58 protein-coding genes, 2 tRNA genes, 1 riboswitch and 2 other annotated features (2 of these 63 only partly in view) are annotated in these 57,671 nt (G+C 30.3%); of the genes, 51 read left to right on the plus strand and 9 right to left on the minus strand.

What is annotated here, in order from left to right; translation table 11 throughout:
• The 8 genes from C7U55_RS01220 to C7U55_RS01255 all read left to right on the plus strand — a co-directional run.
• A protein-coding gene (locus C7U55_RS01220; RefSeq protein WP_106986991.1) for an endonuclease MutS2 crosses the window boundary here: on the plus strand, positions 1–1,172 show its 3' portion. 1,132 nt of this gene lie to the left of the window's left edge; only the last 1,172 of its 2,304 coding nucleotides appear in the window; the start codon falls outside the window, past its left edge; its stop codon occupies positions 1,170–1,172.
• Positions 1,172–2,947 carry an excinuclease ABC subunit UvrC gene (uvrC, locus tag C7U55_RS01225; RefSeq protein ID WP_106986992.1) on the plus strand — a complete coding sequence of 592 codons (1,776 nt, stop codon included), beginning with the start codon at positions 1,172–1,174 and terminating at the stop codon, positions 2,945–2,947. The genes C7U55_RS01220 and uvrC overlap by 1 nt, the downstream gene beginning before the upstream one ends.
• A gap of 36 nt (positions 2,948–2,983) precedes the next feature.
• A complete protein-coding gene (locus C7U55_RS01230) occupies positions 2,984–3,187 on the plus strand; it encodes a helix-turn-helix domain-containing protein (RefSeq protein WP_048923250.1) in 204 nt (67 codons plus the stop codon).
• 53 nt (positions 3,188–3,240) lie between these two features.
• Complete coding sequence (locus C7U55_RS01235) at positions 3,241–4,380, plus strand: D-alanyl-D-alanine carboxypeptidase family protein (RefSeq protein WP_106986993.1); 1,140 nt, start codon at positions 3,241–3,243, stop codon at positions 4,378–4,380.
• 36 nt (positions 4,381–4,416) lie between these two features.
• Positions 4,417–4,583: riboswitch (M-box (ykoK) riboswitch) on the plus strand.
• Between the two features lie 96 nt (positions 4,584–4,679).
• The gene (gene mgtE / locus C7U55_RS01240; protein ID WP_106986994.1) at positions 4,680–6,011 is read left to right on the plus strand and encodes a magnesium transporter; all 1,332 of its coding nucleotides are present in this window, start codon (positions 4,680–4,682) and stop codon (positions 6,009–6,011) included.
• A gap of 38 nt (positions 6,012–6,049) precedes the next feature.
• A complete protein-coding gene (locus C7U55_RS01245) occupies positions 6,050–7,000 on the plus strand; it encodes a ketopantoate reductase family protein (RefSeq protein WP_106986995.1) in 951 nt (316 codons plus the stop codon).
• A gap of 241 nt (positions 7,001–7,241) precedes the next feature.
• Positions 7,242–8,585 carry a magnesium transporter gene (gene mgtE / locus C7U55_RS01250; protein WP_106986996.1) on the plus strand — a complete coding sequence of 448 codons (1,344 nt, stop codon included), beginning with the start codon at positions 7,242–7,244 and terminating at the stop codon, positions 8,583–8,585.
• Positions 8,586–8,821: 236 nt separating this feature from the next.
• On the plus strand, positions 8,822–9,718 hold the full coding sequence (locus C7U55_RS01255) for an Rpn family recombination-promoting nuclease/putative transposase (protein ID WP_162297386.1): 897 nt from the start codon (positions 8,822–8,824) through the stop codon (positions 9,716–9,718).
• A gap of 102 nt (positions 9,719–9,820) precedes the next feature.
• Here C7U55_RS01255 and C7U55_RS01260 read toward each other — a convergent pair.
• The 4 genes from C7U55_RS01260 to C7U55_RS01275 form a co-directional block, all read right to left on the minus strand.
• Positions 9,821–9,897: transfer RNA gene (locus C7U55_RS01260), tRNA-Arg, on the minus strand.
• Positions 9,898–10,044: 147 nt separating this feature from the next.
• Positions 10,045–10,121, minus strand: a tRNA-Arg gene (locus tag C7U55_RS01265).
• Between the two features lie 117 nt (positions 10,122–10,238).
• Positions 10,239–10,715 (minus strand): metallophosphoesterase family protein, encoded by a 477-nt coding sequence (locus C7U55_RS01270; protein ID WP_106986998.1) that lies wholly within the window; start codon positions 10,713–10,715, stop codon positions 10,239–10,241.
• A gap of 45 nt (positions 10,716–10,760) precedes the next feature.
• On the minus strand, positions 10,761–11,666 hold the full coding sequence (locus C7U55_RS01275) for a hypothetical protein (protein WP_106986999.1): 906 nt from the start codon (positions 11,664–11,666) through the stop codon (positions 10,761–10,763).
• Positions 11,667–11,779: 113 nt separating this feature from the next.
• Between C7U55_RS01275 and C7U55_RS13635 the strand changes: the two genes are divergently transcribed.
• The 34 genes from C7U55_RS13635 (at position 11,780) to dnaJ (ending at position 42,911) form a co-directional block, all read left to right on the plus strand.
• Complete coding sequence (locus C7U55_RS13635) at positions 11,780–11,923, plus strand: hypothetical protein (RefSeq protein WP_158556406.1); 144 nt, start codon at positions 11,780–11,782, stop codon at positions 11,921–11,923.
• Positions 11,920–12,840, plus strand: a complete 921-nt coding sequence (locus C7U55_RS01280) for a hypothetical protein (RefSeq protein ID WP_106987000.1) — start codon at positions 11,920–11,922, stop codon at positions 12,838–12,840. Before C7U55_RS13635 ends, C7U55_RS01280 begins: the two co-directional genes overlap by 4 nt.
• A gap of 77 nt (positions 12,841–12,917) precedes the next feature.
• Positions 12,918–14,201 carry a trigger factor gene (tig, locus tag C7U55_RS01285; protein ID WP_048923242.1) on the plus strand — a complete coding sequence of 428 codons (1,284 nt, stop codon included), beginning with the start codon at positions 12,918–12,920 and terminating at the stop codon, positions 14,199–14,201.
• A gap of 43 nt (positions 14,202–14,244) precedes the next feature.
• On the plus strand, positions 14,245–16,566 hold the full coding sequence (lon, locus tag C7U55_RS01290; protein WP_106987001.1) for an endopeptidase La: 2,322 nt from the start codon (positions 14,245–14,247) through the stop codon (positions 16,564–16,566).
• Between the two features lie 54 nt (positions 16,567–16,620).
• Positions 16,621–17,220, plus strand: coding sequence for a ribosome biogenesis GTP-binding protein YihA/YsxC (yihA, locus tag C7U55_RS01295; RefSeq protein WP_106987002.1), 600 nt, complete (start codon positions 16,621–16,623; stop codon positions 17,218–17,220).
• A 62-nt stretch (positions 17,221–17,282) separates the two neighbouring features.
• A complete protein-coding gene (locus tag C7U55_RS01300; RefSeq protein WP_106987003.1) occupies positions 17,283–17,984 on the plus strand; it encodes a LysM peptidoglycan-binding domain-containing protein in 702 nt (233 codons plus the stop codon).
• Positions 17,953–18,873 carry a hypothetical protein gene (locus tag C7U55_RS01305; protein WP_106987004.1) on the plus strand — a complete coding sequence of 307 codons (921 nt, stop codon included), beginning with the start codon at positions 17,953–17,955 and terminating at the stop codon, positions 18,871–18,873. Before C7U55_RS01300 ends, C7U55_RS01305 begins: the two co-directional genes overlap by 32 nt.
• Before the next feature lie 15 nt (positions 18,874–18,888).
• Positions 18,889–19,094 (plus strand) — a binding site (T-box leader).
• Positions 19,095–19,126: 32 nt separating this feature from the next.
• Positions 19,127–19,801 (plus strand): DMP19 family protein, encoded by a 675-nt coding sequence (locus C7U55_RS01310; RefSeq protein ID WP_106987005.1) that lies wholly within the window; start codon positions 19,127–19,129, stop codon positions 19,799–19,801.
• Positions 19,779–22,400 (plus strand): valine--tRNA ligase, encoded by a 2,622-nt coding sequence (locus tag C7U55_RS01315; RefSeq protein WP_106987006.1) that lies wholly within the window; start codon positions 19,779–19,781, stop codon positions 22,398–22,400. Before C7U55_RS01310 ends, C7U55_RS01315 begins: the two co-directional genes overlap by 23 nt.
• Positions 22,401–22,518: 118 nt before the next feature.
• On the plus strand, positions 22,519–22,677 hold the full coding sequence (locus C7U55_RS13700; protein WP_164488708.1) for a hypothetical protein: 159 nt from the start codon (positions 22,519–22,521) through the stop codon (positions 22,675–22,677).
• A 70-nt stretch (positions 22,678–22,747) separates the two neighbouring features.
• Positions 22,748–23,140, plus strand: a complete 393-nt coding sequence (locus C7U55_RS01320; protein ID WP_106987007.1) for an SPOR domain-containing protein — start codon at positions 22,748–22,750, stop codon at positions 23,138–23,140.
• 35 nt (positions 23,141–23,175) lie between these two features.
• Positions 23,176–23,691, plus strand: coding sequence for a biotin transporter BioY (locus tag C7U55_RS01325; protein ID WP_106987008.1), 516 nt, complete (start codon positions 23,176–23,178; stop codon positions 23,689–23,691).
• The gene (radC, locus tag C7U55_RS01330) at positions 23,684–24,364 is read left to right on the plus strand and encodes a RadC family protein (RefSeq protein ID WP_106987009.1); all 681 of its coding nucleotides are present in this window, start codon (positions 23,684–23,686) and stop codon (positions 24,362–24,364) included. The genes C7U55_RS01325 and radC overlap by 8 nt, the downstream gene beginning before the upstream one ends.
• Before the next feature lie 47 nt (positions 24,365–24,411).
• A complete protein-coding gene (mreC, locus tag C7U55_RS01335) occupies positions 24,412–25,269 on the plus strand; it encodes a rod shape-determining protein MreC (protein ID WP_106987010.1) in 858 nt (285 codons plus the stop codon).
• Positions 25,259–25,783 (plus strand): hypothetical protein, encoded by a 525-nt coding sequence (locus tag C7U55_RS01340; RefSeq protein ID WP_227212885.1) that lies wholly within the window; start codon positions 25,259–25,261, stop codon positions 25,781–25,783. The genes mreC and C7U55_RS01340 overlap by 11 nt, the downstream gene beginning before the upstream one ends.
• Positions 25,767–26,342 carry a hypothetical protein gene (locus C7U55_RS01345; protein ID WP_106987012.1) on the plus strand — a complete coding sequence of 192 codons (576 nt, stop codon included), beginning with the start codon at positions 25,767–25,769 and terminating at the stop codon, positions 26,340–26,342. The genes C7U55_RS01340 and C7U55_RS01345 overlap by 17 nt, the downstream gene beginning before the upstream one ends.
• The gene (gene minD, locus C7U55_RS01350; protein ID WP_048923226.1) at positions 26,335–27,114 is read left to right on the plus strand and encodes a septum site-determining protein MinD; all 780 of its coding nucleotides are present in this window, start codon (positions 26,335–26,337) and stop codon (positions 27,112–27,114) included. Before C7U55_RS01345 ends, minD begins: the two co-directional genes overlap by 8 nt.
• A gap of 26 nt (positions 27,115–27,140) precedes the next feature.
• Entirely contained in the window at positions 27,141–27,677 is a 537-nt protein-coding gene (locus C7U55_RS01355; RefSeq protein WP_106987013.1) for a M23 family metallopeptidase, read from the plus strand.
• Position 27,678: 1 nt separating this feature from the next.
• Positions 27,679–28,374: a site-2 protease family protein gene (locus C7U55_RS01360; RefSeq protein WP_106987014.1), complete on the plus strand. Its 696-nt coding sequence runs from the start codon at positions 27,679–27,681 to the stop codon at positions 28,372–28,374.
• Positions 28,375–28,423: 49 nt separating this feature from the next.
• Positions 28,424–28,494, plus strand: a sequence feature (ribosomal protein L21 leader region).
• A gap of 17 nt (positions 28,495–28,511) precedes the next feature.
• Positions 28,512–28,823 (plus strand): 50S ribosomal protein L21, encoded by a 312-nt coding sequence (rplU, locus tag C7U55_RS01365; protein WP_022002225.1) that lies wholly within the window; start codon positions 28,512–28,514, stop codon positions 28,821–28,823.
• Positions 28,823–29,146, plus strand: a complete 324-nt coding sequence (locus tag C7U55_RS01370) for a ribosomal-processing cysteine protease Prp (RefSeq protein ID WP_106987015.1) — start codon at positions 28,823–28,825, stop codon at positions 29,144–29,146. Before rplU ends, C7U55_RS01370 begins: the two co-directional genes overlap by 1 nt.
• Positions 29,147–29,150: 4 nt before the next feature.
• Complete coding sequence (gene rpmA / locus C7U55_RS01375) at positions 29,151–29,435, plus strand: 50S ribosomal protein L27 (protein ID WP_048923221.1); 285 nt, start codon at positions 29,151–29,153, stop codon at positions 29,433–29,435.
• A 49-nt stretch (positions 29,436–29,484) separates the two neighbouring features.
• Positions 29,485–30,765, plus strand: a complete 1,281-nt coding sequence (obgE, locus tag C7U55_RS01380; protein ID WP_048923220.1) for a GTPase ObgE — start codon at positions 29,485–29,487, stop codon at positions 30,763–30,765.
• Between the two features lie 136 nt (positions 30,766–30,901).
• A complete protein-coding gene (gene ruvA, locus C7U55_RS01385; RefSeq protein WP_106987016.1) occupies positions 30,902–31,459 on the plus strand; it encodes a Holliday junction branch migration protein RuvA in 558 nt (185 codons plus the stop codon).
• A 10-nt stretch (positions 31,460–31,469) separates the two neighbouring features.
• Positions 31,470–32,456: a Holliday junction branch migration DNA helicase RuvB gene (gene ruvB, locus C7U55_RS01390; RefSeq protein WP_106987017.1), complete on the plus strand. Its 987-nt coding sequence runs from the start codon at positions 31,470–31,472 to the stop codon at positions 32,454–32,456.
• Positions 32,449–32,907 (plus strand): ComEA family DNA-binding protein, encoded by a 459-nt coding sequence (locus C7U55_RS01395; RefSeq protein ID WP_106987018.1) that lies wholly within the window; start codon positions 32,449–32,451, stop codon positions 32,905–32,907. The genes ruvB and C7U55_RS01395 overlap by 8 nt, the downstream gene beginning before the upstream one ends.
• A complete protein-coding gene (locus C7U55_RS01400) occupies positions 32,898–34,904 on the plus strand; it encodes a DNA internalization-related competence protein ComEC/Rec2 (RefSeq protein WP_106987019.1) in 2,007 nt (668 codons plus the stop codon). The genes C7U55_RS01395 and C7U55_RS01400 overlap by 10 nt, the downstream gene beginning before the upstream one ends.
• Before the next feature lie 41 nt (positions 34,905–34,945).
• Entirely contained in the window at positions 34,946–35,896 is a 951-nt protein-coding gene (gene holA / locus C7U55_RS01405; RefSeq protein ID WP_106987020.1) for a DNA polymerase III subunit delta, read from the plus strand.
• A gap of 8 nt (positions 35,897–35,904) precedes the next feature.
• Positions 35,905–37,119, plus strand: coding sequence for an L-serine ammonia-lyase, iron-sulfur-dependent, subunit alpha (locus C7U55_RS01410; RefSeq protein ID WP_106987021.1), 1,215 nt, complete (start codon positions 35,905–35,907; stop codon positions 37,117–37,119).
• On the plus strand, positions 37,106–38,197 hold the full coding sequence (gene hemW / locus C7U55_RS01415; RefSeq protein WP_106987022.1) for a radical SAM family heme chaperone HemW: 1,092 nt from the start codon (positions 37,106–37,108) through the stop codon (positions 38,195–38,197). Before C7U55_RS01410 ends, hemW begins: the two co-directional genes overlap by 14 nt.
• Before the next feature lie 114 nt (positions 38,198–38,311).
• Positions 38,312–39,340 (plus strand): heat-inducible transcriptional repressor HrcA, encoded by a 1,029-nt coding sequence (gene hrcA, locus C7U55_RS01420; RefSeq protein ID WP_106987023.1) that lies wholly within the window; start codon positions 38,312–38,314, stop codon positions 39,338–39,340.
• Positions 39,341–39,342: 2 nt separating this feature from the next.
• The gene (grpE, locus tag C7U55_RS01425; protein WP_106987024.1) at positions 39,343–39,891 is read left to right on the plus strand and encodes a nucleotide exchange factor GrpE; all 549 of its coding nucleotides are present in this window, start codon (positions 39,343–39,345) and stop codon (positions 39,889–39,891) included.
• Positions 39,892–39,910: 19 nt separating this feature from the next.
• Positions 39,911–41,728: a molecular chaperone DnaK gene (dnaK, locus tag C7U55_RS01430; RefSeq protein WP_048923210.1), complete on the plus strand. Its 1,818-nt coding sequence runs from the start codon at positions 39,911–39,913 to the stop codon at positions 41,726–41,728.
• A gap of 61 nt (positions 41,729–41,789) precedes the next feature.
• The gene (dnaJ, locus tag C7U55_RS01435) at positions 41,790–42,911 is read left to right on the plus strand and encodes a molecular chaperone DnaJ (protein WP_106987025.1); all 1,122 of its coding nucleotides are present in this window, start codon (positions 41,790–41,792) and stop codon (positions 42,909–42,911) included.
• Positions 42,912–42,996: 85 nt separating this feature from the next.
• Here the strand turns inward: dnaJ and rpmB are convergent, their stop codons facing one another.
• Complete coding sequence (gene rpmB, locus C7U55_RS01440) at positions 42,997–43,182, minus strand: 50S ribosomal protein L28 (protein ID WP_022002209.1); 186 nt, start codon at positions 43,180–43,182, stop codon at positions 42,997–42,999.
• Between the two features lie 286 nt (positions 43,183–43,468).
• Here rpmB and C7U55_RS01445 point away from each other — a divergent pair, with 286 nt between their 5' ends.
• Together C7U55_RS01445 and C7U55_RS01450 are read left to right on the plus strand one after the other, a co-directional pair.
• Positions 43,469–43,825 (plus strand): Asp23/Gls24 family envelope stress response protein, encoded by a 357-nt coding sequence (locus C7U55_RS01445; protein ID WP_106987026.1) that lies wholly within the window; start codon positions 43,469–43,471, stop codon positions 43,823–43,825.
• A 12-nt stretch (positions 43,826–43,837) separates the two neighbouring features.
• The gene (locus C7U55_RS01450; RefSeq protein ID WP_106987027.1) at positions 43,838–45,502 is read left to right on the plus strand and encodes a DAK2 domain-containing protein; all 1,665 of its coding nucleotides are present in this window, start codon (positions 43,838–43,840) and stop codon (positions 45,500–45,502) included.
• Between the two features lie 47 nt (positions 45,503–45,549).
• Here C7U55_RS01450 and C7U55_RS01455 read toward each other — a convergent pair whose 3' ends face one another.
• The gene (locus C7U55_RS01455; RefSeq protein ID WP_162297387.1) at positions 45,550–46,365 is read right to left on the minus strand and encodes a PocR ligand-binding domain-containing protein; all 816 of its coding nucleotides are present in this window, start codon (positions 46,363–46,365) and stop codon (positions 45,550–45,552) included.
• Between the two features lie 182 nt (positions 46,366–46,547).
• On the opposite strand from C7U55_RS01455, the gene C7U55_RS01460 reads away from it, so the two are divergent.
• Both C7U55_RS01460 and C7U55_RS01465 read left to right on the plus strand, forming a co-directional pair.
• Complete coding sequence (locus C7U55_RS01460) at positions 46,548–49,493, plus strand: glycoside hydrolase family 2 TIM barrel-domain containing protein (RefSeq protein WP_106987029.1); 2,946 nt, start codon at positions 46,548–46,550, stop codon at positions 49,491–49,493.
• Complete coding sequence (locus tag C7U55_RS01465) at positions 49,493–50,083, plus strand: histidine phosphatase family protein (RefSeq protein ID WP_106987030.1); 591 nt, start codon at positions 49,493–49,495, stop codon at positions 50,081–50,083. Before C7U55_RS01460 ends, C7U55_RS01465 begins: the two co-directional genes overlap by 1 nt.
• A gap of 37 nt (positions 50,084–50,120) precedes the next feature.
• Here the strand turns inward: C7U55_RS01465 and C7U55_RS01470 are convergent, their stop codons facing one another.
• The 3 genes from C7U55_RS01470 to C7U55_RS01480 form a co-directional block, all read right to left on the minus strand.
• Positions 50,121–50,900, minus strand: a complete 780-nt coding sequence (locus C7U55_RS01470) for a MurR/RpiR family transcriptional regulator (protein WP_106987031.1) — start codon at positions 50,898–50,900, stop codon at positions 50,121–50,123.
• A gap of 46 nt (positions 50,901–50,946) precedes the next feature.
• A complete protein-coding gene (locus tag C7U55_RS01475) occupies positions 50,947–51,534 on the minus strand; it encodes an RDD family protein (RefSeq protein ID WP_227212899.1) in 588 nt (195 codons plus the stop codon).
• A gap of 128 nt (positions 51,535–51,662) precedes the next feature.
• Positions 51,663–52,382, minus strand: a complete 720-nt coding sequence (locus C7U55_RS01480) for a 6-phosphogluconolactonase (RefSeq protein WP_032091554.1) — start codon at positions 52,380–52,382, stop codon at positions 51,663–51,665.
• A 236-nt stretch (positions 52,383–52,618) separates the two neighbouring features.
• Between C7U55_RS01480 and C7U55_RS01485 the strand changes: the two genes are divergently transcribed.
• The 5 genes from C7U55_RS01485 to bsh all read left to right on the plus strand — a co-directional run.
• Positions 52,619–53,989, plus strand: coding sequence for a PTS sugar transporter subunit IIC (locus C7U55_RS01485; RefSeq protein WP_106987091.1), 1,371 nt, complete (start codon positions 52,619–52,621; stop codon positions 53,987–53,989).
• A 144-nt stretch (positions 53,990–54,133) separates the two neighbouring features.
• Positions 54,134–54,364 (plus strand): hypothetical protein, encoded by a 231-nt coding sequence (locus C7U55_RS01490; RefSeq protein ID WP_106987032.1) that lies wholly within the window; start codon positions 54,134–54,136, stop codon positions 54,362–54,364.
• Between the two features lie 220 nt (positions 54,365–54,584).
• A complete protein-coding gene (locus tag C7U55_RS01495) occupies positions 54,585–55,169 on the plus strand; it encodes a DUF3267 domain-containing protein (RefSeq protein WP_106987033.1) in 585 nt (194 codons plus the stop codon).
• A gap of 110 nt (positions 55,170–55,279) precedes the next feature.
• A complete protein-coding gene (gene pyk, locus C7U55_RS01500; RefSeq protein WP_106987034.1) occupies positions 55,280–56,710 on the plus strand; it encodes a pyruvate kinase in 1,431 nt (476 codons plus the stop codon).
• Positions 56,711–56,807: 97 nt separating this feature from the next.
• Positions 56,808–57,671 carry the 5' portion of a choloylglycine hydrolase gene (bsh, locus tag C7U55_RS01505; RefSeq protein ID WP_106987035.1) on the plus strand. The gene runs 111 nt beyond the window's last position, so 864 of the gene's 975 nt are visible here — the first part of the coding sequence; it begins with the start codon at positions 56,808–56,810; the stop codon falls past the right edge of the window.

A 57,671-nucleotide genomic window follows, 5' to 3' on the forward strand; every position in this document is an offset into this window, starting at 1 on the left:
TTGAACAATCTCTTTCAACTTTTTCATCTCATATGAAACGTCTTGTCGCAATTACTCAAGAGGCATCTAAAAAAAGTTTAGTCATTATTGATGAAATTTGTTCAGGAACAGATCCTCATGAAGGTGAAAGCCTTGCTCAAGCTATCTTAACATATTTACATGAAAAAGGAGCTTATGTATTAGCGTCAACACACTATAGTGCTTTAAAAGAATATGCGAAAGAATCGGATTATATTAAGATTGCATCGGTTGAATTTGACCAAGAAAAAATGAAACCAACCTATCGATTAATTGATGGAAGTGTTGGGAATTCTTATGCGATTGAAATCTCTAAACATCTAGGTTTGAATCAACAAATTATCGATCATGCAGCATTTTTAAAAAGTGAAAGCATGACAACATCACAAAAATTATTAGAAAAACTACAAACAGAAATGGAAGCTCTTCGCCAACAAAAAGAAGAATTAGATAAGTTACAAATAGAAGTCCAAAATAAAGAAAAACATTATCAACAACTTTTAGATAATTATCAATCAAGAAAAGAAAGAATGATTGAAAAAGCACAAGATGAAGCAAATGATTTACTAAAACAAGCACAAGATAAAGCGGATGTTATTCTAAAAGAACTTCAGGGACAAATGAAACCTCATCAAGTCATTCAAGCTAAAAAACAATTAGATGATTTAAAATATCAAAAGAAAACACAAGAAAATCATGAAGATCATGATTATAAAATAGGTGATATTGTTAAAGTCTTAGCGGTCAATCGTCAAGGAGAAATTATTGATATTAATAAAAAAGGACTATTGACAATTTCTATGGGTGGCTTAAAATTAAATGCTAAAAAACCAGAAGTTCAATTTATGCATGAAAAAGTACCCGAAAAGAAAGAAACATCGAATATTCGATCTTTACGTAAAGCAACAAAGCAAAGTTTTGAACTTAATATTATAGGAATGCGTTATGAAGAAGCAATGATTGCTGTTGATAAATTTATTGATAATGCGCTTGTTTCTAATTATTCCATGGTGCGTATTATTCATGGTATGGGAACGGGTGCTTTAAGAAAAGGTGTACGTAAACTACTGGATAAAAATAAATATGTAAAATCTTATCAAGATGGAGGACCAAATGAAGGTGGTCTAGGGGCTACTTTGGTGTATTTTGAATAATGGATATTAAATATGATGTTAAATATATAAAAGATAAATTATCGCTTTTACCTATGCAACCAGGTTGTTATTTAATGAAAGATAAAGAGGGTACGGTTATTTATGTAGGAAAAGCAAAAAAATTAAAGAATCGAGTTTCTTCTTATTTTGCGGGAATTCATAATTACAAGACAACAAAACTTGTTCAAGAAATTGTTGATTTTGAATATATTGTCACAGATAGTGAAAAAGAAGCGCTTTTATTAGAAATTAATCTGATTAAAGATTATGCACCTAAATACAATATTAGTTTTATGGATAATAAATATTATCCATATATCCAACTCACAAAAGAAAGACATCCACGATTAAAAATAGTAAGAAACGCTAAAGAAAAAAAACATAAACACTTTGGACCTTTTCCAGATGGCACAGCTGCCAGAGAAACGTATAAACTTTTAAATCGATTATATCCTCTTAGAAAATGTAATCATATTCCTAAAAAAACATGTCTTTATTATCAATTGAATCAATGTTTAGGACCTTGTGTAAATGAAGTAAGTGAAGAAAAATATAAAAAAATCACCAAACAAATTACACAATTTATTCAAGGAGATACCAAAGAAATCATTGATGATTTACAAGATAAAATGATGCAAGCTTCAGAAATATTAAACTTTGAATTAGCAAAAGAATATCGTGATTTAATTCATTATATTCACCATGTAACCAGCAAACAACATGTTCAATTTTCAGATCAAATCGATCGTGATATTTTTGGCTATTATCAAGATAAAGGCTATCTTTCTTTACAGCTTTTCTTTATGCGAAATGGAAAGTTATTAGCAAGAGACTTAAATCTTGTCCCTTTACAAGATGCAAATGAACAAATTACGCAATTTATTGTTGGTTTTTATCAAGAAAATACGTATCCTAAAGAAATTCTTTTACCGGAGGATTTAGATACAACGTTATTAGAAGAAATTTTAGAATGTAAGATTGTGAAACCACAAAAAGGACAAAAAGCTAAACTTATTGAAATGGCAACCAATAATGCAAAAGAAGCGCTTGAAAAGAAATTTTTATTGATTGAAAAAAATCAAAAGGCAACCATTGGTGCCATTCATCAACTAGGTGAAAAATTAAATATGGTGACACCACGAAGAATTGAACTTTTCGATAACTCTAACATTCAAGGAGCCTATGCTGTAGCGGGTATGGTGTGCTTTGTTGACGGAGTCCCTTCTAAAAAGGATTATCGTAAATTTAAAATAAAAACGGTGGAAGGTCCTGATGATTATGGCAGCATGAAAGAGGTTATTTATCGTCGATATTATCGCGTTTTGGTAGAAGGGCTAAAGAAACCTGATTTGATTATTGTCGATGGTGGTAAAGGACAAATTAAAGTTGCTAAAGAAGTAATTGATAGCTTAAATATTGGTATTAAAGTTTGTGGTCTAGCTAAAGATGATCATCATTCTACCGCAGTTTTAATAGATAGTGATTTTAATGAAATTAATATTGATAAAAAAAGTGAACTCTTTTTCTTGCTTACACGAATGCAAGACGAAGTTCATCGCTATGCGATTTCTTTTCATAAAAATGTACGTTCAAAATCTTTATTCCAATCTATTTTAGATGATGTGGAAGGAATTGGACCAAAACGTAAAAAAGAACTTTTAAAACATTTTGGTTCGGTAAAAAAATTAAAAGAAGCTACAATTGAACAATTAGAAGAAGTGCTTCCTAAAGAAGTGGCAAAAAATTTATTTACAGTTTTACAAAACACCAAATAGAAGAGATTTCATATACTACTATTAAGGAAGTGGAATATGAATATTATTTTAACACCAAGAGAAAAAGAGATTTTTCATTTATTAGTTCAAAATTATTCAACAAGAGATATTGCTAAGAAGTTAAATATTAGCGAAAAAACAGTTAGAAATCATATTTCAAATGTGATTCAAAAATTAGGTGTTGAATCACGAATACAAGCTGTTTTTGAATTGATTAAGTTAAAGGAATTGCAGCTTTAGCGAATTCCTTTATTTTTTTTCTATAATTCTATATAATAGGGATGGTGATTGAGATGAAATTAAGAAGATGGCATCTTTATGCTTATGCGAGTTTATGTTTTATACTTGCGTTTACAACCTTAAATTTAAAATATGATCGCTTTTATCGAGTTAATGGTATTAATAATGATAATCGAGCTTTGATAGAACAATATTTAGATGATGAAGAACAAGATTATTTAATTGATCATGGAATTGCGGTTGATGAATTTATTGACTATATTACCTATGATCAGTTTCATCTACAATATTTTCAATATTATAATGAATTAAAAGAAGCTAAAAAATATGCATCTGTGACAGATCTTTTAAATGATGTTAATAGTGTTGTTGATCGTTTAACGGTTGAATTTGGTTCACAAGCGGGGAACTATTTTCGTACATTGATTAAAAATGATTTGTTTTATGCATATCAAAAAAGTACGTATTTTGATTTTGATAATGTGCGTTATTATCAATTATTAAGAACGCTTTATAATGATGATGACTATAGTTATATTGTTTTAACAAATAATTATGTAACGACTTTAGATACTGAAAAAGAAGATACATATAAACTTTTTAAGGAAATGGTTTCGAATTATGATAGTCAAGGACTTTATATTTTGATGAATACAGAATTAAAGCCAAATGCTTCAAGACTTTATAAGATAGATGCATTAAGTCAAGTTATTAATGATCAAACATTTATTGGTGGTTATGAATCAAAACATATGAAGATGATCGAAAATGTTTCACGTCTTTCTTATTCAATGTATTTAAATGAAGATGCTTGTAATGCTTTAAAGGAAATGTATGATGCTCTTTATAAAGATTTAAAGAAAAGATTTTTAGTAACAAAGGCTTATACAAGTTATGATGTACTTAATTTAGAAGAAGAGGCTTCAAAAGCGGGATATAGTGAATATCAATTAGGAACGGTTGTTTCTTTAAAAGTGAATGGGCTTAAAGATGAAGAATTTGAAACAACAGATGTTTATCAATGGCTATTAGGACATAGTTATGAATATGGCTATATTCTTCGCTATCCTCATGACAAAGTAGCGCTTACACAAAATGATAGTTGTAATATTTTTAGATATGTAGGCAAAGAAAATGCGTTAAAAATGCATAATCAAAATATATGTCTAGAAGAACTTACAAATTCGTATTGACATTTTAAACAAAATAAATATACTGAAAGAGAATTAAATAGATATCGGTAGGTGAGGTTACCGCAGGGATTGGGAAATCCTAAGATTACTGCCGCAAAATTGTGGAGACACAATGCGCTGGTTAGCAGATGAAGTCGCGAAGGCTTTGTTTAATGTAATTGATATGCCCTGTGATACTAAAGCTTGAACGGATGGAAGAAGTTAGAACATCACTCAAGCAGTGATGTTTTTTTATTAAAAGGAGGTGAGCTATATGGACGAGGGTCATGAACGTAATAAAGAAAAAGGAGGACAAGAAGATGAAAAAAGAATTATTACGCGAATTATTAGAAACAAAACAATACAAACAATTACATGCTTTGCTCATGAAAGAAAGCGAAGTCGATATAGCTTATCTTTTACAACAATTAGAATTAGAAGAATGTGCGATTGCCTTTCGTTTACTTTCTAAAAAACAGGCAGCACGTGTTTTTTCTAATATGGATATTCAAAGACAAAAACAACTTGTAGAACTTTTTAGCGAAACAGAGCTTATTGCCTTAGTTGAAAATCAATATATGGATGATCTTGTTGACTTAGTCGAAGATTTACCAGCAAATCTTGTAACACGTATTTTAAATCATGCAAGTGCCAGTCAACGACAAACGATCAATCAACTTTTAAGCTATCCAAGTGAAAGTGCAGGAGCCTTAATGACAACTGAATTTCTTTCTTTGGAAAAAGAAATGACAATATTAGAAGCATTAAATTTTATAAAAGAAAAAGGAAATCATTCTAAAACAGTTTATACAAGTTATGTGTGTGATAATAAAAAACTTATTGGTGTTGTTTCCACAAAAGATCTTTTATTAAATGACGAAAAGACTAAAATTGAAGAAGTGATGAAAGAAAATTTCACCTATGTTTATACACATACGGATCAAGAAGAAGTTGCCCAAGTTTTTAGAAAATATGATTTGATGGTTTTACCAGTCGTTGATGATGAAAAAATGTTGGTAGGAATCGTTACGGGTGATGATGTGATGGATGTTATGGTTGATGAAACAAATGAAGATATTTCTAAAATGGCGGCTTTAGAACCCAATGATAAAAGTTATTTTCAAATGTCTGTTTTTGAACATGCAAAACACCGTATTGTTTGGCTTCTTGTTTTAATGTTCTCAGCAACACTTACAGGAAGCATTATTACAAAATATGAAAATGCTTTTCAAACGGTCCCTTTACTTGTTTCATTTATTCCAATGTTAATGGATACAGGAGGGAATTGTGGGTCACAAAGCTCAACTTTGATTATTCGAGGAATTGCCTTAGATGAAATACGCTTTAAAGAAATTTTTAAAGTGATGTTTAAAGAATTTCGTATTGCTTTATTAGTAGGAAGTATTTTAGCACTGGCAAATGGAATAAGAATTTTCTTGATGTATCAAGATGTAAATATTGCTTTTGTCGTTGCGTTATCTTTAATTGTGACAGTTATTCTTTCTAAATTAATTGGTTGTATTTTGCCACTTTTAGCGAATCGTGTTGGTTTAGATCCAGCAATTATGGCTTCACCATTAATTACAACAATTGTGGATACCTGTTCCATTCTTGTTTACTTTAATGTTGCAATGCATATTTTTAATTTGTAAAGAAAAAGTGTGTTACAATAAAACCCGAGGTGAGATAAATGAAAATAAACTCAGTAGCAATTTTAGGGGCAGGAGCAGTAGGCTCTTATATGATTTGGGGCTTAAGTTCTAAAAAAGATCTTCGTTTAGGTGTTATCGGAGAAGGTAAAAGGGCAAAGCGTTTAAAGCAAGGTTGTTTCATTAATGATCAAATGTATTATCCTGAAGTATGGACATCCCAAGAAGCACATAATGTCGATTTATTGATTGTTTCTTTAAAATATGGTGCTTTAAAACCAGCGCTTGATTCTATTAAAACAATTGTTGGTAAAAATACGACAGTTATGTCATTGATGAATGGGGTAGACAGTGAAGAAATCATTGGTGAAGTTGTTGGAAATGAACATGTTTTGCCTGCTTTGATTAAAGTGGCTTCACGTAAAGAAAATGGCTATCGTTTTGATTCTGAAACCACAATTGGAATTGTTTTTGGAGAAAAACAAGCTCCTTTTCAAAGTGAACGTGTTCAAACGATTGAAAACTTATTTGAAAATACCGGTTTACACTATCGTACAAGTGAATTTATTCAAGAGGAAATTTGGAGTAAGTTTCGTTTAAATGTTTGTAATAATTTACCACAAGCTATTTTAGGAGTAGGTGTAGGATGTTATCAAGATAGTAAACATATGAAATTCATTCAAGAAGGTTTACGACAAGAACTAGAAGCGATTGCTTGTGCAAAGGGAATTGATTTAAGTAAAGTGGCTTCTTCAACTCGGGGAAGTGCTGTTCCAGCGTGGGCACATTATTCAACTTTACAAGACTTAGATGCGAAGCGTCCGACAGAAATAGATATGTTTTCAGGAACTTTGATTAAAATGGGAAAAGATTTGGGTATACCAACACCTTATAATAAATATACATATCATCTCATTAAAGCATTAGAAGAAAAAAATGAAGGTTTATTTGACTATGACCAAAATGATTCAAGAGAAACCTGTGCTAAATAGAAGAAAGTAATGAAAAATTTACTTTCTTTTTTTATAAAGATTAATGCTTCCTTAAGAGAAGGTTATAGTTTGATAAAAAAATGATTTTTTTCTTTAAAAGTTGATACATTATGATAAAATGAACAAGGTGGAGGTGGTAAAAATGATAGTAGACCCGTTATCCGGTGGAAATAATGATAATAGTGAGGATCATTTACCACCGTCGGTAAAGTTCCTCTTTAAATAAGAGAGGGGAAAATACATGATAAAACAAATGACACCTGAAGAATTAAAAAATTTGATTCTTCATGGCAATAAAGAAATTATCAAAGAAGTTTTAGAAAATATTCATCCCGCTGATATTTTGGATATCTTACATGAGGATGAAGATTCATCAAAAGAAATCTTAGAACATTTACCAAATGAAGTTATTGGGGATATCTTAGATGAAGAAGATGATGAAGAACTTATACTTGAATGGTTAAATTTGTTTTCAAAATATAAACAAAAACAAATTTTAGATGAAGTAAGTCATGACGTTATTACCGATATTATTGGTTCGTTAGAAGATGAAGACGAAAAGAATGCTTTTTTAGAATTATTAGAAGATGATGATAAAGAAGATGTCAAACAGTTATTAAAATATAACCCAGAAACTGCTGGGGGGATTATGACAACTGAATATCTTGATATTCATGCAAAAAATACCGTTAAAGAAACCTTACTTTTCTTGCAAACAACAGACGAAGAACCAAGACATTATCTCTATGTTGTTGATAAAGATAATATCTTAAAAGGGGTTGTCTCTTTAGGAGATATCGTAACAAGTTCTTTTGATACACCAATGATGGATATTACCAATCAAAATGTAAAGGCTGTTTATTACTATCAAGATCAAGAAGAAGTTGCTAAGGTTTTTAGTAAGTATGGTTATATTTTAATGCCTGTTATTGATGAACAACATCATTTGCTTGGCGTTATTGATATCGATGATGTTATGGATGTCATTGAAGAAGAAACAACAGAAGATATGAACTTGTTAGGAGGGGTTGGTTCAGAAGAACGTTTAGATTCAACTCTTACAGAATCATTTAAAAACCGTATTCCTTGGTTGATTGTTAATCTTTTTACCGCAATCATGGCTTCTAGTGTTGTTAGCGTATTTGAAGGAACTATTGCTAAAGTAGTTGCACTTGCAACCATTAGTCCAATTATTACGGGAATGGGTGGTAATGCAGGAACACAAACTCTGACAATTGTTGTTCGAGGATTATCACTTGGTGAATTAGATAAAGAAAATGCACGAAAAGTTTTATTAAAGGAAATAGGACTTGGAATTTTAAATGGTGTTATTATTGGTGCACTTGTATCACTAGGAGCATGGTTCTTTGCTGGAAATCCATGGTTTGGTGTTGTAGCTGGACTTGCGATGATTTGTAATATGGTTATAGCGACATTGGCAGGGTATTTTGTTCCAGTAATTTTAGATCGTTTACATGTAGATCCTGCACTTGCAAGTGGTGTGTTTGTAACAACATTTACAGATATGTTTGGTTTTTTTGCATTTTTAGGATTGGCAACAATTTTAATGACACATTTAATTTAGAGGTAACCGAGAGGTTATCTTTTTTATTGGACTAAACGTCCATTGAAGAAAGAAAAGAAGAAAGATAAAATAATGGTAGAAAAGGAACAAATATTTTATAAAAATCAAGTCGTTTTGGTTAGGAAACTCGCAAATTTGACACAAACTTGAGACAAAATGAAAGAAGAACCATGATACAATTTACTTGTAACAGATCTAGATAAGTTACCTCAAAAAAAAGAAAGTAGGTAATGAATTTGATAACAGTAAATAACTTAACACCTGATAGTGCTTGTCGTACCTTCTTCAGTAATGACATTCATTTTGCATCTTTTTCTAATGCTGTTTTATTTGATGGAAAACAACTCATTCATCCTGAAAGACTTGTCCGGTTTGAAAATGATACCTCATTTATTATCAATGATACAAAAAGTGTAGAAGATAAAAAAAGAAGAAGGGATATTGTCGTCAAAACCGATGTCAATGGGATCTATTGTCTTTTTGGCATCGAACATCAAAGTACGATTGATGTAGAAATGGTGATTCGCTGTGGAATCTATGAAATGTTGGAATATTTAAAACAGTTAAAAAACAAAAGACTCATTCCACAGTTTATGGTTGTTTTCTATACAGGATCAAGGAAATGGGAAGGACCTTTAAAATTAAGTGATTATTTAGAAATACCCAAAGAATTAAAACCTTATTTTAATGATTGGAAAATCTATTTGGTAGATGTTAAAGACATCGATACGAGTAAAATCAAAGATGCTCAAACCCGTTATTTTATCGAAGCGATACAGAACATGTATAAGGGGAACTATGATAAGTTGCATCGAAGAGTAAAGATGAATAGAAATAACTTTATTTATGCAGCAATTATTACAGGAAGTTTAGATTTAATCAAAGACTTACCAGAAGGAGATGAAATCGATATGTGTGAAGGAATGGAAAGAATGGCAGAAGGATTTAGAAGTGAAGGAAAACTAGAAGAAAAGAGAAATACGCTATTATCTTTATTGAATGTTAAATTAGGAAATGTATCTAGAGAAACGGAAAGTACAATAAGAAGTTGTACAATAGAAAAGCTTAATAAACTTACTTTATCCATTTTTGATATTCAAAATGAAAATGATATTTTAAGTATTATTCATTAAAATAAAAAAGATTTCAATTTACGATGTTTATGTCGTATTTGAAATCTTTTTATTTTTATTCTATAAATAAAAAAACAACCAAATGGTTGTTAATTTATTAAATGGCGTCCACGAAGGGATTCGAACCCCTGACCGCACGCTTAGAAGGCGTGTGCTCTATCCAGCTGAGCTACGTAGACATTACTTACTTTCAACTGCTCATTTATATTAGCATAACTATTCAAAGATTGCAATAATAAAATGCTTTTTTTATATTTTTTTATAAAAAACAGAAATAAGTATTTGGAATAAAATAAAAAACAACCAAATGGTTGTTGTTTATTAAATGGCGTCCACGAAGGGATTCGAACCCCTGACCGCACGCTTAGAAGGCGTGTGCTCTATCCAGCTGAGCTACGTAGACATTACTTATTTTCAACTGCCTAATTAGAATAGCATAGATAATTTATAAATGCAATATTTTTTTTATAAAAAAATCACTTTTTTAATAAAAAAGCATTGATGTATAAAACACCAATGTTTATGCTTGATAAGCATTTAAATCTTTAAATTCAACATCTAATTTTTTACCGTCAACATGAATAACACAATAACTTCTTGAACTTCCACCACGAGGAAGGGTTGTCGATCCTGGGTTTATGAAAGTGTATCTGTCTATTTTTTCATAAGTAGGGACATGAGTGTGCCCCGAAAGTAAGACATCACAGTTAGCTTCTTGTAATGTGTAGATCATTTTAGATTCTCGGTCAAAGTAACCAAAACGATGTCCATGACAGACATAAAAATTCAAATCTTCTACTTTAAATTGGATATGTTCAGGGAAATCACTATACCAGTCATTATTTCCTTTTACACAAAGCCAATCTTGCATATCATAAGTTTCTGCCTCACTATCACCACAATGAACATAACAATCACCATCAGGCTCTAATTCTCTTACAAGATCGATCATTGCATGATAACCATGACTATCTGACATTACGACAATTTTTTTCATTTCTCATCACCGATAACTATTATAACAAAAAAATGAGAATCTGCACTATATTTGTATGATATTATCAATAGTAGAACTTACATTTTTATCTTCTTCTATGAGTTCATTGTCTATAAATATCTTTACATTGCTGACATTTGAAATAGATAAAAAGGATTTTTCAAGTCTTTGATATAAAATGGGATTAATGCTTTCGTCGTTTTCTAAAATACGTGAAGAGAGATAAATAGAAAGAATACCATCATTTAGTTGAGATTTTTTTGTAGTTTCAATTTTAGTAGAATTATCAAAATGATCTAATAAAAGAGATACTTTTTGATCAATCGATTGATTTGCGCTTTGAATACGGGTACTTGTTGGAATATAATATGTTTTTCCTGAAATCTTTTTTTCATTATAAACAAGAACAGAGGATGTTTGATAAAGATCAAAAGAAGAGGTTTCAAAATTATTTATACCTAATTTAGCAGTCATACAACTTAATGGAATTGTTGTGTTTTTAAAGTTTGAAACAGCTTTCCCATTGATTTTCATATTAATTTTAGTAATGCCATTCTTACAAAATAAATAACTTAAGGCTTCACAAATATCGAGAGCTTGTTGATCGTTTTTTATAGGAAAATGATTTGTGAAATCAAATGTCAATTGATCAGGTTCAATAATGAGAGCATTTAATTCGAGTTTTTTATTAAAAAGAGGATAGAGACCTATTTCTTTGTAATCTGTCGATTTCATTGTTTCAATAATTCCTCGATAATTGTTTTCGATCTCATCTTTGACACCGATATCAACAGAAACAGGAATCAAAGTCTCATCTTGATCTTTAAAAATAACGGTCTGTATATTTGTTGCTTTTGCCTCTTTTTTTACATCATCATTTTTAAAATAAACAAAGGTTGCAAAAATACATAAAAAAAACATAGAAATATTTCTTAAATACTTTTTAAACATGTGATCACCTCAATACCTAAAGTATGAAATATGATAGAAAATAGTCTTAAAATTTGCCTTTTTTGAAGATTTATTTTATATTATAATAGCGAAAAAATGAAGGAGGGATAGATGTGCCACTTACTGATGATGATTTTGTGAAGAATGGAAAACTAGAGGGTTATAGTGAAATGATTCAAAAATTACATGATGAAGAACAAACACAACCCGAAATCACATACGATTTACAATTAGATGATGAGGATGAGGAAGAATGATAGAAGATTTAATTGAAACAGGTCAATATAAAGAAGCTTTACGTTATTTAAATGATTTAGAAGATGAAAAAGTACGTTATCAAAGACTTGTTTGTCTTTATGGTATGCAAGAATTACAACAAGCTAAAAAAGAAGGTTTGAAAGCAAAAGCTCTTGCAGAAGAAACGTATTATGATGTGGTTGCTATTTATGTTTCTATTTTAAAAGACCTTGAAGAATTTGAAGAAGCAATCAATATAATTGTAGAAGAATTATCAATGCCTTATATACCTTATCAATATGAAACGGTTTATAATGCAGCATACGATGAACTACTACTTGCTAAACAAGAAGCTTCTTTAGAAGGAACAAGTCAAAAAATCTTTAATGAAGAAGAAATTGAAAATATTTTAACCAAAGAAGATACCAATGAAGATTTACTTTATATGGCTATTGAACAAATGGAAGGGATGAATATTCGTCGTATGATTGTTCCTATTCGTCAATTTATTAGAAATAATGATAAACCAGACTTTGCGAAAAGTTTATTAATTGAATTGATGATTGATCAAGAAATTGATGAAGATATGGAAGTTATCAAAAAAGGAATTTCTTATGAAGTTAATCCTAGCTATGCACCTATGGTTTTAAATCAAGAAGCAAGTTATGAAATCTATAAATTATTAATGGAAGCTTTAGAAGATGACAATCCTTCATTACTTGCTATGTGTGAACAATTCTTGAATTTCTATCTTTATTCAATCTATCCAAAATATATTGATGAACAAGATTATCGCAGTATTGCTGGAGCAATTCATTATCATTTAGCGTCATTACAATATATAGATATTGAATTAGAAGATATTGAATATCTTTATAATTGTGATCAAGAAGAAGTAAAAGATGTATCAGAAACAATACAATCAATCGAATATTAAAATTTATGAATATAGTTGAATTTAAAAAAAGGTTAGTATATAATGTCTTTTGATACGGAATAAGGAGAAATAATATAATGAGAACAACTACAAAAAAATTAGAAAATGCTGTTACTCAAATTAAAGTAACATTTGATAAAAAAGAATGGGCAGAAGCTCAAGATGCAGCTTTAAAAAGATTAGCTACAAGAGTTAAATTAGATGGTTTTAGACCAGGTAAAGCTCCAGTTGCTATGATTAAAGCAAGACTTGGAAAACAAGCTATTTATGATGAAGCTACAGATCAAATCTTACAAAAAAGATATGCTGATATCATGAAAAAAGCAGAAGTTGCTCCAATTGCTCAACCAACATTAAATATTGATAGCGTTGATAATGACAATTTAAAAATCACAATCTTATGTCCTGTTAAACCTGAAGTTGAATTAGGTGAGTACAAAGGATTAGAAGTTAAAAAAGGTAGAGTAACTGTTGCTAAAAAAGATATCGAAGCACAAGTTGAAAATTATCGTCATCAATTTGCTGAATTAACTACTAAAGAAAACGGTGAAGTTGCTAAAGGTGATACAGTAGTTATGGACTTTGAAGGATTCATCGATGGTGAAGCTTTCGAAGGTGGAAAAGCTGAAAACCATTCATTAGAAATCGGTTCTGGACAATTCATTCCAGGTTTTGAAGATCAAATGATCGGTATGACTTGTGAAAATGAAAAAGATGTTGTTGTAACATTCCCAGAAGATTATCAAGCTACTGAATTAGCTGGGAAAGAAGCTACATTCAAAGTAACTGTTCATGAAATTAAAGAAAAAACATTACCAGAAGCTGATGATGAATTAGCTAAAGATGTTAACATTGATGGTGTTGAAACTTTAGATCAATTAAAAGATCATATTAAGACTCAATTAAAATCACAAAAAGAAACTGAAGTTGAAAATAAATTCTTCTCAGATTTAACAAGTGCTTTAATTGAATGCTGTAAAGTAGAAGACAGTGAAGCTTTATTAAATTCTGAATTAGATACAATGTTAAGAGAAGTTGAAATGAACTTACAACAACAAGGTTTATCATTTGAATTATATGAACAATTCACTGGTAAAAACAAAGATGCAATCAAAGCTGATTTAACTGATCAAGCAAAAGATAGAGTTAAATTAAACTTAATCTTAGCTGCAATCGTTGAAGCAGAAAATATCGAAGTAACTGATGAAGAACGTAATAGCGAATTAGAAACAATCGCAAATACATATAATAGAGACTTAGAAGAAATCAAACAAATCTTCGCTCAAAATATGTACCAAATCGATGCTGATATCTTAAATAGAAAAGCGTTAGACGTTGTTAAAGAAAACTTAAAGAAATAGTTTAAAAGACGCGTAAGCGTCTTTTTAAAAAAGGAGGATTATTATGAGTGAAAGTACATTATTAACCCTTCCTGTTGTGTGTACAAGAGGAATGATTGTCTTTCCGGGTAACCGTTTATCATTAGATGTAGGGCGCCCTCTTAGTTTAAAAGCACTTGAACTTTCAAGTCGTGACTTTGATAACAATATCCTATTTGTTTCACAAATCAATCCTATTGTTGATGATCCAAAATATGATGATGTTTATCATGTTGGAACTTTATGTAAAATTGAAAAGAAAATCCGTCGCGATAGTGCAGGAACAATCAAATTAACTGTTACTGGAGAAAAAAGAGTTTATCTTCAAGATTTCAAAATTGAAGAGGGTTCTATTTTTTCAACAGCTGAAGTTTTAGAAGATATTTATGGGGATTCCAATGAAGAAGTTGCTTTGGTAAGAAAAACAACAGCTTACTTTGAACAAGCAAGACGTCATATGCCTCATATTCCAGCTGAAAGTTTAACTTTACTTTCAAATGGAACGTCAGCAAGCTTACTTGCTGATACAATTGGTCAATATTTACCAATTGATTTAGATAGAAAACAAAAAATTCTTGAAGAAAGAGATATCAATAAAAGACTTTTCTTAGTTGCAAGTTCAATTGAATCTGAAAAAATGATCAATCAATTAGAAGATACAATTAATCGTAAAGTCAAAGAAAGTATTGATGAAAATCAAAAAGAATACTATTTAAGAGAAAAATTAAGAGCAATTAAAGATGAACTTGGTGATACAGTAGATAAAGGAGACGATGCTGAACAAATTCGTAAAGAATTAGCAAAAAATCCTTATCCACAATATATCAAAGATAAAGTTGAAGAAGAATTACGTCGTTTTGAAGCGATGCCACCAGCATCTTCAGAAGCAAACGTAGTAAGAACTTATATTGATTGGGTGATGAAAACACCTTGGTATCAAGAAACAAAAGATCAAGAAGATATCTCTAAAATTGAGGCTATTTTAGAAGAAGATCATTTTGGTTTAGAAAAAGTAAAAGAAAGAATTGTGGAACATTTGGCAGTTAAACAGATGACACAATCTTTAAAAGCACCAATTATCTGTTTAGCAGGTCCACCAGGTGTAGGGAAAACAAGTATTGCGAAAAGTATTGCACGAGCTTTAGATCGTAAATTTGTTAAAGCCTCTTTAGGTGGAGTTAGAGATGAAGCAGAAGTTCGTGGACATCGCCGTACTTATTTAGGTTCAATGCCTGGACGTATCATTCAAGGAATGAAAAAAGCCGGTGTTGTTAATCCTGTCTTCTTATTAGATGAAATTGATAAGATGGCAAGTGATTATAAAGGGGATCCAACAAGTGCGATGCTAGAAGTTTTAGATCCTGAACAAAATTCTCAATTTTCTGATAACTATATTGAAGAGCCTTATGACTTATCTAAAGTCCTCTTCATTGCGACAGCTAATGATTTAGGTGGTATTCCAGGACCTTTAAGAGATCGTCTTGAAATTATTGAAGTATCAAGCTATACAGAACAAGAAAAATTAATGATTGTAAAAGAACACTTAATTAAAAAACAATTAGAAGCACATTCATTAAAACCTGAACAAATGATTCTTTCTGATGATATCATCATGGAAATCATTCAACACTATACACGTGAAGCCGGTGTTCGTGAACTTGAAAGATATATTGCTAAATTATGTCGTAAAACTGTTTTAGCTATCTTAAAAGATAAAGTTGATTCAGTGACTATTGATAAAGATAAATTGGTTGAATTCTTAGGAAAAGCACCGTTTGATCATACAAAGAAACTTCCTCGTCCACAAGTTGGGGTAGTTACAGGTATGGCTTATACACAATTTGGTGGAGATATTTTACCAATCGAAGTCAATCATTTTGATGGTACTGGTAAATTTATTATTACTGGTCAATTAGGCGATGTTATGAAAGAATCTGCATCAATTGCTTTAGATTATCTAAAAGCCAATAAAGAAAAATATGGTTTAGATGATAAAGCCTTTGATAAACAAGATATTCATATTCATGTTCCTGAAGGAGCTATCAAAAAAGATGGTCCATCAGCAGGTGTCACTCTTACAACTGCAATCTATTCAGCTTTTACAAATAAACCTGTAAGAGATGATGTTGCCATGACAGGAGAAATCACTTTACGTGGTAATGTCTTACCAATTGGTGGATTAAAAGAAAAATCAATTTCTGCACATCGTTCAGGAATTAGAAAAATCATTATTCCTAAGGAAAATGAAAAAGATATCGAAGATATCCCAGAATCAGTAAGAAGCGATTTAGAAATTGTTTTAGCGGATCATATTGATACAGTTTTAGAACATGCGATTGTTAAATAACGGAAATCTTGAATTTTCGTTATTTTTTTTGTACAATACAAAAGGTGATGAAAAATGGTAAAAATTAAAAAAGCAGAATATATTTTATCGGCTGCATGGAAAAGTCAATGGTCAAAAGAAAGTTTTCCAGAAATGTGTCTTGCTGGACGTTCAAATGTAGGAAAAAGTAGTTTTATTAATACAATGTTATCAAGAAATGGACTTGCCAAGGTTTCAAGTACCCCAGGTAAAACAAAAACACTTAATTTCTTTAATGTTAATGATGCGCTTTATTTTGTAGATGTTCCAGGTTATGGCTATGCCAAAGTTGCAAACAATGTGACAAAACAATTTGGTAAAACCATGGATGAATACATTAGTGAAAGACAAACTTTAAGAGGGTTTATTTTATTGGTAGATTATCGTCATAAACCTACAAAAGATGATGTAATGATGTATGAATTTGTAAAACATCATGGTGTCCCAGTCATTTTAGTGGCAACGAAAGAAGATAAATTAAAACGTAATGATTTAAAGAAAAATGAAAAGCTTATTAAAGATACTTTACATTTTGATCCGAGTGATACTTTTATTCGCTTTTCTAGTTTGAAGAAAAAAGGAATTCAAGAAGCTTGGAACGCTATTTATGAATTATGTGATATTGATTTTGAGTAGGGAAACCTACTTTTTTTTCATATCTTGTTTGTTTTTGCATATTCTTTGTTAGGAGGAAGAATATGCAAAAAATATTTTACGAAAAAGAAATTGATTTGTTTCACCGTTTAAAAGAATTAGTGAGTTTAACAGTTGATGAATCCATTGATTATAAAATGGAAGAACATGGGATTCGAGCTTTAGGAACACTAGCAATCAAGGGAGAATATTTGAGTGATGAAAAGAAAAACTTTTTAGAGAATGTAGAACTTGATATTTATGCAGATGAACAAAAGATCATTGATCCACAAGATTTTCATTTAAAAGTAGAAGATTTTCATTATGATATTCAAGATGGTAATCTTAAAATCAAGATAGAAGTTGGTGTTTATGGAGTCGAAGAAGGAGAAAATCGATACATTCGGGTAGATCCAGATCCGCTTGAAGAAATTGAAGCATTGACACGTGATCTTGATGAAAAAAAGAAAGAAATAAAACCACAAATAGAAAAGATGCAAGTAGAAGAAATGCCTGAAAAAAAGGTAGAAGAATTAAGTGAAAAAGTCTATGAAACCAAGGTTAAAAATGAAGTTGAAGATGATCAAGAAGATATAGGGGCTTATTATCTTTATGTTGTTTGTGCAAATGATACGTATGAAAATATCGCTAAAGCATATAACATGGATGAAAAAGTGATTCGTGATTATAATAATAATTTGAGTCTAGATGTAGGGCAAATATTGATTATTCCTTATGATTCAAAAACTGATACAAACAAAGTATGATTTAGAAGTTATTGGACTCATTCAATTGAGTCCAAAGGTTTATAAGGTAAAAACAAAGCAAGGCTTTTATTGTGTAAAAATTATACAAGATAAAAAACTTGAAAATGCCTATCAACATATTCAAACACTACATCTGCATCATTTTATTTCAATCATTAAAAATAAAGAGGATCATTATTTTACCCCTTATCATGACAAGTTCATTTATTTAATGCCTTATTTAGTGTATAAAAATGCAATTCAAAAAGAACTTAAAATTAAAATGTATTATCAAATAATTGCGTATTTACACAAAAAATCTTTTTTTATTCAAAGTGAAGATGTGTCTTTTTTTGAAAGACAAAAAGAAGATCTTTTAAGCCTTATTCAAATAAGAAAAGACGAATTTGAAAGAATGATGAAAGAATTTGAGTTTAAAAAATATAAAGCACCATCGGGGTGGATGCTTGTTTTAAATTATTATCGAATTATTGAGTTTTTAAATCAATCTCGGTATTATTTGAGTCGTTATTTTGAAAGTGTTAAAGAGAAGAAAGAAATAAGACTTTCTTTAATTTATCATCATTTTGATTTGAATCATATTTTTATAGATCAACAAAAACTGATTTCGATTGATCAAATGAAAATTAATTACTGTATCTATGATCTTGTTGAACTTTTTCAAAATCAAAAGGATCTTTATGAATGCGTTGCTTTATTTGACGGATATTTAGAAGAAATTGATTTGTATCAAGAAGAGAAATTATTACTTCTTTGTTTGTTGTCTATCGTTCCCCATGTATCTTTAAATGAGGATGAAAATAATAATATTCAAGAAATGGCAAAGCTGATTTGTTATATGGATGGCATTGTAAAAATATTTAAAAAGATAGAGATTGACGAGGTATAAGCAATTTGTTAGAATAGTAATGCAATGATTTGGAGGAGTAGTTCTTCTTTGTTTGATAGAGAGTCCCGTTTGCTGGAAAGGGATAAATGAAAAGAGTGAAGGTAGCCAAGGAGCATGTTAGATGAAATAAAGTAGTTTAACACGTAGAACTGCGTTAAAGTTTTGAGGTGCTAAGTGTTTACTTAGAACTAAGGTGGTATCGCGATTAAGTCGTCCTTAGAAGGAGGACTTTTTTATTTTAAGGAGGAAAAAGATGAATTATTTTACAGAGTATTGGTATGTATGGATTGCATTTGTTATTATGTGTATCTTCTTGTTTAGCTTTTATGGAAAAAAATATAAACAAGTAAAAGAAAGAAGAAAACAATATGAAGAAAAGTTAGCTCAAGAAAGAGATGAGTTTTCACATCTTACAAGTGAAGTGTTTGATAAAATTGAACCAATCGATCTTACAAGAGCTGTTATTTTTCATATTAATGCGAAAGAAGATCGTCTTTTTAAAGATGATAACTATGATGGAAATATTATTCCTTATTTAACACATGAAGAATTATTAATTTATACAATGTACCAATTAGAATGTTCTTTAGAAGGGGGAAGAGGTTCAATTCATTCGTTTTTTATAACAGAACCTTATTGTAATTATCGCCCTTATTATAAAGAAGCGTTTGAAACAATGAAATGTTATGATATTGCTCATTTATTAGAAGAAGCTGAAAAGTTAGCCATTTTAATTGAAAATGATCAAGAAGATGAAATCGATGAAACAAGTGAGTATGCAACTTATAATTTCTCTGATTTTACAAATGAATTTGTTTCTTTATTACGTTCTTCGGGAATTGGTGATAAATTAGGAGAATACATTAAAGAACATAAAGAAAGTTTTATTGAAAAGGATGATGAAAATGAAGAAAGAATTAGCGAGTAAGTATGATCATAAAAGTGTTGAAAAAGGTAAATATCAACATTGGTTAGAAAAAGAATATTTTAAAGCGGGAGATGTTTCTAAAAAGCCTTATGCAATTGTTATTCCACCACCTAACGTAACTGGTAAACTTCATTTAGGACATGCTTGGGATACAACTTTACAAGATATGATTATTCGTTATAAAAGAATGCAAGGTTATGATGCTTTATGGCTTCCAGGTATGGATCATGCTGGAATTGCCACACAAGCAAAAGTTGAAGCAAGAATGAGAGAAGAAGGAATTTCTCGTTATGATTTAGGAAGAGAAGGTTTCTTAGAAAAAGCATGGTCTTGGAAAGAAGAATATGCTTCGATTATTCGTGCTCAATGGGAAAAGTTAGGGTTATCTTTAGATTACTCAAAAGAAAGATTTACTTTAGATGAAGGATTATCTCAAGCTGTTAAAGAAGTTTTCGTTCGTTTATATGAAAAAGGATATATTTATCAAGGTAAAAGAATTATTAACTGGGATCCTGTACAAAGAACAGCTTTAAGTAACATAGAAGTTATTCATAAAGAAATTGAAGGGGCAATGTATTATTTTAAATATAAAATTGTTGATAGTGATCGAGAATTAGTCATTGCAACAACACGTCCTGAAACAATGTTTGCCGATCAAGCCATCTTTGTTCACCCTGATGATGAAAGATATAAAGATCTTGTTGGTAAATATGCAATCAACCCAGCAAATGGTGATAAATTACCAATTATGGCTGATAGCTATATTGATATGGATTTTGGAACTGCGGTAATGAAATGTACACCTGCACATGATCCAAATGACTTTGCTTTAGCTAAAAAATATAACTTAGATATGCCTATTTGTATGAACGATGATGGGACAATGAATGAACTTTGTCATAAATACCAAGGAATGGATCGTTTTGAATGTCGTAAACAATTAGTGGCTGATTTTGAAGCAGCTGGTATTGTTGATCATATTGAAAAACATTTACATCAAGTAGGACATTCAGAAAGATCAGGAGCTATTGTTGAACCTTATTTATCAAAACAATGGTTTGTTAAAATGAAACCATTGGCTGAAGCTGCTTTAGCTAATCAAAAGAAAGATTCTAAAGTAAACTTTGTGCCGGAAAGATTTGAAAAAACATTTACACAATGGATGGAAAATATCGAAGATTGGTGTATTTCTCGTCAATTATGGTGGGGACATCAAGTACCAGCTTGGTATCATAAAGAAACAGGTGAAGTTTATGTTGGAAAAACAGCACCAGAAGATATCGAAAACTGGACACAAGATGAAGATGTCTTAGATACTTGGTTCTCTAGTGCCTTATGGCCATTTTCAACATTAGGTTGGCCTAATACAGAAGATCCTCTATTTAAAAGATACTTCCCAACAAATACTTTAGTTACAGGATATGATATTATTTTCTTCTGGGTAAGTCGTATGATTTTCCAATCATTAGAATTTACAGGTCAAAGACCATTTGAACATGTTTTGATTCATGGCTTAATTCGTGATGAACAAGGAAGAAAAATGTCTAAGTCTTTAGGTAATGGGGTCGACCCAATGGATGTTATTGATCAATATGGTGCCGATACATTAAGATTCTTCTTAACTACAAACTCAGCACCTGGTATGGATTTAAGATATATTCCTGAAAAACTAGAAGCTTCATGGAATTTCATTAATAAAATTTGGAACTCAGCAAGATTTGTTTTAATGAATATTGATGAAGATTTGGAATATAAAGATTTGAAATTTGATCATTTAAATTTATGTGATAAATGGATCTTAAATCGTTTAAATAATGTTATTGAAGAAGTAGATGCCAACATGGATAAATTTGAATTTGTTAATGTTGGTAGCGAATTATATAAATTTATCTGGGATGATTTCTGTTCATGGTATATCGAACTTACAAAAGTTCATTTAAATAGTGATGATGTAGTAGAAAAACAAGCAAGCTTACATACTCTTGTTTATGTTTTAAATGCCATTGTTAGAATGCTTCATCCATTTATGCCATTTGTTACAGAAGAAATCTATCAAGCTATTCCTCATTTAGAAGAATCAATTTGTATTTCTAAATATCCAACAGTAAATCCTGATTTCAATGATGAAAACATTAATAAACAATTTACTTATTTAATGGATATTGTTAAAGGTGTTCGTGAAATTCGTGCAAACTACACAATTAAAAATGCTATTGAAGTTGAGTATTCCATTGAAACAAAAGATGAAGGTTTACAAGAATTATTAGATCAATGTGTGCCATATTTAAAGAAATTATGTAATGCAACTTGTGTTGGTTATAATCAAGAAACTTCAAAAGATGTTGCAACAGCAATGATTCAAGGTGGTAATACTTTAATTGTTGAACTTGGAGCCTATGTTGATAAGGAAGCAGAAAAACAAAAATTACAAGTTGAACTTCAAAAACTTGAAGGTGAGATTAAACGTTGTACAAATATGTTAAGTAATGAAAAATTTGTATCAAAAGCACCTCAAGCAAAAGTAGATAGTGAACGTCAAAAATTAGAAGATTATACTTCTAAATACAACGCTGTTAAGGAAAAATTAGAAACAATGTAAAATCAAGTTTGAAAAAACTTGATTTTTTTAAATTTTTAAAAGAAAAAACTTAAAAAAAGGCGAATATAGTAGTGAGGAAGTTAGTGGAATGTCTTTTCCTTAGAAAGGAAGGAAGAATATGAATGAATTACAATTGAATAATCAAATGGATATTGTAGGAGGAGCTGTGGGTACATGGATCGTATGTATTGTTGTAGGGGCTGCAGTTTATAAAATGCTCTATTCTAAAAGTGGACGTATTTCAATTCCAAGACTTATTTCTATTGAATGGAGATAAGTGATATGAAGGTACGATAAGTACCTTCATATTCTATTATTTACTTCATAAACTAAAAAGAGGTGAGTTTATGAAGAAAAAAGGACTTCTTATTTTTACTTTTTTTATGTTGATTTTAAATACAGTATGTTTTCTTTATGTTGATTATGCCATGCAACAAGATATGAGTATTTATGTTTTACAGGTAGGTCGTTATAAAGAAAAAGAAAATGCCAATCAAATTATAAATCAATTGAAAGAATTGGAGATGACAAGCTATTTTTATCAAGATCAAGAGTATGTCATTATTCAAGATATTTATTTAGAAGAAAGACAGGCCAATCAACAAGCAAAAGAGCTTTCACAAAAAGGAATTACATGTGTCGTTAAAGAATATTTGATTGATGAAAGCTATCAAGAAGAGATTCAAAAGAAAAACTATAAAAGAATTTATCCTCTTTTAAAACAGGTTGACACAAAGTAAGACATTTGGTATGATGCCTGCAGGAGGTGAACACTTTGAACTTCAAAGTAAAAGAGATGTGTCAACTTGCTCTTGCGGCATGTTTATTGGCATTATTTTCACAAATAAAAATTGATTTACCAGGGTATGTGCCACTTACCTTACAGACTTTTATGGTTTATGTGATTGCTCTTACTTTTAAACCAAACAATGCTTTTACGGCTTGCTTTGTTTATTTATGTATGGGGGCTATTGGACTACCTGTTTTTGCCGGCTTTCACGGTGGAATTTCTTCACTTGTAAGTTATACAGGTGGGTATCTTTTTGCCTTTCCTATCATGGCTTATGTGATTTCTTGTAGTAAGCATATAAATCGTTATGGGGCTTGTTTTTTAGGTACATTTGTTTGTTATGCTATTGGAACAGGTTATTTTATGCTTGTCAGTCAAATGGCTTTAATGCCTTCTTTAATGATGTGTGTGATTCCATTTTTACCAGGGGATTTTGTTAAAATTATTTTGGCTAAAAAGGTAGCAGAAAAAATAAAAATAAGAACAGAAAATTATGCTTAATTGTCCTGTTGAAGAAAGACCAAGAGAAAAAGCAATTTATTATGGAATTGAAACGTTATCGAATCAAGAACTTGTTGCTGTTATTTTAAGAACAGGAAATAAGGAAATGTCAGTTTTAAATTTAGCCCAATTTTTATTAGATGAAATTGGAGGATTTCAAGAATTAAAAGATATTGATTATCAAAGATTAATTCAAATTAAGGGAATTAAACAAGCCAAAGCCATTGAACTTATGGCGTGTATTGAACTTGCCAAAAGAATGCAAAGTAAGCAATCAATAAAAAATAGAATTAGACAACCTAAAGATGCTTATGCTTATATAAAAAATAAATTGATGTTTGAAAAACAAGAAAAAGTGGTTTTACTTTGTTTAAATAATCATTTAGAAATCGTTCAAGATAAACTTTTATTTATTGGCAGTGGAGATGTTTCTCTTCTTGAAACGAAAGAAGTTTTTCAATATACGCTTCGATCAGGTTGTAATCGTATTATTTTAATCCATAATCATCCTAGTGGCAACCCAAAGCCATCTCATGAAGACCAAGAAATAACAAGAAAGATTGAAATGATGGCAAAACATTTGGATATTGAATTTATTGATCACATTATTATAGGAGACCATTGTTACTATAGTTTCAAGTCAAATCAAATCTATCAAAGTAAAGAAGATTGATTTTTTCATTTTAATTCTCTATAATGAATGATACTAGAGGTGATTATATGAACAATCGTAGAAAAAGAAGAAATAAAAAAATCATGATTGGAGTTATAGTAGGCGTTATTTTCCTATCGGTAATAGGTTTTTTTGTAGGAAGAAAGCAATCTCGTTTAGAAAAGACCTTAAGTAATTCGATTTCTATGATTGAATATTATATAGTAAAAAAACCATTATCATTCATTGGTGATATTTTTAATGAATATAATGATTTAAAAGATGTTTATGATGAAAATAAAAAATTGAAAACAAAGTTAGATTCTTATGCAAATGTTGAAGCAGAAAATGAAATTCTAACAACAGAAATTGATAAATTAAAAAAGATAACAGAAATTGATTATTTGCCAAGCGATTATCAAACAAAGGTAGCGACTGTTCAAATACGTGATCAAACCAATTGGAATGATGAAATTACAATTGATTTAGGAAGTATGAATGATATTCAAGAAGGAATGGCTGTTTGTGATTCGAAAGGGATGGTTGGCGTTGTTTCAAAAGTAACAGAAATCAGTTCAACTGTATCTCTTATTACAAGTGAAAATCCTTCAAATCAAATCCCTGTGATGGTTGTTAATGGAGATCAAGTTGTTTATGGCCTTCTTGAAAATTATAGTGTCAATAGTCAAAAACTCAATATAACTTTGCTTTCTAATATTGATAAACTCGAAAAAGGAGCGAAGGTTTATACATCAGGTTTGGGTGGAGATGGAAAAAGTCCAAAAGGGATTTATATTGGTAAAGCAAAAAAATTAGTAACACAAACAGATGGAACGACAACAACTCTTATGGTAACACCAGCTGCCAATATGGAAGATTTATCGTATGTTTCAGTAATTAAGAAGGTCAATAATGATGGACAATAAATTTATTCGATATTTAGTTGTTATGTTCTTTGCATTTGTTGTAGATAGTTTACTTTGTTATTATTTACCATCGTCTCTTTTAAAAATTAATTTGACGATTGTTCCTTATGGAGCAGTAGCTATGTTTGTTTTATTGAATAATTCGATTGATAATGATCACCGTACGATTTTTGCTGTTATTTGTGGATTTTATTATAGTGTTATTTATGGAAATTCACTTTTTATCTATGTTGTTTTATATCTTTTATATGCCTTGTTTGGTAAATATTATATGAAAAAAGCAACATTTACGTATTTTCAAGCCTTTGTCATCGTTCTTTTGACAATTTTTGTACAAGAGTGTGTGTTATATTCTTTAATGTGGATATCAAATACAACACAATTACTCGTAACAACATTCTTAATTAAAAGATTACTACCAACATTACTATACAATGCGGTTATGTTTAATGGTGTGTATTATATCCATCACAAAATTAAGCTTGAAGGTGATATTGATGTATATTTTAGTTAAAAATCTTAATAGTCGTTTGATTTTTGTAATGAATGATGAAGTACAATTTAATATTCTTTTAGATGAACTTAAAAGCCTTTTGAAACAATCTTTTTTTAAAAAAGAAGATTATTATCCAAAGGCTTTTTTTGATTTTCAATGTCGAATTTTAAAAGAAGATGAAATACTTGCTTTTTTTAAAGTTTTGGTAGAATGTCAAAGTTTATTGTTTGGTGGTTTTGTAGAAAAGAAAACACAAAAAGAACAAGAAATTAGGATGATTGAAGGATCGATTCATGGTGGAGAAGTGATTGAAATCAATGAAGATACTTTAATTACAGGAAAAATCAATCCAGGAGCAATTATTCAATTAAATGCCAAACTTTATGTTATGCAAGGTGTCTATGGAATTATAGAAAGTAATAACAGTCAAGCAAGTATCTCAAGTCAAGTTTTTAAAGATGCGACCTTACGTTTTTTTAAAAAAACAATACATCATTTTACAACTTTCGAAATGTCGCTTGTATATTATAAAGATGACGCAATTGTCATAGAAAAGGGGGATTACATACATGTCTAGAATAATTACAGTGACATCAGGTAAAGGAGGTGTGGGTAAAAGCAGTGTAAGTGTCAATCTTGCGATGGCTTTAGCACACCAAAATTTAAAAGTATGTTTGATTGATGGTGATTTTGGCTTGAAAAATTTAGATGTGATGATGGGTTTAGAAAATCGAGTGGTTTATGATTTAAATGATGTCATTGCTGGAAAATGCGAAATACATCAAGTTTTAGTTAAAGATAAAAGAGAATCCACACTTTATCTTTTACCTGCATGTAAAACTTTATCTTTTCAAAATTTAGATGCAAAAATTATGGCATCCTTGATTGATTATTTAAAGAATGATTTTGATTTTATTATTGTGGATTCTCCTGCGGGAATTGAACAAGGATTTACGTATGCTTCAAGTATTGCAGATGAAGCCATTATTGTAGTAAATTTAGATTTAGCAACATTAAGAGATAATGATCGAGTTATTGGTTTGTTGCTAAAGAAAGGTATTCATGATTTAAAGTTGATTGTCAATCGTGTTAATATTGAAGATATTGAAGATGGACGTTCGCTTTCTATTGATGATGCTTTAGATATTTTATCATTACCTTTGCTAGGAATTGTTTATGATGATCATGAAATGATTGAAGCAAATAATCGAGGAAGACCAGTTTATTTATTAAAAGGACATTTATTACATGAATGTTTTGATAATATTGCTCATCGTTTATTAGGGCATAAACGGGCTTTTGCAAAATGTAAAAGAAGAGGCTTGTTAAGTCGTATCTTTTTAGGATAATTTCATAGGATGTACTAGGTGATCTTATGTCAGAAATTGATGAGGCGAAAAAACGTATTGAAAAAAGAAGAAAACCGTTAAATGATCATAATTTTAAAAAACTCTATAATTCGATGATTCGTTTAATGGTTATGATGATTGTTGTATTGGGTTCGTTAATTGTTTTAAAAAATCCAGAATTAGAAAAGAATATATTTAATGGGGCGCACTTGCAAAAAGTAATCACGTATTTATCGCAAACGGTTCTGGATTTTTTACCAGAAGACATGCAAGTAAGTCAAGATGTATCTTACACAAAATTGAAAGGAAACTATTATCAAGGAAATAGTAACCAAGTCGTTGCCTTAAAACTTGGAAAAATTACAAGGATCAATAAAGACCAAGTAAAAATGATTGATGAAAAAGGAGTAGAAATTACTTTTTCTTCTTTGAAAGATATTCAAGTTAAAGAAAAACAAGAAGTCAAACAGGGAGATGTTATCGCAACCTACCAACAAAAGTTTAGGATGACATTTCGTTATTTAGGCAAAAATATCACTTATCAAGAGTATTTGGGGATGTAATATGAAAATACATCCCTTTACTTTTCTTTATTTGTTTTTGGCTTATTGGGGGCATTCCTCTTATTATGTTGCTTTTCTACTTTTTTCTATTTTACATGAAATAGGTCATTATTGTATGGCACTTTTTTATCGTTTTGAAATAGAAAGTGTTGTTATTTTACCTTTTGGCGCTTTTTTATCTTTAGAGGATTTTGGATTACATGCGCCTTATCAGGAAATAATAATGTTGATAATGGGACCTTTTGTTAACCTAGTGCTAGGTTTGGTTTTTTATATTCTTGAAATCAATGAGTTATTTGAAATAAATATCTTTATTTTTTTATTTAATTTATTACCTATCTATCCTTTAGATGGATCTAAGCTTTTTCTTCTTTTTTTATCTTATTTTGTAAATTATAAAAAATGTTTTCAAATTCAAATCAAGCTATCATTACTTACCCTTTCTGTTTTATTTGTTTATACAAAACAAATAGGACGTAAAATTGTTATAGGTTATCTTTTATATCAAACAATTGTTTATTTAAAACAATACTCATATATTTACGTTAAAACTTTATTAAATGATCATTTAAAGAAAAAACGAATAAAAGTAAATAAGAAAATGAATTATTATCGACCTTATCATAATCTTTATGAACTTAATGGAAAACTCTATGATTTTGAAACAATAAAAATATATTTGTTAAAATCAAGATAATTCGTTGACTTTATATTTAAAATCTAGTACAATGCATTTGTTGTAGACCTCTAGACTACAACCGCACATAAAAGGTATTAAACGCATTTGCTGCCTTGGTTGGCGAGTCTTAGAAAAAAATTTATAGGAGGTGCGGTATGTACGCAATTATCGAAACAGGTGGAAAACAATTAAAAGTTGAAGCTGGTGATGCAATTTTTGTAGAAAAATTAGAAGTTGAAGCAGGAGAAAAAGTTACTTTTGATAAAGTATTATTAGTTGGTGACGAAACTGTAACTATTGGTGCTCCTTATGTTGAAGGTGCTACTGTAGAAGCTACTGTTGAAAAACAAGGTAAAGAAAGAAAAGTAACTATTTATAAATATAACGCTAAAAAACATTACCACAAAAAACAAGGTCATAGACAACCTTATACAAAATTAATTGTTGATGCAATCAACGTTAAATAATGATTAAAGTTTTAATAAAAAACAATAATAAATATATTACACATATTCAAATCAAAGGTCATGCAGATTTTGGTGAATATGGTAAAGATTTAGTTTGTGCAGGTGTGAGTGCAATTGCCACAGGTATTTGTAATACGCTCGCCAAAAAACAATTTCTTGAAAAAAAGATGTGTGCAATTTCTTTTGAAAATGGTAATATAAAGATAGATGTATATAAAGAGGATGAAACGATGCAAGTGATACTAGAGACACTTGTCATTAGTTTAGAATCTTTCATGGAAGACTATCATCAATATATCAAGATAACCTATGAGGAGGAATAACACTATGATGTTTAAATTAGATTTACAATTATTCGCTTCTAAAAAAGGGGTAGGATCTACTAAAAACGGTCGTGACTCAAAAGCTAAAAGATTAGGAGCTAAATTATCAGACGGACAATTCGCTAGTGCAGGTTCTATTATTTATAGACAAAGAGGTACTAAAATCCATCCAGGTACTAACGTAGGAAAAGGTGGAGATGACACTTTATTTGCTATGTGTGATGGAATTGTTAAATTCGAAAGAATGGGAAAAGATAGAAAAAAAGTATCAGTTTACCCAGCTGCATAATGAATGAAATCCCTGAAAAGGGATTTTTTTTTGAAAGAGAGGTGGAAGTATGCAATTTATTGATAAAGCAAAAATATATATTGAAGCCGGTAAAGGTGGCGATGGAACAGTTGCTTTTAGACGTGAAGCTCATGTTCCAAAAGGTGGACCTGCTGGTGGAGACGGTGGAAAAGGTGGAAGCATTATTTTTGAAGCAACAACATCTTTATCAACTTTATTAGATTTAAAATATAAACGTGTTTATAAAGCACGTCCTGGTGGTAATGGAATGGCTAAAAAAATGCACGGTGCGGATGCAGGAAATTTAGTAATCAAAGTTCCTGTTGGAACTGTTATTACCAATGAAGAAACTGGAAAAATTATGGCCGATTTAACAGAAAACAATCAACGTGTTGTTCTTGCTAAAGGTGGACGTGGTGGACGTGGAAATGCGCGTTTTGCGACTTCACGAAATCCAGCTCCACAAATTTGTGAAAGAGGAGAACCGGGAGAAAAATTTGATGTTTGTTGTGAATTGAAACTTCTTGCGGATGTTGGACTTGTTGGTTTCCCATCAGTTGGTAAATCAACATTCTTATCTGTTGTTTCTCGTGCAAGACCTGAAATCGCAGATTATCATTTTACAACAATTGTACCAAACTTAGGTGTCGTACAAGCTAAAGATGGTCGTAACTTTGTTATGGCTGATTTACCAGGTTTAATTGAAGGGGCAAGTCAAGGAAAAGGATTAGGTCATCAATTCTTAAGACATATTGAAAGATGTCGTGTTATTGTTCATATTATTGATATGGGTGGTATTGAAGGACGTGATCCTTATGAAGATTACTGTACAATTAATGAAGAACTTGGGCAATATCAATATCGTTTATTAGAAAGACCACAAATTGTTGTTGCTAATAAAATGGATGAAGAAAATGCAGAAGAAAATTTAAAAGCATTTAGAGAAAAAGTAGGAGAAGATGTTAAAGTATTCCCTATTTCCGCAATCATTCATGAAGGTGTTGATCAAGTTTTATATGCTGTAGCGGATGCCTTAGAAACAGCGCCTAAATTTGATATGGAAGAAATTGAAGAAAATACGGTTGTCTATAATTTTGAGGAAGAAGAAGCTCCATTCGTTGTTCATAATTTAGGAAATGGGCAATGGACAATTACTGGTAAGAAGATTGAACGTATTGTATCGATGACTTCTCTAGTAAGTGATGATGCAATTAAACGTTTATCAATCAAAATGCGTAATATGGGTATTGATGAAGCTCTTAGAAACGCAGGATGCCAAGATGGAGATACAGTTTCAATTCTTGATTTTGAATTTGAATTCTATGATTAAAAAATCTGTGTTGCCTTTGCAACCGGATTTTTTTATTTCAAGATAAGAAGGACTATGCTATAATTGAGATAAATTTGACACAAATTTGAGACAAAATGAAACGTTTTTTAGATTATAATAGATATAGGAGAATTATATGTATAGTTATATAAAAGGAACAATTGTTGATATTCAAAGTGATCATATAGTTTTAGAAAATAATGGGATTGGTTATTTGGTTTATGTAAGTAATCCTTATGCTTTTTCTAAAGGAAAGGAAATGATTGTTTACGTTTACCAACAAGTGAAAGAAGATGGTATTTTATTATATGGATTTAATACGAAAGAAGAAAAGGAACTTTTCTTAAAACTTATTTCCGTTAAAGGAATAGGTTGTAAAAGTGCTTGTACAATGCTTGCAAGTGGTGATGTTGATGGCATTTGTGAAGCCATTGAAAGTGGAAATATTGCGTATTTAAAGAAAATACCAGGGATTGGGCCTAAAGCTGCAGGTCAAATTATTCTTGATTTACAAGGAAAAGTAACAGCCTCAAAACAAATTGTTGTTAATCAAGAACTTGAAGAAGCAATGGAAGTATTACTTGCTTTAGGATATAAACAAAGTGAAGTAGATAAGGTTGTTAAAAAATTAGGGGATGAGTCCCTTGATACGAATGGATATGTAAAAAAAGCTTTAAGTTTAATTGTAAAATAGGAGGGATAGAATGAATGATGTTTTAAATCCTGAAATCGTTGAAGATGAAGAAAGTTCTCTTCGTCCAGGTGATTTTGATGAATACATTGGACAAACCAATCTCAAAGAAAATTTAAAGGTTTTTGTTGGGGCAGCTAAATTACGTGATGAGTCACTTGATCATGTTTTACTCTATGGTCCACCAGGTCTAGGAAAAACCACAATGTCTATGATCATTGCTCATGAAATGGGAACAAATATTAAAATTACAACAGGACCAAGTATTGAAAAAACAGGAGATCTTGTTGCTATTTTAACGGCACTTGAACCGGGAGATGTTTTATTTATTGATGAAATTCATCGTTTAAATAAAGTGGTTGAAGAAATTCTTTATCCAGCAATGGAGGATTTTTGTGTAGATGTTGTTATTGGAAAAGAAGCGTCAACACGTTCAGTAAGAATTGATTTACCACCTTTTACGCTTGTAGGGGCGACAACAAGAGCGGGGGATTTGTCGGCACCGTTGCGTGATCGTTTTGGAATTGTTTCTCAATTAGAATATTATAGTGAAGATGAACTTACACAAATTATTGATCGTACAAGTCGTGTTTACAACATTAAAATGGATGAAGATGCAAAAAGAGAACTTGCTAGAAGAAGTCGTGGAACCCCACGTATTGCCAATCGTTTATTTAGAAGGGTAAGAGACTTTTCACAATTCTATGGAGATGCTACAATTACCAAAGAGCGTACAACAGAAGCACTTGAACGTTTAAAAGTTGATAATTTAGGATTAGATGATGTTGATCATAAATATTTATTAGGAATCATTCATCGTTTTAAAGGTGGACCGGTTGGTTTGGAAGCTATTGCGGCTTCTATTGGGGAAGAACCTCAAACTTTAGAAGATGTAAATGAACCCTATTTACTACAAATTGGCTTAATTAAAAGAACACCAAGAGGACGTATAGCAACGGCAGAAGCTTATCGTCATCTTCATATTAGTCAAGATGAATAACTTTGAAAAGATAGGACTTATTGTCCTATTTTTTATTTCATTGATCTATAGTTATGTTAAGCCAAGTGATGTTGTAGAAAATATAGAAACTAAACAACAAATAACGATTTATGTAGAGGGAGAATATACAAAAAAACTCTCTTTTTCTTATAAACCACAAATCAAGGATGTTTTAAATGAATTACAAGTAGAAAACATCTATCATTTTGAAGAAACTACACAACTTGCAAGTGAATCGGTTCTTTATTTACCTTATGGAGAACATTTAATTTCTTTAAATCAGGCAAGTCTTAAAGAATTGATGACACTCAAGGGAATAGGTGAAAAAACAGCGCAAAAAATAATTGATTATCGCCAAGAAACACCTTTTAAAACGATTGAAGATATTACAAACATTAGTGGAATAGGAGAAAAAATGTATTTAAAAGTGAGGGAGTTTTTATGTCTTTAAAGGGAAGGGTATTTTACGTTTGTTTTCCTTTGATTTTAGTAGTTCTTACTCAAATGATTCATAATATTTTTATGATTTTTTTAGGAATATACTTTTGTTTTTTATTTAAACGCTTTTCTAAAGGTTTTGGACTAAGTGTTATTTTAATAACAATCATTGCTTTTTTATGTTTGTTACTTCCTCAACCTTTGAATAAAACAGAAATAAAAGGAAAAATCGTTGGTCTTGATGAAAAGAGTATCGTGGTAAAAATGGGATATCATAAAGTCAAGGTTTATGGTGAATTTAAAGAAATAAAGATGTATGATGAAATTACACTCATTGGAAAACCGTATGTCATCAATGAAACTGGCAATGATTATGCCTTTAATTATCAAAATTATCTTTATAGCTTAAATATTTTTGATATTTTAAAATTAGAACAAGTGACATCGTTAAAACATGTAACTCATCCTTATCATTATCTTGAAAAGAAAGTAAAAACAAAAACGAAAGTCAGTTCTTTGCTTTCGCTTTTTATTTTAGGGGCAAAGGATGAACAAATGAAAAACTATTATGAAAAGCTTACTAAACTCTCTCTTGTTCATCTTTTTGCATTATCAGGAATGCATTTAATGATTTTACAAAAGTGGCTCAATCATTTAACAAAATTTTTCTTTTCAAAAAGAATGCAAAATATTGTTTCATTAGTTGTTATTGGATTTTATTTAAGCATCATCCCTTATAATATTTCCTTTTTAAGAGCTTATTTAATGATGCTTTTAGTGCAATTATTTAAAAGAATATTCAATCCGTTAGATCTTTTTTCTTTACTGACGGTAGGAATGCTTTTTTATAATCCTTATTTAATTTATAATCTTTCGTTTATTTTTTCTTATACAATTTATTTTTTTATTTTGTTATTACAAAAAAAAGATAGAGGAAAATATTATCTTTTTTTAGGCTCTGTACCCATTATTATTTCTATTCAACATGCGCTTCCTGTTTTTTCTTTTTTAACAGCACCATTACTGATGCCGATGGTTGAAGTAATTTATCAAACAATGCTTTATTATTTGATATTAGGAAAACCTATTTTATATATACTTTCTTTTGAATATGAAATACTTTTAAAGATGATTGATTTTTTGACAGATTTTTCTTTTTCGCTTCATTTTAGTCAACCAACTTTCTTTTTTATAGGTGTTTATTATTATCTTTATTTGAAAGGAATTTATAAAATAAATATGCAACGAAAGATACATCAAGAACTTTCTTTGTTGTTTGCTGTATTGCTTGCATTTTACTTTTATCCTTTTTATAACATGAAAGGTCAAGTTGTTATGATTGATGTAGGACAAGGGGATTGCTTTTTTATCCAACAACCTTTTCATAAAGGAAATATCTTGATTGATACAGGTGGACTCAAAAATACGGATGTTGCTACTAAAAGAATTATTCCATATTTAGAAAGCCAGGGTGTTTTTTCTTTAGATGCTGTTTTTATTTCACATCAAGATTTTGATCATTGCGGTGCTTTAGAATCTTTGAAAACACATTTTAAAGTAAAAGAGGTTATTGAAAGTTTTAAAGAAAAAAGGATTGGTAATTTGCATTTTAAAAATCTTGCATTAGATAAAAGATATGTGAGTGAAAATGATCGTTCTTCCATTATTTATGTCACAATCAATCATTTGAATTATTTGTTTACAGGTGATATCTCTCAAGAAGTAGAAAAAGACTTATATCAAACGTATCAAAAATTAGAAGTAGATGTTTTAAAGGTCGCTCATCATGGAAGTAAGAGTTCTTCAAGTGATGATTTGTTTAAAATGATGAATCCAAAAATTGCTTTGATTTCTGTAGGAAAGAATAATCTTTATCGACATCCTTCGTATACGACTTTAAAAAAATTGAAAAGTTATGGAATTAAAATTTATCGAAGTGATGAAATGGGTATGGTTAAAATCGTTTATTATGGAAATAAGAATTATATTTTCATTCATAATAATCCATGACTTCATGTATGTTTTAGTTTATAATAGCTTATGGTGATGCTATGTTATTTGTACTTTATGGAACAGAAAGATTGTTGATGGATCAACGTCTACAAAAATTAAAAAAAGAATATCAGTGTAGTCAAGAACTAATGAATTATAATAGTTATGATGTCTCAAAAGAAGGAATGAAAGTTGTCTTAGAGGATGTAATGACACCTTCTTTTTTAAGTGAACAAAAGATGATTGTTATTAATCACTGTGATTTTTTAACGACTAAAAAATTAAAGAAAGAAAATAAGGATGCAGATTATTTAATGAAATGTATTCCTTATTTAAATGAAACAAACCACTTAGTTATTTTTCATCCAGAAAAAAACTTTGATGAAAGAAAGAAAATAGTTAAATATTTACGTAAAGAAGCTCAGTTTTTTGAAATTAATCCTTTAAATTATTATAAAGTTTCTGATACAACAAGGCAGGCAATTAAAAAGAGGAGTTGTACGATTGATGATGATGCCTTAGAATTGTTGCTAAGTCGTAAAGGAACGAATTTGATTGATATTTCAAGTGAAGTTGAAAAGCTTTGTTTATATACAAAGCATATTAATTTAAAAAGTGTTGAAGAATTGGTGAGTCGTCCGCTTGATGAAAATGTTTTTGATTTAACAACAGCTATTTTAAGTAAAGATAAACAAAAGATGATGTCAATCTATAAAGATTTAATGACATTAAATGAAGAACCGGTAAAGCTGATTGTTTTGGTTGCAAATTCAATGCGCTTGATTTATCAAGTGAAATTATTAGATCGAAAAGGTTATACTGATCAAGAGATTGCGAAGATGTTATCTGTAAATCCTTTTAGATTAAAATATGTTCGAAAGGAAGGAAAGTTTTTTGAACTTGATGAGCTGTTATCGTGTTTAAATCAACTTTCAAAGTTGGATGTAAAAATTAAAACTGGGAAAATAGATAAAAAACTTGGATTAGAATTATTTATGTTAAGAATATAGGAGATTTTATGGAATCATTAAGAGAATTATTTAAAATAGGTTTTGGTCCTTCTTCGTCACATACGATGGGACCGCAAAGGGCTGCTTCAAAAATCAAAGAAAAATATCCACAAGCAACACACTATGAAGTGGATCTTTATGGTTCGCTTGCATTAACAGGAAAAGGCCATTTAACTGATTATATTATTAAAAAAACTTTAGGAGAAGAGACGCTTGTTCATTTTAAAAGTGATAGTCTTCCTTATCATCCAAATGGTATGAAATTTTATGTTTATCAAGATGAACAACTTTTAGATACAATAACGGCTTACTCTATCGGTGGTGGAACAGTTGAATTTAAAGGGTGTCAACTCCAACAAACTAAACAAGTTTACCCTCATAAAAATCTAAAAGAAATTATTCAATATATTGAAGATAATGGGATTTCTTTTTATGACTATGTTTTAAATTATGAAGATGAATATTTTAAAGCCTATTTATTTGATGTATTAGATAGTATGTTTACATGTGTTCAAAATGGTCTACATCATGAAGGAATCATTCCAGGAAGATTGCAACTTAAAAGAGTTGCTAAAAGTATGTACCAGCAAGCAATTAATACACGTCGTGAAAGCGAAAGAGAAAGATTATTGATTTCTAGCTATGCTTATGCCGTTTCTGAAGAAAATGCCTGTGGTAATAAAATTGTGACAGCACCAACATGTGGCGCTAGTGGTATTTTACCAGCAGTCTTATTTTATTGTTATAAACAATTAGAAATACCTCGTAAAGAATTAATTAAGGCTTTAGCGGTTGCAGGGTTATTTGGTAATGTCATTAAACATAATGCGACGATATCGGGAGCTGATGGTGGATGCCAAGCGGAAGTGGGAAGTGCTTGTGCGATGGCAGCAGCAGCTTATGGTTGGGTTTTAGAACTTAATAATTCTTTGATTGAATATGCTGCAGAAATGGGATTAGAACACAATTTAGGACTTACTTGTGATCCAGTTGGGGGATATGTACAAATTCCATGTATTGAAAGAAATGGTTTTGGGGCGTTACGCGCTATTGATGCCGCTAGCTATGCTAAACAGCTTGGTTATTTAAGAAAAAATAAAGTTTCTTTTGATTCGATTGTCAATGTTATGAAAGAAACGGGGAAAGATTTAAATAGTGCTTATAAAGAAACATCGCTTGGTGGACTCGCAAAGGAATTTGGGCTAAAAGATGGAGACGCATAGTTTATACGTACATATTCCTTTTTGCGAATCTATTTGTCGCTATTGTGATTTTTGTAAGGTTTATTATGATCAAAAACAAAGTGATCTATATTTACAAAGATTGCAAGAAGAATTGTCTCAAATTGAAAATCATAATTTAAAGACGATTTATATTGGTGGGGGGACACCTAGTGCTTTAAATGATGAACAATTAGAAAAATTGATGGGAATATTAAAACCGTATAGTTTAAAAGTACAAGAATATTGTGTAGAAATGAATCCTGAATCCATGGATTATTATAAGTTAAAGATTTTAAAAAAAGGTGGTGTCAATCGTTTAAGCATTGGTGTTCAAACCTTTCAAAATAACTTATTAAAAGAAATTGATCGTCATCATAATGCGACACAAGTTAAAAATCTTATTCGTTATGCTAAACAAATTGGTTTTGATAATATTTCCATTGATTTAATGTATGGTTTACCAAAACAAACAAAAGAAGATATTGAAAAAGATATTGATGTTTTACAAGTGTTAGATATCCAACATGTTTCTTATTATTCTTTAATTTTAGAGGAGGGAACAATCTTAAAATATCAAAATTATCAATCTTTAGATGATGAACAAGAATATCAATGGAATCTTTTAATTGATGAAAAATTACAAGAACTTGGTTTTGATAAATATGAAATCTCAAATTATGCAAAAAAGGGATATGAGTCAAAACATAATTTAGTTTATTGGCGTTTTGAAAACTATTATGGTATCGGACTTGGCTCATGTGGTAAAAATAATCATCAAATTATTGAACATAGTCGTTCATTGACTAAATACTTAAATGGTGATTTTAAAACAACAACGATTGAACAAAGTAAAGAAGAAATGATGTTTGATCAAGTGATGATGTCACTAAGGTTAGTGGAAGGATTAAATCTTGAAGTGTTTAAAGAAAGATATCAAGAAGATGCTTTGGAGATTTATCAAGATGCTATTGATAAAAATAAAAAAGAAGGACGTCTTGTAATAGAAGATAATTTTTTAAAGGCAACCAAAGAAGGTCTTTATGTTTTAAATGATATACTTGTTGATTTTATGAAATAGCACATTGTGCTATTTTTTTAATTTTTTTTAGCACCAAGTTATTGACAGTGCTAAAATAAAATGTATAATGTATTTAGCACAAGAGAAATAGGAGTGCTAAAGGTGGTGGACTTGATGTTAACGGCAAGACAAATGCTGATATTCAAATGTATCGTTGAAGAATTTATCGAAAATGCTGAACCGGTTGGATCCAAAGCATTGATGATGAAATATCAACTTCCTTATTCAAGTGCAACAATTCGTAATGAAATGAACTTTCTAGAAAATTATGGTTATCTAGAAAAAACACATATTTCTTCTGGAAGAGTACCTTCTAAAGAAGGCTATCGTTTCTATGTTCATAATTTAGGAAAAGTTGATTTGGATGAAGGAACAAAAAATCAAGTTGCTACAATTATTAATAAGCATCGTCGAAATTTAAATGAGATGGTGCATGAAAGTTGTAACATGTTGAGTGAATTAACTCATCTTACAAGTGTTGCATTAGGAAATGCATCGGATGATACATTGCAACGCATATCTGTTGTCCCTTTGGATGATGGACGTGTAACAGCAATTATCATTACAAGACAAGGACATGTTGAAAATAAAGTTTTCCAATTCTCAAGTGATGTTGAAATGGAAGATTTATTAAGCTGTGTTAACGTGATGAATGAATTACTTATAGGAACGCCTATTAGTGAAGTGGCATTTCATTTAGAACGAGATGTTCGACCAATTCTTACAACACAAGTGAAACAACATGAAGAATTGTTTAATGCATTTTTAGAAGCATTTGTTAAATTTGCTTCAAATAGTGTTTATTTTTCTGGAAAAGAAAATATCTTATATCAACCAGAATTTAATGATGTTGATAAATTAAGAAGGCTTGTAAGTGCTTTTGAAAATTCAAAAGTATGGAAAACTCTACCGTTATCGAGTGAGGATGGTATTCAAATCAATATTGGTAATGAAACACCTCTAGGAACGATGAATGATGTTTCAGTAATCTCTGCTTCTTTTAAAACAGGGGAAACATCAAAAGGTTCTATTTCGGTAATCGGTCCAACAAGAATGCCTTATGAAAAAGTTGTGGCATTAGTAGAGTATATAACTGAAAATATTGAAAAGGCTTGTTTAGAAGAAAAACAAGATGAGAAATAGAGGTGAACAAATTGGCTGAGGAAAATAAAGTTGAAGAAGAAGTAGCTGAAGAAGTTGAAGAAAACAAAGAAGCTGAGGCTGAAGTTGTTGAAGAAAATCAAGAAGATCAAATTAAGATTCTTCAAGATGAAGTTGATAAATGGAAAAATGATTATTATAAAGTGTTTGCAGATATGGAGAACATTAAAAGACGTATGCAAAATGAACATGCAAATAACTTAAAGTTCATGATGCAAGGGTTTATTGAACAAATGTTACCAATCGTTGATAACTTTGAACGATCATTAGCAATTGAAAATCCAAATAAAGAAGTAGCAAACTTCTTAAAAGGATATGAAATGATTTATAAACAAATCATGACATTATTAGAAAACCAAGGCGTTAAAGTAATTGAAGCAGAAGGCAAAGAATTTGATCCTAACTTCCATCAAGCAGTAATGACTGTAAGTGATGAAAACTTTAAACCTGGCATGGTTGTTGAAGAATTACAAAAAGGTTACATGTTAAAAGATCGCGTTATTCGTGCATCTTTAGTAAAAGTAAGTGAATAAAAATAGGAGGATTTATATTATGGCAAAAATTATTGGTATTGACTTAGGAACTACAAACTCATGTGTAAGTGTGTTAGAAAACAATGAAGTAAAAGTAATTGCAAACCCAGAAGGAAATCGTACAACTCCTTCAGTTGTTTCTTTCAAAAATGGAGAAATTATTGTTGGGGAAGCTGCAAAAAGACAAGCAGTAACAAACCCTGATACAGTAATGTCAGTTAAACGTTATATGGGTACTGATCATAAAGAAAATGTAAATGGTAAATCTTATACACCACAAGAAATTTCAGCAATGATCTTACAAAACTTAAAAGCAACTGCTGAAGCTTATTTAGGTGAAACAGTAACAAAAGCAGTTATTACTGTTCCTGCATATTTCAATGATGCACAAAGACAAGCTACGAAAGATGCTGGTAAAATTGCTGGTTTAGATGTTGAACGTATTATCAATGAACCAACTGCTGCAGCATTAGCATTTGGACTTGATAAATTAGATCAAGAACAAAAAGTATTAGTTTATGACTTAGGTGGTGGTACTTTTGACGTATCTATCTTAGACTTAGCTGATGGTACATTTGAAGTATTAGCTACTGCTGGTAACAATAAATTAGGTGGGGATGATTTCGATAAGAAAATCATGGACTACATCGTAGAAGAATTCAAAAAAGAAAACGGTATTGATTTATCTAATGATAAAATGGCAATGCAACGTATTAAAGAAGCTGCAGAAAAAGCTAAGAAAGATTTATCTGGTGTAATGCAAACTCAAATTTCATTACCATTTATCTCAGCTGGCGCTGCTGGACCATTACACTTAGAATTAACATTAACAAGAGCTAAATTTGATGAAATTACAAGAGATTTAGTTGTAGCAACTGAAGGACCAGTTAGACAAGCGTTAAGTGATGCTGGAATGCAACCAAGTGAAATCGATCAAGTATTATTAGTTGGTGGATCTACTCGTATTCCTGCTGTACAAGAATCTGTAAAACGTTTACTTGGAAAAGAACCTAACAAATCAGTAAACCCAGATGAAGTTGTATCTATGGGTGCTGCTATCCAAGGTGGAGTTATCGCTGGTGATGTTAAAGACGTCTTATTATTAGATGTTACACCACTTTCATTAGGTATCGAAACAATGGGTGGAGTTATGACAGTATTAATCGAAAGAAATACAACAATTCCAACTACTAAATCACAAGTATTTTCTACTGCTGCTGACAATCAACCAGCTGTTGATATCAACGTATTACAAGGTGAAAGATCAATGGCTAGAGATAATAAACAATTAGGTTTATTTAAATTAGATGGTATTGAACCAGCTCCAAGAGGAGTACCTCAAATCGAAGTTACTTTCTCAATTGACGTTAACGGTATCGTAAATGTTAAAGCTAAAGATTTAAAAACTCAAAAAGAACAATCAATTGTTATTCAAAACTCAACAGGATTATCTGATGAAGAAATCGATCGTATGGTAAAAGAAGCGGAAGCTAATAAAGCTGAAGATGAAAAGAAACGTAAAGATATTGAAACAAGAAATAAAGCTGAACAAATGATCAATGAAATTGATAAAGCTTTAGCTGAACAAGGTGACAAGATTGATGCTAATCAAAAACAACAAGCAGAACAATTAAAAACTGAATTAAAAACTGCTTTAGATAACAATGATATGGCTACTCTTGAATCTAAAATGTCAGAATTAGAACAAATGGCTCAACAAATGGCATCTTATGCTTATCAACAACAACAAGCTAACCCTAATGGTGGAGCTGGACAAACAACATCAAACAATAATGATGACAATGTTGTTGATGCTGATTTTGAAGAAAAGAACTAATCAATTAAAAAACCAAGGTTCTTCCTTGGTTTTTTAAAAGTATTATAGAAAGGATGATTTTATGGCAAGTAAAAGAGATTTTTATGAAGTCTTAGGGATTTCAAAAACAGCGAATGCTGATGAAATAAAACGTGCATATCGTAAAAAAGCAAAACAATATCATCCCGATATCTGTAAAGAACCTGATGCAGAAGAAAAATTTAAAGAAGTTCAAGAAGCTTATGAAGTTTTATCTGATGATAATAAAAGAGCGGCTTATGATCGTTATGGACATGCTGCCTTTGAACAAGGTGCAGGTGGTGCTGGAGCTAGTGGCTTTGGTGGCTTTGGTTTTGAAGATGTCGATTTAGGAGATATTTTTGGATCATTCTTTGGTGGCGGGGGAAGTCGTCGTCAAAGACAAAATGGACCACGTCGTGGTGATGATCATTTAATGCGTCTAGAAATTGACTTTATGGATGCTATCAATGGTATTAAAAAAGATATTAAAGTAACTTACGATGCAGAATGTTCGCATTGTCATGGTAGTGGAGCAAAAACACCAAATGATGTACAAACATGTTCTCATTGTAATGGTACAGGAACAATTTCTAAACAACAACAATCTCCATTTGGTACATTTGTAACACAAACAACATGTCCACACTGTAACGGTACAGGTAAAGAAATTAAAGTTAAATGTCCAGATTGTCATGGTAAAGGTTATATCAATAAAACAGTCACTGTTCAATTAGATATTCCTGCTGGTATCAACGATGGACAACAATTACGTGTTGCTGGAAAAGGTGGCAGAGGTGCAAATGGTGGACCTAACGGTGACTTGTTTGTAGAAATTCGTGTTAGAAATAATACTCACTTTGTAAGAGAAGGAAGAAATATTCATATGACAATTCCTATTAGTTCAATTGATGCAACTTTAGGATGTGAAATAGATGTCCCAACTGTACAAGGTGATGTAAAAGTTAAAATCCCAGCTGGAACTCAATCTGGAACAACTTTACGTTTAAAAGGTAAAGGAGTTAAGGATTTAAGAGGAAGTAGCTATGGAGATCAAATGGTTAAAGTGGATGTTAAGATTCCAACAAAACTTTCTAGTAAAGAAAAATCACTTTATGAACAATTACAAAAGTTAAATAAAAAAGAATCAATCTTTGATTCATTTAAAAAACAATTTAAAAAATAAAAAGATTTCAGTCCGTTATGGATTGAAATCTTTTTTCTACAAAGAATAATAAAAAAACAGTACATATGTACTGTTAATCTATTATCTATCCAGCTTTTCTTAATGTTCTTAACTCTTTAGCAGAAATTCTAACTTTTGTAGGTTTACCATCTACTAAAATAGTAGCTTTTTGTAAGTTAACATTCCATTTTCTTCTACTTGAGTTTAACGCATGAGAACGAGTGTTTCCTGATAATGGACCTCTACCACTGATTTGGCATTTTCTTGACATGTTTTTTCCCTCCTTTAGTAGTTGTTCTACGTACTGTGTTATAATAGCATTTTTATTTATATAATGCAAATGTTTTTTAATAAAAAACACACATTTTGTCATTTGTTTGTTAAAAATATTTTAAATACTAATAAAAAATCTTTAAATTCTATTTTTTTAAGTTAAGTTGTGATATGATTGCAAAGATTTGAAAAAGCGACTAAAAGAGAGTTAATAATTTGTAAATATTCTATTTTTAAGGTATAATTAATTTTGAACATGAAATCATTTTAAGGAGGATAACTTGATGATTGAAAAAAATACAAATTTAGGATCAGTAAATATTTCTTTAGATGTTGTTTCTACCGTTGCTGGTGGTGCAGCAACTGAATGTTATGGGGTTGTAGGAATGGCAAGCCAAAAGAAATTAAAAGATGGATTTTATGAATTACTTAAGAAGGAAAACTTTTCTAAAGGAATTATTGCAAGTGATGGTGAAACTGGCTTAATTTTAGATTTATATATCATTTTAGGATATGGTATTAAAATTAATGAAATTTTAGTTGAAGTTCAAAAGAAAGTAAAATATGTCGTTGAATCAACGTTAGATGTAAAAGTCGAAGCTGTTAATGTTTATGTTCAAGGGCTTCGTAATATTGATTAGTGGAGGAAAAATATGCAAATACTTACAGGAAAGCTATTTAAAGAGATGGTTTTATGTGGTGCGAATACTCTTCATAATAATCATCCTGAAATTGATGCTTTAAACGTATTCCCTGTACCTGATGGAGATACTGGGACAAATATGTCAATGACTTTCAATGCAGGTGCTGCAGAAGTAAAAGACATGGATACAGACAATATCTATGATATTGCTAAGAAATTATCTAAAGGATTATTAATGGGAGCTCGTGGAAACTCGGGTGTTATCTTATCACAAATCTTTAGAGGATTCGCAATGGGTTTAGAAGGTCATGAAAGTGTTGATGCTGTAGCTTTTGCGAATGCTTGGAAAAGTGGAGCAGAAGTTGCTTATAAAGCTGTCATGAGACCAGTTGAAGGAACAATCTTAACAGTTATTAGAGAAGCAAGTGAAAAAATCGTAGAATATACTCAACCAGGAATGGAAATTGAAGATGTATTCTCATATTTTGTTAAAGAAGCAGAAAACTCATTAGAAAGAACACCCGAATTACTTCCAGTATTAAAAGAAGTAGGTGTTGTAGATAGTGGGGGAGCTGGTTTATTACTTGTTTTAACTGGATTTATGGCTGCTTTAACAGGAGACCGTGTTGATTTTGTTGATATTAAATCAGAAGGTCAAGTAAATGCAGGAACTGAATTAGAATCAGGTGAAGAAGGATATGGATACTGTACAGAATTTATTGTTCGTCTTGAACCTTCATTAATTGATAAATTCTCAGAAAACCAATTAAAGAAAGAATTAGAAAGAATTCCAGGAAACAGTATTGTCGTTGTACAAGATGAAGATATCGTTAAAGTACACGTACATACATTAAAACCAGGTGAGGCCTTAAACTTAGCACAAAGATTTGGTGAATTTGTTAAATTAAAAATTGAAAATATGCAAGAACAAGCAAATAATTTACAAAATGCTGCAGCAAGTCAAGAAAGTATCGTTGGTGTTGATGATAAAAATCCTCAATCTAAACGAGAAGCTAAAGAAACAGCAATCATTTCTGTTTGTGCCGGACAGGGTGTAGAAGATGCTTTCTTAGAATTGCATTGTGATTATGTTGTTAGTGGTGGACAAACAATGAATCCATCTACTGAAGACATGGTTGCGGCAGTTAAAGAAGTAAATGCTAAAAATGTAATCATTTTACCAAATAACTCTAATATCGTTATGACTGCTCAACAAACTGCAACAATTTTAGAAGATGAAGTAAATGTGATTGTTATTCCAACAAAAACAATTCCACAAGGTTTGTCAGCATGTGTTATGTATAACCCAGAAGCGTCTTTAGAAGACAATATTGCTGAAATGGAAGATGCTGTTGCTAATGTTAAAACTGGACAAGTAACATTTGCGATTAAAGATACAAACATCGATGGTGTTGAAATTAAAGCAAATGACTACATGGCTTTAGTCGAAAAAGATATCGTTGCATGTAAACCAAATAAATTAGATGCTTTAAAAGTATGTTTAGAAAAACTAGTAGATGAAGATTCTGAATTAATTACTTTACTTGTTGGTGAAGATGTTGTTGATGAAGAAGTAGAAGAAATCGAAAGCTACATTGAAGATAACTTTGATGCAGAAGTAGATATTATCGAAGGAAAACAACCTGTTTATTCATTTATTATTGGTGTCGAATAAAATTATTATAAAGTTAAAAAGGTCCTTAGAGAAATCTAAGGGCTTTTTTACTGATTTATATTGTTTTTAAATTCTAGAGGAGATCGACCATATTTTTTTTTAAATACTTTAGAAAAATAATTAGGATCTTCAAAACCACAAAAATAGGCAATTTCTTTAACATTTAACTCATCATTTATAAGAAGTTCTGTGGCTTTTTTTAAACGATAATCCAAAAGGTATTGATGGATTGTTGTATTGTATTTTGATTTAAAATGATTAAGTAGAGTTCCACGACTACAGAAAAAATAAGAACATAATTCTTCAATTGTAATTTGTTTATTGTAGTTTGCAATGATATAGTGTTTAACTTCTTGGGCAAGATGATCATGTTTTGCTTGGATACGGTTTGTAAGTGAAATGTATTTTGCACATACATCACAAATATTCGCAAAAGCATAAACTTGTTCATCGTTTAAAATTGTAATTTCTGTGATATATTTTTTTAATATTTCTTTTTCTTGAAAATATTCTTTAGATTTTTCAAGGATTTCAGAATAATTTCTATATGTTCCTATAACGGCCTGTCCCATCATTAAATAACCAGTTAAACTTCCATAAGAATAAAGAGGCATAATTGCTTCATTTAAACCAAAGTGACATTTATAAATATAAAGTTCACCCGTTTTTTTGACATGTTCCATAGCTTTATAATCACAATCAATACAATGTTGAAAAGCATTGTTGTTTTTTTCTAATTCATTACAAAATTTTGATTTCTTATGAGGATAAGAAGCTAATAAATTTTGGTTCAAATCAAATATAGACATATTCAAACCTGATATTTTATATAAATCTTTTAATAAGTTTTCTAATTCATTCATAATATTCTCCATACTTTATATAATATAAGCTTATAATTATTATACTTCTTTCTTTTTATATCATAAATAGGTAGAAATATAATGAATAAAAAACATATTTATACTTTTTTACTCTATATTATACTTTGTTCCATTTCTATTTCTTTTTATCTCATTTATGATATTGTCAGGAGGAAAGAGAAATGAAAATGAACAATGAATGGGTTAAAGATCCAAAGATTTTTAATATCAATCGTTTAAGTGCAACAGCATCGATTCATAGATATGCAAGCATTAAAGAATTAAAAGAAAAACAAAGCAGTTTCAATTATTCATTAAATGGGAGCTGGAAGTTTCATTATGCAACAGGATTTAATCAATTAATACCGGAGTTTTCTAATAAAGATTATTGTGTAGATAACTGGGATGAAATCAAAGTACCGGGACATATTCAATTACAAGGTTATGGAAAACCAATGTATGTCAATCAAATCTATCCTTGGTCAGGAACACAACAAATCATTCCTGGAGAACTCCCTGATAAAAATCCTATTGGAAGTTATGTTACATACTTTGATAGTTCAGTAATCAAAGATAATGTAGATACTTATATTACTTTCCATGGTGTAGAATCTGCTATGGCATTATGGGTTAATGGAACTTTTGTTGGATACAGTGAAGACAGTTTTACACCTTCAAGTTTTAATATTACAGATTTGATTGTTAATGGAGAAAACAAAATTGCTGTTAATGTTTATCGTTTCAGCAGTGGAAGTTGGTTAGAAGATCAAGATTTCTGGCGTTTTTCAGGTATTTTTAGAAATGTTGAACTTCAAATGGTACCACACGTTCATTTAAAAGATATCAAGATTTTGACACATTTAAATGAAAATTATGATCATGCAACTGTTGAAGTAACGCCAATGATTGTAAAAAAAGAGGCTAAATTTAAGGCAGTCTATACTTTAAAGTATAAAGATGAAGTTATTGGACAAAAAGAAAGCAAAGATTGTTGTAGACCAATCAATTTTGAATTCGATGATCCTCATTTATGGTCAGCAGAAAAACCAAACCTTTACCAATTATATGTAGAAATCATGGATGAAAAGGGTTTAGTTGAATGTAGTCAATACAATGTGGGTGTCAGAGAATTTAAACTTATTGATGGTATCATGTGTATCAATGGTAAAAGAATCGTTTTCCATGGTGTTAACCGTCATGAATTTTCAGCTAAAACAGGAAGAACAGTTTCTTATGAAGATACTAAAAAAGATATCTTGAATATGAAGGCTAATAATATCAATGCCTTACGTACATGTCATTATCCAAATCAAACATTTGTTTATGATTTATGCGATGAATATGGTCTTTATGTCATTGATGAAGTCAATCTTGAAACCCATGGAACATGGAGTGAACTTTTTGATAAAACACATATCATACCAGATGATAAATCTGAATGGCTAGATATTATTTTAGATCGTGCCAATTCCATGTATGAAAGAGATAAAAACCATTCTTCGATTATTATTTGGTCATTAGGAAATGAATCTTATGGTGGTAAAAATCTTTATGAAATGTCTAAGTTTATGAAACAAAAAGATACTTCTCGTTTGATTCATTATGAAGGGCTTTCACATGATCGTCGTTACAATGAAACAAGTGATATTGAAAGTCAAATGTATACTTTTGCAGTTGATGTTGAAAAATATTTAAACAAGCATCAAGATAAACCATTTATCTTGTGTGAATACGCCCATTCCATGGGAAACAGTAATGGTGCGTTATTCAAATATATTGATTTAGAAAAGAAATACCCATTGTATCAAGGTGGATTTATCTGGGATTACATCGATCAAGCATTGTATCATGATGGAAAATTATGTTATGGTGGGGATTTTGGTGAAAGACCAAGCGACTATGATTTCTGTGGAAATGGCATTGTTTTTGCGAATCGTACAAATACACCAAAGATGCAAGAAGTCAAATACTGCTATCAATATGTAGATTTTAGAATAGATGAAAATGATATTCATATCAATAATAATTATTTATTTACTGATTTAAATGAATATCAATTACAAATGGATTTATTATGTAATGGAAATGTTGTTCAAAGTAAAACAATGACAGTAGATTGTCAACCATTATCATCTGTTGTTGTTGAAAATTCATTTAAAATAAATAATCAAAACCAAGAATATGCGTTAACAGTTTATTTGAAAAAAAATAATGAAATCTATGCTAAGCAACAATATATCTATGAAATAAAAAATAAAACACATAACATTCATACAACAAAACACGTGGATATCGTTGAAGACTACTTGAATGTAGGAGTTGTTGGAAAAGATTTCAATGCCATTTTCTCAAAACAAAAAGGTTTGGTTTCTTATAGGTATCATCAACAAGAATATATCAGAGTACCTGTCAGACCTAATTTCTTTAGAGCAGCTACAAATAATGATGTTGAAAACAAATATGGTTATCGCTATGGAAAATGGTTGACTGCCAGTCTTTATGCAAAATGTGAGTTTGTTGGTGTTTCAAAAGGAGATAGTTCTTGTAAGGTTGAATATGCTTATGACTTACCAAATTTACAAGATGAAAAAGTTCATTTAGTTTATGAAGTCTATGGTGATGGTAAAATCATTGTAGATATGTCTTATCAACCGGGTGTTTCTGAAATTGAAATGCCTGTATTTGGACTTATTTTCCAATTATATAAAGATATGGAAGAAGTAAATTACTATGGATATGGTCCAGAAGAAAACTATATTGACCGAAACAAAGGGGCACTTCTTGGAAAATACGCTTACCAAGTAACTGATAATTTAACCCCTTATCTTTATCCACAAGAATGTGGTAATAGAACACATGTAAGAAAATTATCTATTATAGGAGAAAATAAAAAATTAGAAGTAGAAGGTAAAGATTTTGAATTTACAGCTTTACACTATACGCCTTATGAATTAGAAAATGCCCGACACAAAGATGAACTTCCAAATATTTATCAAACTGTTTTATGTATCAATGAAAAGCAAATGGGTATTGCCGGTGATGATACATGGGGTGCTAAGACACATGATGAATTCTTATTAGATAAAGAAAAACATCATTTACGTTTTAGTTTTAAAGGTAAGTTATAATGAGATTTATATTTGTAAGACATGGAAAGACACATTTCAATGAAATCAATCTAACACAAGGTTGGTGTGATTCTCCTTTGTCAAAAGTGGGAATCAGACAAGTTGAAAGTATTTCAAAGCAGCTAGAACAATACCAAATAGATAAGGCATACACATCTCCATTGGGTAGGGCAGTACAAACGGCAAATATTATTCTAAGTAAAAAGGGAATTGAGCCAATTTATGAAGAGCGCTTCAAAGAAGTTAATTTTGGAATACTTGAAGGAATATCCACAGAACTTGTAAGAAAACTCAATATTGAATCACCAAACTGGCTAGAAAATCTGGATATGGACTATAGACCTTATGAAGGAGAAGATATTCATGATGTTATTTTAAAGCATCATGAAGCACTTCAAGAAATCATTGAGAATTGTAATGATAATGAAACAGTTTTAATTGTAGGTCACGGCTGTTCTTTATACGGTCTTCTTAAATCGCTATTTTTTAAAGAACAATTTCTCGAATTCCCAAATAACGCTACTGCAATAATTGTTGATTATTCAAATGGAAATTTCAAACTCGAACAAATTCTAGATCCTATTATATAAAAATAAACAGGTTTGCGATGGTAAACCTGTTTATTATTTATAAAGTTTCAGAATATTTTATACAAATTAAATCAGAAATAAGCTGTAATGGATAGGGATGACTTGCATAGCCACCTTTACTGTTATAACGGATGTAGAAATCGATAAATGGATATTCTATTGACTGATCAGAAGTAATCATGCATATCTTTGGTTTCTTTTTGTTACTTTTGAATGGCTTGGCTCTTGGAAAAATACGATCAAAATAGGTTCCTGATTCTGAAAAAATAATAATAAGATTATTTTCATCAGCGTCAGTAATATAGTCTGCCTGATCTTTGATATTAAAACAAGAAAAGATAAGTTTACCACTTGTTTGCAGATCGAACTGTAAATTGCAGGCAACACTTTCAGATTGCATATAGCCAAAAGCGGCTATTTTCTGATAAGAACTGATTTCTTGAACAAGTGTATTGATTTGTTTTTCAATATCATTTTCTAAAAAGTAATTTAAATTGGAAATAACATTTTTTACATATGATTGAACCATTGATGAGGATTCATATTTTTCATAGTCAAACTTTCTTTTTAAGCGAGCAGATTCAACTGAAAATTTTGCAATTTGATTTTTCAATGCGTTAAAATCTTTAAGTCCAATATCACGACAAAAGCGCGAAATACTAGAATTTGACACATAACAAGCCTGAGCTAAATCTGTGAGAGAACATTCTTCTAAATCGCGCATATTTTCTATCATATATTTGGCTATTTTATAGTTATTTGAACCTTTTGGTTCATCATTAAGTGTTGATAAAAGTATAATTATTAGGTTAAACATGGAGAATCTCCTTTATGTATATTTTAAATAATTATACCATAGTTAATTATTGTTTAACAACAATAGTTTTAGCTACTTTATCATGAAAAGATTGTGTATTTGTTTGAAAATAAGCATAGATAATTGAACTAATAGTTAAAGCATAGGCAATATATTTTAAAGGATCAACAATCATTGTAAGTTTAAATAATGGAAGTAGCTTTCTTATATAGGTTGGGATGATAATCATTCCACCTTCAAGTAAGGATGCTCCAAGAAGTTCTCTTAGCAACATATCTTTTAAATTGATTGATTCATTATTTTCTTTAATGATTTTGATCTTACATATTTTTTTACCAAGTGTTTGTCCTTTAAAAAGATATGTTGGAATAAATATATAGTAAACAATACCAATCAAAACACCATAAAGACCTAAAGCAAGACCTATAGAAAAATCATAGTGTGTCAGGTCAAACATATAAGGTTTTAAGTAGTCATTTCCCCTTAAATAGAAGGTAATAGGAATAACGGCCAACATATTAGTAAGATACCAATCAATGATCATAGCTACAAATCTTCTAACACGTGTTTCGATAATATCCATATTATTTCTGTTTTTATTGCTTTTGTTATTTTTTGTTTTATTTTTTCTCATAAGTAGTCCTCCAGGATAGAAAAATTATAACAAATGAATGCTTTATTTACTTTTGCTTTTCCAAAAGGTAGAAATTATTTCCAAATATTGGAAATAAAAAAAGAAAGCCGAAGCTTTCTATAAAGATTTTATAATCTTTTATAATCATCCATATTTAATAAAGATGCAGCATCTTTATCACAGATAACAGTGAAGTTAGGATGTAATTTTAAAACAGTTGCTGGTAGTTCATCTGAAATTGGTGAATCTAACACTTGTTTTAAAATTTGAGCTTTTTCTTTACCAGTAACAATCATTACAAGATGTTTCACTCTCATTAGACTTTTTGGCCCCATTGATAAAGTGATTGGTAGATGATCTCTTGCTGGATATGTTGGATTAGCTGCATTTTTTGTTTTACGATCCATTGGATAAGTATAACTATCCATAGGTGTACATCTTGGACAGTTGCTGCAGAAATGTCCATCCCAACCTAGTCCAATCAACATAACATCAATACCACCAGCATCTCTGATTTCTTGATCATAAGTTTCCCAATTTTCCATTGTTGTTGTATGGATTCTTTCATCAGGAATATTTGCATCTTTAAAGAATAGTTCTTGCATTTCTTCCCAGTTTGGGCCATGTGGTTTATCTTGATAAGGTGCTTCATCAAAAAGATAGTATTGAATGTCTTTGAATTTTTCTTGGTCTTTAACATAAGGCACCATCATCTTATAAAGATTGATAGGAGAGCGTCCAGCAGTTAAAGAGATGTTGACTCTTTTATCTTGCATCATTGCTCCAAGTAAAATGTGCATTGCACTTTCGCTCATTTTTTGTTCATTTTCTTCAATGATTAACTTCATAATATATCCTCCTGTTTATAAGAAGATATAACTCACACACAATTTCATTATAAAAAATAAAAAGGAAGTGTCAATATAAAAAAATGACTGCAAATAAAAAAAATAAAGCAATTTATTTTCATGAATTGGAAAAGATTTCAAGTAATTGGAAAGGTATTTTTTATTTTGAAAATCAAAAGAATTTACAAGTGTTACAGCTATATAATATCACTGTAATAAGAAGGGAGGGAACTTTCATGAATTTCATGGAAAAATTTAATGAGCTTGCAAACCGTACACTTGTACCAATTGCTAACAAATTAGGGAATCAAAGACATTTGGCTGCTATTCGTGATGGAATGGTAGTAGCAATTCCGTTATCTATTTTAGGAGGGGTATGTTTAATTATTTCAACACCACCTTTTAAACCAGAAACACTTCCAAATTGGGGATTTATTACTGACATGTTAAATGGTTGGTATAATTGGGCGCAAGCCAACAAAGCAATGTTGCAATTGCCTTATAATATGACAATGGCATTAATGGGATTATTTATTGCATTTGCAATTGCTTATCATTTAGCAGATGAATACGAAATGCCAAAATTAAATTCAGCAATCGTATCAACTTCAGTATTTTTAATTGTATCAGCACCAACAACTTCAGCAGTAGCATCAAATCTTATTGTTGATGGAAAAAGTGCAACAGATTTATTAGCTTTAGCTGGTAATTACATACCAACGACCTATTTGGATGCCAAAGGTATCTTTACAGCAATCTTGGTTGCTATAGGTTGTGTGGAAATTATGCATTTTATGTTTAAAAAAGACATTCGTATTAAAATGCCTGAAGGTGTTCCACCAGCAATCAGTTCATCATTTGATGCAATCTTACCATTATTTATTTGTGTAATCATTTTCTATGGTATTTCTTTAGTTGTACAAAACTTTAGTGGACAACTTTTACCAAGTATGATCATGACAGTTTTAGCACCTGCAATTTCAGGACTTGATTCATTAGTTGGTATTTGTTTAATTACAATGATTGCTCAAGTATTCTGGTTCTTTGGATTACATGGAGCAAGTATTACTCAACCAATCCGTTTACCATTTATGCAAATGTATTTAATTGCAAATCTTTCAGCATTCTCTGCTGGACAACCAATCGTCCATTACTTTACTCAACCATTCTGGTCATATGTCATTACACTTGGTGGTGGAGGTGCAACAATGGGATTATGTATCTTATTGGTAAGATCTAAATCTGTAGAATTAAAGACATTAGGAAAATTATCAATTGGACCTGCAATCTTTAATATCAATGAACCAATTATCTTTGGTTTACCAATGGTTTTAAATCCATTAATGATGATTCCATTTATCTTTGTACCAGTAATCAATTCAATTATTGCTTATGGCTTAATGGCCTTCCATATTGTAGGAAAAGGAATTATTGAAACACCATGGACAACACCAGCACCACTTGGAGCTGCACTTGGATGTATGGATTTCAAAGCAGCAATCATGGTTATTGGTTTAATTATCTTAGACATGGTTTTATACTATCCATTCTTTAAATTATTAGAAAAACAAAAATTAGAAGAAGAAAATTCAGTGCAAACAAATTAAAAAAAGAAGATAAAAACTCACACATAAATCTTTTAAAAATTGAATAACTTAAGTTAGCTCTAGTGATCATCAAGACCATTAGAGCTTTTTTTAAACTTAAAGTTCGACATTTATTTCTCTCGTTTTTTTAAGAAGGTGGATACTATGTCAACTAAAGTTAGGGTAAACTTGAGAGAAATGAATTCTAAATATTATCATCAAGATTGTTTTGTTGAAGTTAATCAGGATGTTTATGACACAATGAACAAATATGATCACATTGATGCAGCATATAAAAGAAAAGTAGATTATCATAAGGGATATATTTCATTAGATCGAAGTCTATTTCTAGAATTAAAAAAATTGGCTTTGATGTTAACGAAAACTTATTTTTGAAAGAATTAATAAGTTTTATAGAATTAACAATTAAAGACTTACCAGTACAAGAAAAAGATATTAAAATTTAGATGAAAAAAATCGTGATATTTTATTGGTGTTGAATAGTATAAACACGAAAGATCACTTTTAGTGAAAACTAAAGTGTATTTTTAGAGTTTATCTATTTATAAGGAAATTAATTTGTTATACTAAAAATAGAAATGAAAAGGAGTATATTATGAAATTACATTATCGAGGAAAATACAATTTAGATCCGGCAACCTTACCAACCTGTAAGCATCAACCGAATGCTGTTAAATTTAAAGAAGTTGACTCAACAAAAGAGCTTGCTGTTATTGCTAATGGCATAGCAATAGCCTTAATGATTTTATTAGCTATTCCTGTTTATTTAAAATATAAAGGTTTATTATTTGATTATTTTGATGAAATGATGGTAGGGGCAATGCTTCCTTTATTAACGATGTTTCCTCATGAACTTATACATGCTCTTTGTTTTAAAGAAGATGTTTATTTATATACAAATTTTAAACAAGGTCTCTTGTTTGTTGTAGGATGTGAAACAATGAGTAAACACAGATTCATTTTTATGTCGCTTTTACCAAATATTGTTTTTGGTTTTCTTCCGTATATGATTTCTTTTTTAGGAATTCAATATTTAACTTTAGCTGTTTTAGGCGTTATTGCAATTGGTATGGGTGCAGGAGATTATTATAATGTTTTTAATGCGTTAATTCAAATGCCTAAAGGGGCACGCACATATTTATACCAAATGAATTCTTATTGGTATATACCGGAAAAATAATAAAAAGAAAAAAATATTTTGAAGTGGATGTGCTTACATTGGTTTTGAGCGTTGAGAAAGTAGAAAAATAGGTTTATACTAAAGAAGTAGAGTAAAGGAAGGCAAGAGTTATGAAGAAAAATGAGATTATGTCAAAAACAAAAATTGTATGTACTATTGGACCAGCTTCTGAAAGCAAAGAAATGCTTACAAAATTAGTCAAAGCTGGAATGAATGTGATGAGATTAAACTTCTCACATGGAACTCATGAAGAACATGAAGAAAAAATCAATACTTTATTAGAAATTAATAAAGAGCTTTCAACAAATGTAGCAATCTTATTAGATACAAAAGGACCTGAAATTCGTACAGGAGATTTCGTTGGAGGTAAAACTTCTTTTAAAAAAGGCCAAACATCTGTTATTTGTGTAGAAGATATTGTAGGAACAAGTGAACGTTTTACAATTACTTATAAAGATTTATATAAAGATGTTAAACCAGGTGGTTTCATTTTAGTAAATGATGGTCAAGTTGAATTATTAGTTGATCATATTGATGGAACAGATATTGTTTGTGTGGCTGCCAATGATGGTGATGTTAAAAACAAACGTGGAATCAACGTTCCAGGAATTAAATTAGGATTTGATTACTTATCACCAAAAGATATTTCAGATTTAACATTTGGAGCACATCAACCATTTGATTATGTAGCTGCTTCATTCTGTCGTAGAGCACAAGATATCATTGATATCAAAAAATTATTAATTGAAAATGGTAGAAATGATATTCAAATCTTAGCGAAGATTGAAAATCAAGAAGGTGTTGAAAATGTAGACGAAATTCTTGATATTGCAGATGGAATCATGGTCGCTCGTGGAGATTTAGGTGTAGAAGTTCCTGCTGAAGATGTGCCACTTATTCAAAAATCGATTATTAAAAAATGTAAACAACGTGGAAAAATCGTTATTACTGCAACACAAATGTTAGAAAGTATGCAACAAAATCCACGTCCAACTCGTGCTGAAGTATCTGACGTTGCAAATGCTATTTATGATGGAACAGATGCTATTATGTTATCAGGAGAATCAGCAAGTGGATTATATCCTCAAGAAGCTGTCTTAATGATGTCAAAAATTGCACATAAAATTGAATCAAATTTAGATTATCAAAGTTTACAAAGACAAGCAATTCGTACAGCACCTGATGATACAAGTGAAGCAATCTGTATGTCCGTTGCTGAAATTGCTTATAAATTTAATGTTGCCGCAATTATTGCCTTTACAGAATCAGGATTTACTGCTCGTAAAATGGCACGTTATCGTACAAAATCTCGTATCATTGCTGCGACACCTTCACTAAAGACAGTAAGAGCTTTAGCTTTAAACTGGGGTGTTAAAGCAGTTCCTTGTAAACCTTTAAATTCACGTATTTCAATGATTGATTATGCAAGTATCATTGCTCGTGAAAATGGTGTTAAACCAGGTCAAAAAATTATTGTAACTGGTGGTACTCCAGGGGTTAAAGGTACCACAAGCTATTTAGAACTTATCGAAGTTAAATAAAACACTCGAAAGAGTGTTTTTTTTAAATTCATAAAAATGAAATAATAAGGTTATACTATACAAGAGGAAATAAATAATAGAAAGAGAGGTTTTATAAATGTGTACAGCAGCAACTTATCAAACTAAAGATTTTTATATGGGAAGAACGTTAGATTATGAGTTTTCTTATGGTGAAAAAATTGCTATTATGCCAAGAAACTATCCTTTACAATTTAGACATGATGGAAAAAAGATCACTCATTATGCTTTAATTGGTATGGCTCATGTTATTGATGATTATCCATTATATTATGATGCCGTTAATGAAAAAGGTTTAGGTATGGCAGGTTTAAATTTTGTAGGAAATGCTTGTTATAATGATGTTCAAGAAAATGTAAGGAATGTCGCTCAATATGAATTTATTCCTTGGATTTTAAGTCAATGTGCCTCTTTAAATGAAGCAAAAAAACTCATCAAAGAAATGAATCTTGTTAAAACGCCTTATAACGAACAACTTCCTGCAGCTTCATTACATTGGATCATTGCAGATAAAAGTGGATGTATTACCGTTGAATCTGTCAAAGAAGGATTAAAAGTCTATGAAAATCCAGTTGGTATCTTAACTAATAATCCTGCTTTTGACAAACAAATGTTTAATTTAAATAACTATATGTTTTTATCACCCAAACAACCTGTAAATATGTTTTCTAAAGAATTAGATTTAAAAACTTATTCTAGAGGAATGGGAGCTTTAGGACTTCCTGGAGATTTATCTTCTATGTCACGCTTTGTTCGTGTCGCTTTTACAAAAATGAATGCAAAATCAAAAAGCAGTGAAAAAGAAAGTGTTAATCAATTCTTTCATATTTTAGGATCGGTTGAACAACAAAGAGGATGTTGTGAAGTGGCTGAAGAAAAATATGAAATTACAATTTATACATCATGTTGGAATAGTCAAAAGGGTATTTACTATTATACAACC

Origin of the sequence: Faecalibacillus faecis (assembly GCF_003024675.1) — a bacterium.
Taxonomy (GTDB): Bacteria; Bacillota_I; Bacilli_A; order Erysipelotrichales; family Coprobacillaceae; genus Faecalibacillus; species Faecalibacillus faecis.

Coding starts and splice junctions, on each gene's coding strand:
- radC (WP_106987009.1), top strand. CDS start 23,684: ATGCTTAATTGTCCTGTTGAAGAAAGACCAAGAGAAAAAGCAATTTAT.
- C7U55_RS13700 (WP_164488708.1), top strand. CDS start 22,519: ATGAATGAATTACAATTGAATAATCAAATGGATATTGTAGGAGGAGCT.
- minD (WP_048923226.1), top strand. CDS start 26,335: ATGTCTAGAATAATTACAGTGACATCAGGTAAAGGAGGTGTGGGTAAA.
- C7U55_RS01315 (WP_106987006.1), top strand. CDS start 19,779: ATGAAGAAAGAATTAGCGAGTAAGTATGATCATAAAAGTGTTGAAAAA.
- C7U55_RS01485 (WP_106987091.1), top strand. CDS start 52,619: ATGAATTTCATGGAAAAATTTAATGAGCTTGCAAACCGTACACTTGTA.
- C7U55_RS01230 (WP_048923250.1), top strand. CDS start 2,984: ATGAATATTATTTTAACACCAAGAGAAAAAGAGATTTTTCATTTATTA.
- C7U55_RS01460 (WP_106987029.1), top strand. CDS start 46,548: ATGAAAATGAACAATGAATGGGTTAAAGATCCAAAGATTTTTAATATC.
- C7U55_RS01470 (WP_106987031.1), bottom strand. CDS start 50,900: ATGTTTAACCTAATAATTATACTTTTATCAACACTTAATGATGAACCA.
- hemW (WP_106987022.1), top strand. CDS start 37,106: ATGGAGACGCATAGTTTATACGTACATATTCCTTTTTGCGAATCTATT.
- C7U55_RS01355 (WP_106987013.1), top strand. CDS start 27,141: ATGTCAGAAATTGATGAGGCGAAAAAACGTATTGAAAAAAGAAGAAAA.
- C7U55_RS01275 (WP_106986999.1), bottom strand. CDS start 11,666: ATGTTTAAAAAGTATTTAAGAAATATTTCTATGTTTTTTTTATGTATT.
- C7U55_RS01395 (WP_106987018.1), top strand. CDS start 32,449: ATGAATAACTTTGAAAAGATAGGACTTATTGTCCTATTTTTTATTTCA.
- C7U55_RS01465 (WP_106987030.1), top strand. CDS start 49,493: ATGAGATTTATATTTGTAAGACATGGAAAGACACATTTCAATGAAATC.
- dnaJ (WP_106987025.1), top strand. CDS start 41,790: ATGGCAAGTAAAAGAGATTTTTATGAAGTCTTAGGGATTTCAAAAACA.
- C7U55_RS01480 (WP_032091554.1), bottom strand. CDS start 52,382: ATGAAGTTAATCATTGAAGAAAATGAACAAAAAATGAGCGAAAGTGCA.
- C7U55_RS01445 (WP_106987026.1), top strand. CDS start 43,469: ATGATTGAAAAAAATACAAATTTAGGATCAGTAAATATTTCTTTAGAT.
- C7U55_RS01340 (WP_227212885.1), top strand. CDS start 25,259: ATGGACAATAAATTTATTCGATATTTAGTTGTTATGTTCTTTGCATTT.
- C7U55_RS01455 (WP_162297387.1), bottom strand. CDS start 46,365: ATGAATGAATTAGAAAACTTATTAAAAGATTTATATAAAATATCAGGT.
- C7U55_RS01410 (WP_106987021.1), top strand. CDS start 35,905: ATGGAATCATTAAGAGAATTATTTAAAATAGGTTTTGGTCCTTCTTCG.
- C7U55_RS01400 (WP_106987019.1), top strand. CDS start 32,898: ATGTCTTTAAAGGGAAGGGTATTTTACGTTTGTTTTCCTTTGATTTTA.
- C7U55_RS01345 (WP_106987012.1), top strand. CDS start 25,767: ATGTATATTTTAGTTAAAAATCTTAATAGTCGTTTGATTTTTGTAATG.
- C7U55_RS01475 (WP_227212899.1), bottom strand. CDS start 51,534: ATGAGAAAAAATAAAACAAAAAATAACAAAAGCAATAAAAACAGAAAT.
- rpmA (WP_048923221.1), top strand. CDS start 29,151: ATGATGTTTAAATTAGATTTACAATTATTCGCTTCTAAAAAAGGGGTA.
- pyk (WP_106987034.1), top strand. CDS start 55,280: ATGAAGAAAAATGAGATTATGTCAAAAACAAAAATTGTATGTACTATT.
- uvrC (WP_106986992.1), top strand. CDS start 1,172: ATGGATATTAAATATGATGTTAAATATATAAAAGATAAATTATCGCTT.
- obgE (WP_048923220.1), top strand. CDS start 29,485: ATGCAATTTATTGATAAAGCAAAAATATATATTGAAGCCGGTAAAGGT.
- mreC (WP_106987010.1), top strand. CDS start 24,412: ATGAACAATCGTAGAAAAAGAAGAAATAAAAAAATCATGATTGGAGTT.
- C7U55_RS01245 (WP_106986995.1), top strand. CDS start 6,050: ATGAAAATAAACTCAGTAGCAATTTTAGGGGCAGGAGCAGTAGGCTCT.
- ruvA (WP_106987016.1), top strand. CDS start 30,902: ATGTATAGTTATATAAAAGGAACAATTGTTGATATTCAAAGTGATCAT.
- hrcA (WP_106987023.1), top strand. CDS start 38,312: ATGTTAACGGCAAGACAAATGCTGATATTCAAATGTATCGTTGAAGAA.
- holA (WP_106987020.1), top strand. CDS start 34,946: ATGTTATTTGTACTTTATGGAACAGAAAGATTGTTGATGGATCAACGT.
- C7U55_RS01305 (WP_106987004.1), top strand. CDS start 17,953: ATGATTCAAAAACTGATACAAACAAAGTATGATTTAGAAGTTATTGGA.
- C7U55_RS01370 (WP_106987015.1), top strand. CDS start 28,823: ATGATTAAAGTTTTAATAAAAAACAATAATAAATATATTACACATATT.
- rplU (WP_022002225.1), top strand. CDS start 28,512: ATGTACGCAATTATCGAAACAGGTGGAAAACAATTAAAAGTTGAAGCT.
- C7U55_RS01450 (WP_106987027.1), top strand. CDS start 43,838: ATGCAAATACTTACAGGAAAGCTATTTAAAGAGATGGTTTTATGTGGT.
- C7U55_RS01495 (WP_106987033.1), top strand. CDS start 54,585: ATGAAATTACATTATCGAGGAAAATACAATTTAGATCCGGCAACCTTA.
- ruvB (WP_106987017.1), top strand. CDS start 31,470: ATGAATGATGTTTTAAATCCTGAAATCGTTGAAGATGAAGAAAGTTCT.
- C7U55_RS01300 (WP_106987003.1), top strand. CDS start 17,283: ATGCAAAAAATATTTTACGAAAAAGAAATTGATTTGTTTCACCGTTTA.
- tig (WP_048923242.1), top strand. CDS start 12,918: ATGAGAACAACTACAAAAAAATTAGAAAATGCTGTTACTCAAATTAAA.
- C7U55_RS01320 (WP_106987007.1), top strand. CDS start 22,748: ATGAAGAAAAAAGGACTTCTTATTTTTACTTTTTTTATGTTGATTTTA.
- C7U55_RS01270 (WP_106986998.1), bottom strand. CDS start 10,715: ATGAAAAAAATTGTCGTAATGTCAGATAGTCATGGTTATCATGCAATG.
- C7U55_RS01310 (WP_106987005.1), top strand. CDS start 19,127: ATGAATTATTTTACAGAGTATTGGTATGTATGGATTGCATTTGTTATT.
- C7U55_RS01235 (WP_106986993.1), top strand. CDS start 3,241: ATGAAATTAAGAAGATGGCATCTTTATGCTTATGCGAGTTTATGTTTT.
- rpmB (WP_022002209.1), bottom strand. CDS start 43,182: ATGTCAAGAAAATGCCAAATCAGTGGTAGAGGTCCATTATCAGGAAAC.
- mgtE (WP_106986996.1), top strand. CDS start 7,242: ATGATAAAACAAATGACACCTGAAGAATTAAAAAATTTGATTCTTCAT.
- C7U55_RS01280 (WP_106987000.1), top strand. CDS start 11,920: ATGATAGAAGATTTAATTGAAACAGGTCAATATAAAGAAGCTTTACGT.
- dnaK (WP_048923210.1), top strand. CDS start 39,911: ATGGCAAAAATTATTGGTATTGACTTAGGAACTACAAACTCATGTGTA.
- yihA (WP_106987002.1), top strand. CDS start 16,621: ATGGTAAAAATTAAAAAAGCAGAATATATTTTATCGGCTGCATGGAAA.
- mgtE (WP_106986994.1), top strand. CDS start 4,680: ATGAAAAAAGAATTATTACGCGAATTATTAGAAACAAAACAATACAAA.
- C7U55_RS01360 (WP_106987014.1), top strand. CDS start 27,679: ATGAAAATACATCCCTTTACTTTTCTTTATTTGTTTTTGGCTTATTGG.
- C7U55_RS01490 (WP_106987032.1), top strand. CDS start 54,134: ATGTCAACTAAAGTTAGGGTAAACTTGAGAGAAATGAATTCTAAATAT.
- lon (WP_106987001.1), top strand. CDS start 14,245: ATGAGTGAAAGTACATTATTAACCCTTCCTGTTGTGTGTACAAGAGGA.